Origin of the sequence: Enterobacter cloacae complex sp. IR53030 (assembly GCF_049238365.1) — a bacterium.
GTDB classification, from domain to species: domain Bacteria; phylum Pseudomonadota; class Gammaproteobacteria; order Enterobacterales; family Enterobacteriaceae; genus Enterobacter; species Enterobacter kobei.
Genome location: NZ_JBMKHA010000013.1, coordinates 1 through 56041, shown reverse-complemented (window position 1 = coordinate 56041; position 56041 = coordinate 1). Strand labels below are relative to the sequence as shown.

Below are 56041 nucleotides of genomic sequence, written 5' to 3'. Positions count from 1 at the left end.
ATGACAAACACCACCATAATCGCGACCTGCACCAGCACAAACAGGGTGTTAAAGTTGGCGACCAGATTAACACTCTTCAGATTCGCCAGCGTCAGGATCGTCACAAACCCCACCACCCAGACCCACGGCGGGACCTCAGGGAACATCGCGGAAAGGTAGATCTTCGCCAGCAGCACGTTGATCATCGGCAGGAAGAGATAGTCCAGCAACGATGACCAGCCGACCATAAAGCCCACGTGGGGTCCAATCGATTTCTGCGTGTAGGTATACGCGGAGCCCGCTTCCGGGAACTGCCGTACCAGTTTACCGTAGCTGATGGCGGTAAACATGACGCCAGCCAGCGCCAGGAGATACGAGGCGGGCACGTGGCCGTTGCTGATACCGGACACAATACCGAAGGTATCAAACACGGTCATGGGGGTGAGGTAAGCCAGCCCCATCATCACCACCTGCCAGAGCTTAAGAGAACTGCGCAGTCGGGTTCTGCCGGCCATGCCCGGCGCGTCAAGAGACGTGTTAGTCGCCATACACCGTCCCCCCTATGCTTACCGTGGTTTGCAATCGCGTTGACCTTAACGCAAACCTGCTTAGCAAAGGGGGAAGTTGTGAAGAACAAACGCGACCGTACCAGCGCACCGTCTCTGGCTCGCATTCACCATGGAAGCCTGACTGGCCCCCTTCGCCCTGCGGATAGTTGAACATCTGCATCATTTCCTACCTCGTCACACAGTGTCGTTAAGAAAGTCCCTGTGCCGCCTGCGCTCCATAACGCGACTCCCGGGAGATAGCTGGCGTGCCAGCGAACAGTTCGGCCAGGCTCCGCGCAGGCCGTATGGTGATACGTATGAGATGAAACAAAGCGGCCCCTTACCGGGGCGCGTTATCAGGCGTTTTTCAGCATCCACTCGATTTCTGTTTCAGTAATGAGGCGTTCAAACTGCAGTAATTCATCATTTTTGCAGGCGTGATACACGTGGCAGAAACGCTCGCCCAGCCGCTCGCGGAGGCGATCGTTTTGCATAAACTCCCACAGCGCATCACTCTGACGAATCGGGAACGGCAGTCCGTCCTGCTCCAGGCCATTGCCTTCAACCTCTTCCTGCAGCGGTAAATCGTTATCCAGCCCGTGCAGAATGCCGGCAAAAATCGCCGCCATCACCAGATACGGATTCGCGTCTGCCCCTGCCACCCGGTATTCGACACGATGGTTATGGCGATCGCCGCAGGGAATACGCAGGGCAACCGTGCGGTTGTTGTGTCCCCATGACGCCTGCGTCGGCACGTACATACCCGGCTGGAAACGGCGGTACGAGTTGACGTTCGGTGCCAGCAGCGCCATGGACGCTGGCATCAGATCGATCATCCCGGCCAGCGCGCGTTTCAGCAGCGCGGAATCCTCGCCGCTGGCGTCCGCGAGCACGTTTTCGCCTCTGTTGTTTTGCATACTGATGTGGATATGCATCCCGCTGCCCGCATGCTCTTCATACGGCTTCGCCATAAACGTGGCGTGCATCTTATGTTTTTCTGCCATCTGCCTGACGAGACGTTTTAGCGCCAGCGCATCATCACAGGCATCCAGCACGTTTTCCGTATGGTGCAGGTTAATTTCAAACTGACCCGGCGAGGCCTCAGCCACTGCGCCATCGGCGGGGATCAACTGCAGCTGCGCCAGCTCATCAATATCGTTCAGCACGTCAGCAAAGTGGTTGAGATTATCAACCGAGTAGACCTGGCTTTGCGTGTTACGCACGTCGGTGCCCGGCGCGCAGGGTGGCTGCAGATAACCCTCGGCATCGCGATTCCGATCAAGTAAATAGAACTCCAGCTCTACCGCTACCACGGGTAACAGACCGCGCTGGCGCAACTGCTGCCAGAGCCGGTTGAGTACGTTCCGCGGCTCAACGTCAAAGGGAGCGCCATCTTCATCGACCATGGTGAGCTGCACCTGACCAATGTATTCCGGGTCCGCGGCGGACGGTGTCAGGGTGCCCGGCACCGGCACACAAACACAGTCAGGCTCGCCGAGCTCCTGCCCCAGGCCCGCTTCTTCCACCACGTTACCCAGAATATCCATGGCGAACACCGACGCCGGGAAATAGCAGCCTTTTTCGAGTTTGTTCAGTCCGGCAACCGGAATACGTTTACCGCGAAAACAGCCGTTCAAATCGGTCAGGAGGACATCGATAAACTGGGTGTTCGGATACTGTTCTAAATAGCGCTTCACCTCCTGCGTAAAGGCGCTGCCCCGCCTCTCATCCGTGTAGTGAACAAAGTTCTCAACTTCTACGATATTGGTTTCCATGATTTACCACCGTTTTTGGGATTTGCGTTCGCTGCTCAGGACTGTCAAATATAATGTCCACCCTATCGAATCTGTATGCAAATAAATTGTTTGTCAAATGTTAAATTAAGTTTGCAAAAGGCAGATCTCGTTGCTAGATTGAGAAAATATTGAACGAAAAGGCCGTTTTACAGGTGAAACTGGCCTAAATTTAGTCCACTTTGTGAGGGCGATCATGGAAAATATAATGAACAAGCCAGTCATTGGCGTGGTGATGTGCAGAAACAGGCTTAAGGGTCATGAGACCCAGACCCTGCAAGAAAAGTACCTGAATGCCATTATCAATGCGGGGGGCTTACCCATTGCCTTACCGCATGCGCTGGCAGAGCCAGAGTTGCTTACCACTCTGCTGCCAACCCTGGACGGGATTTACCTGCCGGGCAGCCCAAGTAACGTGCAGCCGCACCTTTATGGTGAAAACGGCGATGAGCCTGACGCCGATCCCGGGCGTGATCTTCTGAGTATGGCGCTGATTGCCGCCGCGCTCGAAAGGCGCATCCCCATTTTCGCCATCTGCCGGGGGCTGCAGGAACTGGTTGTTGCGACGGGAGGGACGCTGTATCGTCGCCTGTTCGAGCAGAATGACCTGCTTGAGCACCGGGAAGATCCTGAACTGCCGGTTGAGCTACAATACGCCCCGTCTCATGAAGTTCAGGTTCAGGAGGGAGGACTGCTGTCTCAATTAATACCAGGCTGTAACACATTTTGGGTAAACTCGTTACACGGGCAAGGTGCACGAACGTTAGGACCACGGCTTCGCGTGGAGGCCCGCTCGACGGACGGGCTGGTTGAAGCGGTCAGCGTGCATGACCATCCTTTTGCCCTCGGCGTGCAATGGCACCCCGAATGGAACAGCAGCGAGTACGCCCTGTCACGTATGTTGTTTGAAGGTTTTATCACCGCCTGTCAAAGCCACATTGCCGAGAAGCAACGACTTTGACCACTACCGTAAAGGAAATGCAACTATGAGCGATGACGGACTGGCGCCAGGGAAACGTCTGTCTGAGATCCGCCAGCAACTGGGTCTCTCGCAGCGGCGTGCCGCCGAACTGTCTGGGTTAACACACAGTGCCATCAGCACCATCGAGCAGGATAAAGTCAGTCCTGCCATCAGTACGCTTCAGAAGCTGCTGAAAGTCTATGGGCTGTCGCTCTCGGAATTCTTTTCGGAACCGGAAAAACCTGATGAACCGCAGGTGGTTATTAATCAGGAAGACCTTATCGAAATAGGCAGTCAGGGGGTTTCGATGAAGCTGGTTCACAACGGAAATCCGAACCGTACGCTGGCGATGATTTTTGAAACTTACCAGCCTGGAACCACGACCGGAGAGAGGATCAAACATCAGGGTGAGGAGATCGGTACGATACTGGAGGGTGAAATTGTGCTGACCATTAATGGCCAGCCTTATCACCTGGTTGCGGGGCAAAGCTATGCCATTAATACCGGCATACCGCACAGCTTCAGCAATACCTCGGCAGGCATCTGCCGCATTATCAGTGCCCACACCCCCACCACGTTCTGATGACCACTCAGCCCCGGCGTAAAGACTTACGCCGGGGCAAATAAAAACGATCAATGTCGGCATTTTACGGGTTAATCCCCGGGATGCCTCACGGCTTCGTATTGCCTGAAACGGCCATGCCTTTATTTATCTGATTGCGAAAGAAAGGAGTGAATATGCATTTTCAGCACCTGACTTACTGGCAGGATAAAGCAAAAAACAGTGCCATTGAGACCCGGTTATTTATTAACGGTGCCTATTGTGACGCCGCCGATAAGGCCACGTTTGAAACCGTCAACCCCGCTACCTGTCAGACGCTGGCGAATGTGGCCCGGGGCAAGCAGACGGACGTAGACCGCGCGGTTCAGGCTGCGCGTGAGGTATTTGACCGTGGCGACTGGTCGCAGGCGTCACCGGCGCAGCGCAAATACGTTCTCAATAAGTTCGCCGATTTGATGGAACGCCACGGCGAAGAGCTGGCCTTACTGGAAACCCTGGACACCGGTAAACCCATCCGCCACAGTCTGCGCGACGATATTCCCGGCGCGGCGCGCGCCATTCGCTGGTACGCCGAAGCGGCGGATAAAGTCTACGGCGAAGTGGCGCCTACGGGGCCGGACGCGCTGGCGATGATTGTGCGCGAGCCGATCGGGGTTGTCGCCGCCATCGTTCCCTGGAACTTCCCGCTGCTGCTGGCCTGCTGGAAGCTGGGCCCGGCGCTGATCGCGGGCAATAGCGTGGTATTGAAACCGTCCGAAAAATCGCCCCTCACCGCCCTGCGGCTGGCCGGGCTGGCGAAAGAGGCGGGCCTGCCGGACGGCGTGCTGAATGTGATAAGCGGTTACGGCCACGAGGCGGGCCAGGCGCTGGCCCTGCATCCGGACGTTGAGGTGCTGACGTTTACCGGCTCTACTCGTACCGGCAAGCAGCTGTTGAAGGACGCAGGCGAAAGCAACATGAAGCGCGTCTGGCTGGAGGCTGGCGGCAAGAGCGCCAACATTGTCTTTGCCGACTGTCCGGACCTGGACAAGGCCGTGAGCGCGACCGCCGCCGGGATTTTTTATAACCAGGGGCAAGTGTGTATCGCCGGGACCCGCCTGCTGCTTGAGGAGAGCATCGCCGATGACTTTCTGGCAAAGCTGAAAGTGCAGGCCCGCCACTGGCAGCCGGGCGATCCGCTCGATCCCGACAGCACGATGGGAATGCTCATCGACGCCGCGCACGCCGATACCGTTCACACGTTTATTCGCGAGGGCGCCCGGAAAGGTACGCTGCTGCTGGACGGGCGGGCACAATCCTGGCCTTCTGCGGTAGGTCCAACCATTTTTGTCGACATCGACCCTGCCTCCCCGCTGTGCCGGGAAGAGATTTTCGGGCCTGTTCTGGTCGTCACCCGTTTTAAAATCGAAGAGGAAGCCTTAACGCTGGCCAACGACAGTGAATATGGGCTTGGCGCGGCGGTATGGACCCGCGACCTCTCCCGCGCACACCGCATGAGCCGTCGCCTGAAAGCAGGCTCGGTCTTCGTCAATAACTATAACGACGGGGATATGACCGTACCGTTTGGTGGCTATAAGCAGAGCGGCAACGGCCGCGATAAGTCTCTGCACGCGCTGGAAAAATTTACCGAACTGAAAACCATCTGGATTGCCCTGGAGCCTCAATCATGACCGAACATACCACCAGCTATTATGCGGCCAGCGCGAACGCTTACGAACCATTCCCGACGCTTAGCGAATCAATCAGCTGTGACGTGTGCGTGGTAGGCGGCGGCTATACCGGCCTCTCCTCCGCACTGCATCTCGCTGAAATGGGCTACGACGTGGTGCTCCTTGAAGGGGCGCGCATCGGCTTCGGTGCCAGCGGACGCAACGGCGGCCAGCTGGTTAACTCCTACAGCCGCGATATCGACGTGATTGAGAAAAACTATGGCCCCGATGCTGCCAAAGTCCTCGGGAGCATGATGTTTGAAGGCGGGGAAATCATCCGGGAGCGTATTCAGCGCTATCAGATCCAGTGCGACTATCGTCCCGGCGGGCTGTTTGTTGCCCTGAACCATAAGCAGCTGGAGACGCTGGAAGAGCAAAAAGCCAACTGGGAACGCTACGGCAACACGCAGCTGGAGTTGCTGGATGCCAGCGCGATCCGCCGGGAAGTCGACAGCGAACGCTATACCGGCGCGCTGCTGGACCGCAGCGGGGGACATATTCATCCGCTCAACCTGGCGATCGGCGAAGCGGACGCCATTCGCCTTAACGGCGGGCGGGTGTATGAACAATCCCCGGTGACCGCCATTCAGCACACCAGCCCGGCTGTGGTAAGCACGCAGCATGGTCAGGTGACGGCCCGCTATGTGATCGTCGCCGGAAATGCCTATCTGGGCGATAAGGTCGAACCAGAACTGGCAAAACGCAGCATGCCCTGCGGGACCCAGGTGGTGACCACCGCCCCGCTGCCGGAAGAGGTCGTCCGCACGCTAATCCCCAATAACTACTGTGTTGAAGATTGCAACTACCTGCTGGACTACTACCGGCTCACCGCCGACAACCGCCTGCTGTACGGCGGTGGCGTAGTCTATGGCGCGCGCGATCCGGACGATGTCGAGCGTCTGGTGATGCCAAAGCTGCTGAAAACCTTCCCTCAGCTGGCAGGGGTCAAAATCGACTACCGCTGGACGGGCAACTTCCTGCTGACCCTGTCGCGCATGCCGCAGTTTGGTCGTCTGGATAAAAACATCTACTACATGCAGGGCTACAGCGGCCACGGCGTGACCTGCACCCACCTGGCCGGACGGCTGATTTCGGAACTGCTGCGCGGTGACGCAGAGCGCTTTGATGCGTTTGCCAACCTCCCGCACTACCCCTTCCCGGGCGGTCGCAGCCTGCGTATTCCATTTACGGCGATGGGCGCGGCGTATTACAGCCTGCGCGATCGTCTTGGCGTTTGATCATTTCGACAAAAGGGTATCTGACATGAGTAACCAGGAATTTCATCAGCGCAGACTTTCGGCCACCCCACGCGGCGTAGGCGTAATGTGTAATTTCTTTGCCCGCACGGCGGAGAATGCCACGCTTACCGACGTGGAAGGCAATGACTATATTGATTTCGCCGCCGGGATCGCGGTACTGAATACCGGCCATCGTCATCCTGAAATGGTGGCCGCAGTGGAAAAACAGCTGCACCAGTTCACCCACACGGCCTACCAGATTGTGCCATATGAAAGCTACGTTTCCCTGGCCGAAAAACTTAACGAGCTGGCCCCGGTACAGGGCCCGGCTAAAACCGCGTTCTTCACGACGGGCGCGGAAGCGGTGGAAAATGCCATTAAAATCGCCCGGGCCCACACCGGCAGACCTGGCGTGATTGCCTTCGGGGGAGGCTTTCACGGCCGAACCTATATGACCATGGCGTTAACCGGCAAGGTCGCGCCTTATAAGCTGGGATTTGGCCCCTTCCCCGGGTCGGTTTATCACGTACCGTATCCCTCCGAGCTGCACGGCATCACGACGCAGGATGCCATCACGGCGATAGAGCGCCTGTTCAAAGCAGATATTGAGGCGAAACAGGTTGCGGCGATTATTTTTGAACCCATTCAGGGTGAAGGCGGATTCAACGTCGCGCCGCCAGAGCTGGTGGCCGCCATCCGCCGCATCTGTGATGAGCACGGGATCGTGATGATTGCCGATGAAGTGCAGAGCGGTTTCGCCCGTACCGGTAAGCTGTTTGCCATGGACCACTACGCTGACAAGCCTGACCTGATGACGATGGCCAAAAGCCTGGCAGGTGGAATGCCGCTGTCCGGCGTGGTGGGCCGCGCTGAGATCATGGATGCACCAGCCCCCGGTGGACTCGGGGGAACCTATGCAGGCAATCCGCTTGCGGTGGCCGCCGCGCACGCGGTGCTGAATATTATCGACAACGAGTCACTGTGCGCGCGCGCCTGTCACCTGGGCGATCGACTGAGCGCCACGCTGGAGGAGATTCAGGGCACCTTCCCTGCGCTCGTGGCGATAAGAGGAAGAGGATCGATGATTGCGGCAGAGTTTTTTGATCCCGAGAGCCGTGAACCGTCGGCCGCCATCGCGCAGGCGATTCAGCAAAAGGCACTTTCCCGGGGCCTTCTGTTACTGATCTGTGGCCAGTACGGAAACGTGATCCGCTTCCTTTATCCGTTGACCATTCCGGATGCCCAGTTCACCCAGGCGCTGGCGATCCTGCAACAGGTTATGCGTGATAAGGCATAAGTGCCCACTGAGAACCGTCTCCCGGACTTCCGGAAGACGGTTTCCACGGAGGAAATGTTGGGGAATTTGGCCTGTTTCATTGTATGCTCCCTGAAACACATCCCTGGCAAGAGGAAATAAGAATTGCAAAATCCATCCGCCTATCAGTCACTTGTGAAAACCTTCCAGCGCCTCTCCCGCTTCTCGCATCTCTCCTCCATCGCCAGCTGGGACATGTTTACCATGATGCCGCCCGGCGGCAGTGCCGCGCGCGGTGAAGCGCTGGCGGAAATGAGCGTCCTGCAGCACCAGCTCCTTACCGATAAAAAAGTGGGCGAATGGCTGACCGCAGCGGCAGAGGAAGATCTGAATGACGTCGAACAGGCTAACCTGCGTGAAATGACGCGCCACTACCAGCAGGCGACCCTGCTGCCGGAATCGCTGGTTGAAGCCAAATCGCTGGCGGGCAGCAAGTGTGAGCACGCCTGGCGTACTCAGCGTCCCGCTAACGACTGGCAGGGTTTTTCCGCCAATCTAAAAGACGTCGTCAAACTCAGCCGTGAAGAAGCCCGTCTTCGCGCCGAGGCCAAAGGCTGTACCCCGTACGATGCCCTGCTGGATATTTTCGAACCGGACATGACCAGCGCGCGCTTGGACGTGCTGTTTGGTGATATGAAAACCTGGCTGCCGGACCTGCTGGCGAACGTGGTGGAAAAACAGGCTCAGCGGTCGTTCGTCCCGCCACAAGGCCCTTTCCCGACGGCTACCCAGCGTGAACTCGGACTGGAAGCCATGAAGATGCTCGGCTTCGATTTTAACGGCGGTCGTCTGGACGTCAGTGCCCACCCGTTCTGCGGCGGCGTGCCGGAAGATGTGCGTATCACCACGCGCTATGACGAGGACGAGCTGCTCAGCGCGCTGTTTGGCGTGATCCACGAAACCGGACACGCGCGCTACGAGCAAAACCTGCCGCGAGCCTGGGCAGGACAACCCGTGGCGCTGGCGCGTTCAACCGCCATCCACGAATCTCAGAGCCTGTTTTTTGAAATGCAGCTGGGACGCAGCGAGGCTTTCCTGAAGCATCTGCTCCCTGCCGTTCACGCCCGCTTTGGTAGCCAGGCCGCCTTCAGCGAAGAGAACTTTATCGCCTGGAACCAGCGCGTTAAGCCAGGTTACATCCGCGTTGATGCAGACGAAGTGAGCTACCCGGCCCACGTGGTGCTGCGCTATGAAATTGAGCGTGCGCTGATTAACGGCGAGATCGAGGTGGACGATATTCCCGCCCTGTGGGATGAAAAAATGCAGGCCTGGCTTGGGTTATCAACCAAAGACAACTATCGCAACGGCTGTATGCAGGATATCCACTGGACCGACGGTGGGTTTGGTTATTTCCCGTCATACACGCTGGGCGCTATGTATGCTGCACAGTTGTTCCATGCCGCAAAAACCGCCCTGCCGGGGCTACAGGCCTCTATCGCCGAGGGCGATTTTTCGGCCCTGTTTGAGTGGCTGCGTCAGAACATCTGGCAGCACGGCAGCCGCTTCAGCACGTCGCAATTAATCACCCAGGCGACGGGCGAAGATCTGAATATCCGCTACTTCCGCGAACATCTCACCTCGCGCTATTTGTAATAACAACGCCGGGGAGGCTCCCCCGGCGTTGTACATATGGTTACACGCCGATACCAATCACTCACGGAAACCTCGAATTTACAGGGATATAGTTATTTCAACGGCCCCGCAGTGGGGTTAAATGAAAAACCAAATTCGAGGGTATGAACATGAAAAAAGTATTAGCTCTGGTTGTTGCCGCTGCTATGGGTCTGTCTTCTGCTGCGTTTGCTGCTGAAACCACTGCTGCACCAGCGGCCGCTGCGCCAACTGCAACGACCACTGCTGCGCCAGCAAAAACTGTACATCATAAAAAACACCACAAAGCCGCTAAACCTGCTGCAGAGCAGAAAGCGCAGGCCGCTAAAAAGCACCACAAAAAAGCCGCTAAACCTGCTGTAGAGCAGAAAGCCCAGGCCGCTAAAAAGCACCATAAAAAAGCCGCTAAACCTGCTGTAGAGCAGAAAGCCCAGGCCGCTAAAAAGCATCACAAAAAAGCAGTAAAACACGAAGCTGCTAAACCAGCTGCTCAGCCAGCTGCGTAAGGTACAAGCTTAACCGTGCCCTTCGGGGCACGTTGGTAAACCGGCGCTGAACCGGAAAAGGTTCTGCGCCGTTTTTTTATCCGGAGGGCGTATGCTGCGACGCTATCGGTTTGAGCTCATTCTGTTCCTGCTTATTTTATGCGCGCTCATCGCAAGCCATTTTTATCTTTCCTGATTGTAGCACGCTGATTTTACTCCCACTTTCGTGCTGTCCCGTCTATAGTATTTTCATAGGGTTCACTTTTAATAATCATAATTACCCCCACCAGAGTGTGATATGCGTAAATCTGTTGTGTTGTTGCTGGGAACGTTTGGTCTTTTTTCTGGATTTTCACAGGCGGATGATGGCGGCGATGACGCCATTAGCGCGAAAGAGCTTAAGACGCTTTTTTTCGGTCATGACGATCGTACTCGCGTCACCGACCCAACACAGGCCCCCTGGGATGCTATTGGACAACTGGAAACCGCCAGCGGCAACCTGTGCACCGCGACGTTGATCACCCCGCAATTAGCCCTGACGGCAGGCCACTGCCTGTTGACGCCCCCTAACGGAAAGCCAGACAAAGCGGTAGCCTTACGGTTTGTGTCGCAAAAAGGTGTCTGGCGCTATGAAATCCACGGCATCGAAGGCCGGGTTGATCCTTCTCTGGGTAAACGACTGAAACCGGATGGTGATGGCTGGATAGTGCCGCCCGCGGCAGCGTCATGGGATTTTGGTCTGATCATTCTGCGCTACCCGCCTTCAGGCATTACGCCACTGCCGTTATTCGACGGAGATAAAGCGGCGCTCACCGCCGCGCTGAAAGCCGCCGACCGTAAAGTCACGCAGTCAGGCTACCCGGTCGATCATCTGGATGCGCTTTACACCCATACCGACTGTGTTGTAACGGGCTGGGCACAAACCAGCGTGCTGTCGCACCAGTGCGATACGTTACCGGGTGACAGTGGTTCGCCCTTGATGCTGAAAACCGATAACGGCTGGCAATTGATTGGTGTTCAAAGCTCCGCTCCAGCGGCGAAAGACCGATGGCGAGCCGATAACCGGGCCCTATCCGTCACCGGTTTTCGCGATAAGCTGGAAGCGCTGGCTCAAGAGTAAGCCAGCGCGGCTGCGGGAGAAAAAGGGGTAACGGGTTATCAGGCGAGTTTTATCATGACCATACCCGCCAGCAGCAATATCAGTCCTATCCAGCCTTTGTTATTTAACCGCTGGCCGAACAGTACCCAACCGGCGGCAAGGGTGGCGGCGATACCAAAACCGCCCCACAGCGCATAGGCCACCGAAAGATCGATACCTTTGACCGCCTGCGACAGGGCGCTGAACGCCCCCAGAACCGCGGCTATCGACATCAGGCCATAGACTTTACGACGAAAACCGTCGGAGAATTTCAGCAGAACGTTGGCGAAAATTTCCAGCACGATGGCGAAACCCAGCCAGGCCGCATGAACCCATTCAAACTGTTGCATGGTTCTGCTCCTTCTGCTGTTTGGTCGGTTTACGGGTACCTGATTTAATCAGCACAATACCCGCGACCAGCGTCGTTAACCCGGCGACTTTCATTGTTGTTAATGTTTCGTCAAATATCAGGACGCTGAAGAGTGTAATCAATAAAATACCGATCCCTTCCCACAGCGCATACGCCACACCCAGCGCAATTTTTTTCACCGCAAATGAGAGGAAAATATAGGAAAGTGAAATCATCACCAGCATTAAAATAAAACCGGTACTGCCATCGCTGACGCTCGCCCACTTCATCGACAGCGTGCCGGTAATCTCAGCGATAATAGCCAGAGCGAGTAAAATCCAGTAAAACATGTTTTTCTCCTGCTTGAGAATATAATCCATCGTGGCCCGCCGCATGCGGCAAACCAAAAAAAATATGAAATTAAATCAGACAGCTAAGCGCGTAGCGCCAGCTCAGGCAGAAGAGATAACTATAGGGCGGTGCGCCAGTGTTGCTCACCAGCAACCAGGCAGAAGGAGGTGAAAAATACAGCGGTGTTGTTTGAAGAATACGTCCTGAACACATTGTCCATAAAATTACAATTATCCGCGTTGTTGCTTCTCGTCTTTGCGGATGAAAATTGTCCTCGGTAGTTAAACACGCTAAATTTGTACCATAAGCCAGGATTTTACTCAAAGTCTTTGCAATTCTTTACCCACACCGTTTGATTTTGGTTAGTTTATTGCAACGCGTTTCACCTTTATTATAAATAAAAAGCATATTTCGGAGTCACCATGGCTAAACCCATTATTACCCTGAACGGGTTAAAAATTGTCATCATGCTGGGCATGCTGGTGATCATACTGACGGGCGTGCGATTTGCAGCCGACATCATCGTGCCCTTTATTCTGGCGCTGTTTATTGCGGTGATCCTTAACCCGCTGGTACGGCGCATGACGCGGCTACGCATCCCGCGCGTGCTGGCGATTACCCTGCTCATCAGCGTGATTATTGTTGCCATGGTATTACTGGTTGCCTATCTCGGCACCTCGCTGAATGAACTGGCGCGCACGTTACCGAAGTACCGATCGTCGCTGGCGATACCGCTGCTGCAGCTTGAACCCTGGCTGCAACGCGCAGGTATTGAAGTCTCGGTTGAGGAACTCCTTAAATATATCGACCCCAATGCGGCCATGACGATCGTCACCAGCCTGCTGGCGCAGCTTTCGAATGCTATGACCTCCATTTTCCTGCTGTTTTTAACGGTGGTGTTTATGCTGCTGGAGGTGCCTCAACTGCCGGCAAAGCTGCAGCAGATAATGGTCCGTCCGGTTGAGGGCATGGGGGCGATTCAACGCGCGCTGGACAGCGTCTCACGCTATCTGGTGCTGAAAACCGCCATTAGCCTGGTTACGGGTGGTGTCGTCTGGGTGATGCTGCTGGCGCTGGACGTCCGCTTCGCGTTCGTCTGGGGATTACTGGCCTTCGCGCTCAACTACATTCCCAACATCGGTTCCGTGCTGGCAGCGATCCCCCCTATCCTTCAGGTGCTGGTTTTCAGCGGGCTGTATGATGCGCTGGTTCTGCTGGCCGGATATCTGGCCATTAACCTGCTGTTCGGCAATATTCTTGAGCCACGGATGATGGGACGCGGGCTGGGGCTATCCACATTGGTCGTCTTTTTGTCTTTGATTTTCTGGGGTTGGCTGCTCGGTCCCGTCGGTATGCTGCTCTCCGTTCCGCTGACCATCATTGTGAAGATTGGTCTGGAACAGACCGAGGGCGGACAAAGCATCGCCGTGCTGCTGAGCGATATGAGCCAGAAATAGCGCTGACAGGAGGAATGTATAGATCCTCCTGTCTTCGCGATAAGCGCCCGAATAGTTACAAATGGAGATTCACGCCACGTGCGGCGACGGGGCTTATCCCAGCGCGTCGACTACTCGCGCCAGCCCATTGCCGGTGCGACATGTTTGAGAATGGACTCAATCACATGCGCATTGTAATCCACACCGAGCTGGTTCGGTACGGTCAACAGTAACGTATCCGCTTCAGCAATCGCCTCGTCTTTTTTCAGCTGTTCGATAAGCTTGTCCGGCTCCGCGGCATAGCTGCGGCCGAAGATCGCGCGCGTTTTCTCGTCAAGATACCCCACGCTATCGCTGTCGTTGCGGCTGGCACCGAAGTACATCCGGTCACGGTCGTCCATCAGGGCAAAAATACTGCGGCTGACCGACACGCGCGGCTCACGCGTATGCCCTGCCTCTTTCCACGCCTGGCGGTACGCGCGGATCTGTTTTGCCTGCTGAATATGGAACGGCTCACCGGTTTCATCGTCTTTCAGCGTAGAACTTTGCAGATTCATGCCGAGCTTAGCGGCCCATACTGCGGTCGCATTCGAACCGGCGCCCCACCAGATACGCTCGCGCAGCCCTTCGGAATAGGGTTCCAGTCGCAGCAGCCCCGGTGGATTCGGAAACATCGGCTGTGGATTCGGCTTTGCAAATCCTTCGCCGCGCAGAACCTCAAGCAGTACCTCGGTATGACGGCGTGCCATATCTGATTCGTTTTCCCCTTCCTGCGGTACATAGCCGAAATGACGCCAGCCATCAATGACCTGCTCCGGGGAGCCCCGGCTGATGCCAAGCTGCAAACGACCGCCGGAAATCAGATCCGCCGCACCGGCATCCTCGGCCATGTACATCGGGTTTTCATAGCGCATATCAATCACGCCGGTACCGATCTCGATGGTTTTCGTTTTGGCCCCAATTGCGGCCAGCAGAGGGAACGGAGAGCTCAGCTGACGAGCAAAGTGGTGCACGCGAAAATAGGCGCCGTCCGCCCCCAGCTCTTCGGCTGCTACGGCCAGGTCGATGGACTGCAGCAGGGTGTCTGCTGCCGAGCGCGTGCCGGACTGCGGAGAAGGCGTCCAGTGACCAAACGATAAAAAGCCGATCTTTTTCATAATCCTGTGTCCTGATAATGCGTTGCGTTCTCCCTACTGTACGCATTACCTGTGGAGAATAAATGGCGTTTCTTTAACGAAATGATTCAAATAAATTGATTGAATTTTTTTCAGGTCCGTCGGGTGAAAAACGGCTGGTTATCGGTTTGATTTAACGTTACATCTCTATATCAGGACTTTTACATCGGACAGAAAATGAAAAGACGCTATGTTGTTGCGGATGTTTTTACTGACACTCCGTTTCTGGGTAACCCTGTTGCCGTCGTACTCGATGCTCAAGGCATGAACAAAGCACAAATGCAGCAGGTCGCCGTTGAATTTGGCTACAGCGAAACCACGTTCGTTTTGCCGCCAGACAATCCTTCCCATACAGCACGCGTGCGAATCTTTACGCCCTCGCGCGAGATCCCCTTCGCCGGGCACCCGAATGTTGGAACGGCTTACGTGCTTGCCCATTACGCCGCGATGAATCATCAGCGCCTGCCTGATACGCTACACTTCGAGGAAATAGCCGGTGTGGTGCCCGTTCGCCTGTTGCGCGACAACGATACGGTCACTGGCGCAGAACTCCTGGTGCCTGAGGCACTCTCGTGCCGCTCTGAAGTCAGCCCGGAAAGCGTGGCTGCCTGCTTATCCCTGAACACGGAAGATATCCGTACCGAGGTACATAGGCCTGTGGTCGCGTCGGTAGGTCTGCCCTTTCTGATAGCCGAGCTGGCTTCTCGTGAGGCGCTTCGTCGATGCGTGCCGAATTTACAGGGTTTTCGCGCGACTTTACCGCTGGATGGCGCCGTTTCCCTCTACGCCTACACCCTGGATACGAATGCTGATGAACCTCATGATGTGCAGGCCCGCATGTTTACTCCCCGCATGACAGAAGATCCTGCCACAGGCAGCGCGACTGCCGCTGCGACAGCGCTGCTGGCGTTGCACCGTAATAAAACGACGCTTAATCTTAACGTCAGTCAGGGCGTTGATATGGGACGAGCAAGCGTGCTGTTCGCGGGATACGATGCCTCGTCGGGAGAGGCGGTGGTTCGCGTTGGCGGAAATTGCGTGATGACGCTTGAAGGCACATTCTCGCTCTAGCGGAGGAAGGTCCTGTACATTTACCGTGCCTGATGGGATATATTGGCACACTATTTTTATCACAGGTAAAACCAGCAATGGCTCTGATCCCCAAAAACTACGCGAGACTTGAAAGTGGCTATCGCGAAAAAGCGTTAAAAATCTATCCCTGGGTATGCGGACGCTGCTCGCGCGAGTTTGTCTATTCCAATCTGCGCGAACTGACGGTTCACCATATCGATCACGACCATACCAACAACCCGGAAGATGGCAGTAACTGGGAGCTGTTGTGTCTGTTTTGCCACGATCACGAACATTCGAAATACACCGAAGCGGATCAGTACGGTACCACCGTGGTCGCCGGGGAAGACGCGCAAAAAGACGTGGGCGTCGCCACGTTTAACCCGTTTGCCGATTTAAAAGCGATGATGAACAAGAAGAAGTAATGCTTCAACCGCGGCGCGGGAGGCTCAGGGGGCACAGGCCCCCTTCTGCTTTACGCCACGATCAACGCAAAACGCTCTTTCAGAATACGGGGGATGTCGTCCTCCGCCAACTGCCGGGTTTCCGTGCCCTTCGCCGTAATGGTTTTCAGCATATTCCCCAGTAAAATCTCGCGTCCCTCCGGTCGATGCTGCACCACCACACGCTTCTGCACAAAAATGGCATCCGGGTGCGTGGAGTTAAGGTAGTTGGCCGGAACGAAATCAATCCACTCCTGTGGGGTGAGATCAAAGCCGTACTGACGGGCCCATTCTCCCGCCACCTTCGCCTGAAGCAGATATTCGCCCTCAGCGCTGCGGCTAAGCCGGAACGTGTCAAAATCCTGTGCGATATCAACATCAAGCGTGTCCAGAGCCATTGGCGCACGAATGCCATAGCTGCCAAACCCGAGGTCGCAAAGCCACTGTCGGCTCTCCACCTCAGCAATTAACGCCATATGGGTTTTTGGCCGCCGTACGGGATAGAACATCGGGCGTGCCGCCACAAAACGGTAAGGAATACCTAACGCCTCCAGCGCCATGGCAAACAGCCCGTTCACCTCATAGCAGTAGCCGCCGCGCCCCGGTGTTAACAGCTTATCGGCAATATCGTCAGGTGCCAGCGAGACAATTTTCCCCGCCTGTACATCCAGATTTTCAAACGGAATTGCAAAAAGCTGATGACGCATAAGCGCATGCAGGGTACCCGTATCGGCAGCCGCGGGGCCAGTGTAGTTTATGCGTTTGAAATACGTGGAAATATCAAAATTATCGCTGTGCATAATGCCTCCTTGTCCTGAACATGTCGGACACTATAGATGGCGTGCATTATTGGCTGTATAGTCAGTTTTATCGAAAATTAGCCTGAACAGATACCATGTCTGCCCCATCCCCGTCCTCTCCTCACTATCGCCGTATTGCGGATATGCTGCGTCTTACAATTACGTCTGGCGCGTTGCGAGCCGGTGACAAGATCATCTCCGCGCGTAAACTGGCCGAACGCGAGCATGTCAGTCTTCCGACGGCGCTTGAAGCGCTGCGCTGCCTTGAGGCCGAGGGGCTGATTGTTGCACGTCCGCGTTCAGGTTATTACATCCACCAGACAAGCCTTCCGCAGCCTGTGGAGCCTTCTCGTTCTCCGCCAGGCCCGGTTCCCGTCACCCTGTCGGCCATGGCCCGGTCGCTGTTCAGCAGTTCAGAAGCCCGTCTGGTGCCTCTGGGTGCAGCCCTGCCCGATCCTGCGTGGCTGCCGGGCGAGACGCTACAGCGGGCGCTGCACTCCGCGGGCCGACGTCTGGATGCGCACGGTCAGAGCTATAGCCTGCCGCCGGGAAGGCGTGATTTGCGAAGCAAGATTGCCGCGCGTTCTGCACAGTGGGGAGCCCGTTTCAGCGCGGATGACCTTATTATCACCGCAGGTGCGACGCAGGCGTTGCGCCTTGCGCTACGAGCCGTGTGCCAGCCCGGTGATGTGGTGGCGATTGAGCAGCCAGCCTACTTTGGTACGCTCCTGCTGCTGGAGGATTTGGGTCTGAAGGCCTTATCGATCCCCACCGATCCTGTTGAGGGCCTGCTGCTGGAACCGCTGGCGGACGCCATTCGGTGCCACCGCCCGGCCGCCGTTCTGGCCTCCCCTACGGTGCAAAACCCTTTGGGCGCCAGTATGCCCGTCACGCGTAAGCAGGAACTCGTTGCCCTGCTTGACGCGGCAGATATTCCTCTCATTGAAGATGATGTTTACGGCGATCTTGTCGGCGAGGGACAACGTCCCCCAGCCTGTAAAGCGTTCGACCAGAGTGGAAATGTCATTTATTGCAGCTCCCTGTCTAAAACGCTTGCGCCCGGCTGGCGAATCGGCTGGATTGCCGCCGGACGCTACTTTCCGCAGGTTTTACAGGCCCGCATGGCCGGAGACTGGGCAGGCGCTCCGCTGCTGGAAGCCGCAACGAGCGAAGTCCTGGCGAGCGGCGATTACGATCGCCATCTGCGGCGGCTCAAGCGTCGCGTTGCGGAGGGAATTGACGCTGTCGTGGCGCGGGTCGAGGCAAGTTTTCCTCCCGGCACGCGTGTTAACGCGCCCGCCGCGGGTTACTTGCTGTGGGTAGAACTTCCTTTGCAGGTCAACGCGCTGGAGGTACATCGTCGCGCGCTGGCGCTGGGTATTGGCGTCAGCCCCGGCCCGCTGTTTTCCCCTGCCGCAGAGCTGTCTCACTTTTTGCGGCTAAACTGCGCAAACGAACCGACGCCCCGCCTGCTGAATGCCGTGGAGCGGATTGGGGCGCTGTGTTATGAACTGGCGGATGCGCGGCCGTGACGGTCTGCGGTCCTTTTTCACAAATTCAGGATTGCGCGCTCTTTAACGACAGCGTCAGGATTGGCTCTTTTTATCGCGGTCAGAAAAGCCGTGAAGTTATGATTCCAGAGGGTGAGATTGTTATAAAACTGCACCTGCTTTTCATTAGCACCGTCACGGTAAATAACAATCCAGACCCGTCGGCTATTTATCTCGATATTCCCCGGCCCGATTTTAATGATAGTAGCCAGCGCAATCTTACGGGTGGCGTTGTTTTTAACTTCATATAAAAACTGGTCATCATAAAACCATGTTTTACCTGCATTCCCGCCAAAAATTGAGGGGTTAGCAGATATCTTTTTCATCCCGTTATGATTTGAAATAAGGCGCTTTGCCTGGCGAATACGTCTGACAACAAATCTTAACAGGATGAAAAGCGCAATGAGGGGCAGCGCGACTGATATCATTTTTAGGCTCTCGTACATATCCCTGCCCCGTCATACATTCTTATTAACGCCGTGAGTATAACGCGGCGATCGTTTATGACAATATCCTACCTTGCCACCGGCAAATCTGCGTACCGCGTCGTATACGCCGGTGACAGCATCTCACGCTTCATCGCCCAGGATTTCTCAATCCCCTGCCCGGCAAACCATATCTTCCCTTTGCCGGAATGGTTTACGCTGTCGATTATCTCCATCAGCGCTGCGCTATTGGCACACAGGCGGTTATCATCAAACAAATTCAGCTGGGCGACGCCGCTGCTGAAAAAATCCGCCAGCATCACCCCCGCTTTCATATAGCGATACCCGTCAAGCCATATACGCCCCAGCGCCTCCGTAGCAGCACGGATGATATCGCGCGTGTCATTGGTGGGTGTCATCAGGGTGACTGAGGCCTGGTTGCCGTAATAAATTTCGTTGTCGGCATGCGGGCTGGTGCGCACAAACACGCTGATAAAGCGGCAATACTGATGCTCGCCGCGCAGTTTTTCGGCGGCACGCTCCGCGTAGGCACAAATGGCCTGGTGCATCTCTTCGTATTGCGTAATACGGTGTCCAAACGAACGACTACAGATAATTTGCTGCTTCGTCGGGGTAAACTCTTCCAGATCAAGACAAGGCTCACCGCGAAGCTCGCGCGCCGTGCGTTCCATTACCACGTTAAAATGTTTGCGAATGACCCAGGAGGACGCTTCCGCCAGCTCCAGCGCCGTGGTAATCCCCATGGCGTTGAGTTTTTTCGTGATGCGTCGCCCGACACCCCACACTTCCTCTACCGGCACCTTCGCCAGCAGCTTACGCTGCCGTTCGCGATCCGATAGATCGACCACGCCGCCGGTGGCAGACCACCGCTTCGCCGCATAGTTGGCCAGCTTCGCCAGCGTTTTGGTCGGGGCAATACCGACCCCAACGGTCAACCCCGTATTTTTAGCGACCTGGTTGCGCATCTGATGGCCAAAAGCCTCCAGCGACATGCAGCGGCTGACGCCCGACACGTTCACGAAGGCTTCATCAATCGAGTAGATCTCAATTGCCGGAGCAAGATCGGTCAGCGTTTGCATCACCCGGCTGCTGAGATCGGCATACAGCGCATAGTTCGAGCTAAAAACATACACCCGCGCCGGATAACCCTTCTCCTTGAATTTAAAGTAGGGCTCACCCATTTTTATGCCGAACTGTTTGGCCTCCCGCGACAGCGAAATAATGCAGCCGTCGTTGTTCGAGACCACCACGATGGGTTTGCCCTCCAGATCGGGGCGAAACACCCTCTCGCAGGAGGCATAAAAGCTATTCACATCAACCAGTGCGAACATGTTTATACGTTTTGAGGGTGTGAGTGACAACGCCGAAGATTTGTAGCTCCTCTTCTGACTGGAAGGTAATCGGCTGATAGCGGGCATTATGCGGCAGCAACCTCAAAACCGGACGGGTCTGTAGCTCTTTCACCGTAAACTCACCGGCAACCGACGCCACGACGATATCCCCATGTTCGGCATTTAACGAACGATCGACCACCAGCAGATCGCCGTCGCCGATCCCAGCCCCAATCATCGAGTCACCACTCACTTTTATAAAGTAGGTCGCACTAGGGTGCCTGACCGCCAGCCGGTTAAGATCGAGACGATCCTCCACATAATCCTGCGCCGGGCTGGGGAAGCCGCAGGCGACGCGCTCCAGAAAGAGAGGTAATTCAATGACTTGATTAGAGTGATAAGAAAAGAGATTGCCCATAAATGCTTTCCTGCCGCAATACTGTATATAAATACAGTATTACGGATTATGGGCCAGGATCAAGATGCTTTCCGGCGGTGAAGCCGAACGTATTGAAGTTTGAACGGATTTAGTTCAACGATCGGCCTACCAGCGTATTCAGCGTTTCCAGAGCGTCAGGCGGCAGTTGCAGTTCTCCTGCTGCGAGATTTTGCCGCAAATGCGCCACGGAAGAGGTGCCGGGGATCAGCAGAATATTCGGGGAACGTTGCAGCAGCCATGCCAGCGCAACCTGCATCGCGGTTGCGCCAAGGGAATCCGCGACGGCCTGCAGATCGCTGGATTGCAGTGGCGTAAAGCCGCCCAATGGGAAAAACGGCACATAGGCAATCCCCTGCTGCGCCAGTAAATCCACCAGCGCATCGTCGCCGCGGTTCACTATGTTGTACATGTTCTGCACGCAGACAACAGGCACCATCTTCTGCGCTTCCGCAACCTGAGTGGCCGTGACATTGCTCAGACCAATGTGGCGTACCAGCCCTTGCTGCTGTAACTCTGCGAGGGTGGAAAGCGGTTCAGCAATCGATCCTTCTGCCGGGCCATGAGCGCTAAACATGATCCGCAGATTCACCACATCCAGTACATCCACCTGCAGATTACGCAGGTTATCATGCACCGCCTGAGTCAGCTCCTGCGCGGAAAAGGCCGGCAGCCAGGCACCTTTATCGTTGCGGCGGGCCCCGATCTTGGTGACGATAGTGAGATCGTCCCGGTACGGATGAAGCGCCTCGCGGATCAGCTGATTGGTCACATGGGGACCATAAAAATCGCTGGTATCGATATGATTCACCCCCGCCGCCACGGCTTCGCGTAACACCTCCAGCGCGGCATTTTTATCTTTCGGAGGGCCAAATACGCCCGGTCCGGCAAGCTGCATCGCGCCGTACCCCAGTCGTGTAACCGTCCGCGTACCGAGCGCGTACGTCCCGCTTTTATCAATGCTGCTCATGTTGACCGTCCTCATAAAAATGTTCCGGATTTACAACAGGTTCCTGACCGGAGCCCTTCGTTAAGCGCGAGTTAAATTAAAGTTTAAATTCTATACGACGATAGTATTGGTGTACCTCTGCCTCTTCTCTAACGGACGACCGCTATGCTGAAAAATCTGCACGTGATTACCGGTATTATCTTTGCCCTCACCATATTCTGTCTGCTGCAAGTTGTCACGGGAGGGTTGTTCTACTCCGCCGTCAGCAACGATCGCCATAACTTCCAGAACTCCGGCGTGCTCAATGCCCAGCAGGAAAATCTGAGCGACAGCGTAAACACGCTGGTAAAAACGCGCGTCACCGTGACCCGCGTGGCGATCCGCTACCTGAAAAACCAGCGCGATCCGGCTTCCCTTGCCGCGATCAACAAACTGCTTGATACCGCAAGTAACTCGCTGGCTAAAGCAGAAACCTATAACAAAGCGTGGCAGAAACTGCCGCAGGTTAACGGCCAGAATGCGGCGTTAACTGACGAGATGCAAAAATCCTGGAATCAGATGCATGAGGTCATGCGTTTGTCGATTCAGTATCTTCGCGCCGACAACTACCAGGCCTATGGCGATCTGGATGCTCAGCAGGCTCAGGATGATATGGAAGCGGTCTATAACCGCTGGCGCGCCGAAAACAACACGCTGCTGAAAGCGGCAACCGAAGAGAACCAAAGCAGCTTTACGCAAATGCAGTGGACGCTGGCAGTCATTTTCCTGGCCGTTATCGCCGTGCTGGTGGTCATCTGGCAGGGGTTACAACACCTGCTGTTAAAACCACTCAACACCATTATGAACCATATTCGCGCCATTGCGGGGGGCGACCTGACGCAGAATATCGCGCTCTCTGGCCGCAATGAAATGGGTCAACTGGCCGCAGGCCTGCATGAGATGCAACAATCTCTGGTGACTACCGTCAGCGCCGTGCGCGGCAGTACCGACTCCATCTACACCGGCGCAGGTGAAATTGCCGCAGGCAGCAACGATCTTTCCGCTCGCACCGAAGAGCAGGCCGCCTCGCTCGAAGAGACGGCCGCCAGCATGGAAGAGCTGACCGCGACGGTTAAACAGAACTCCGATAACGCCCGTCAGGCTACGTTACTGGCGAAGAATGCCTCTGAAACCGCAGCACGTGGTGGCCACGTCGTGGATAACGTGGTTCGCACCATGACCGAAATTGCCGACAGTTCCCAGCAGATTGCCCACATTACTGGCGTGATTGACAGCATCGCGTTCCAGACCAATATTCTGGCGCTTAACGCCGCGGTAGAAGCCGCACGCGCCGGGGAACAGGGGCGTGGTTTTGCGGTCGTCGCAGGCGAAGTTCGTACGCTGGCGAGCCGCAGTGCACAGGCGGCGAAAGAGATCAAAGGGCTTATCGAGAACTCCGTCAGCCGGGTGAATACCGGTTCTGAGCAGGTTAGCGAAGCGGGCGCGACCATGAAGGAGATTGTCGCCGCCGTGACCCGCGTAACCGATATCATGGGTGAGATTTCGTCGGCCTCCGATGAGCAGAGCCGCGGTATTGAACAGGTGAGCCTGGCCGTTTCGCAAATGGACAGCGTGACGCAGCAAAACGCCGCGCTGGTGCAGCAGTCCGCTACGGCGGCGGCGGCACTGGAAGATCAGTCCGAACAGCTGCGTCAGGCTGTGGCCGCGTTTCGTCTGAACGGAAAAGAACACGCGGTCGCCTCACGTCCGGCAAATGTGAAAACGCCGCAGCTACTGCGTCCGGCAACGGCTAACGCCACGCCTGACAGTCACTGGGAAACCTTCTGAGTCACAGGCGGGCGATCGCCTCGCCCGCAAAAACCGCCTTAACGGCTGCGCTTGGCGTGCCGTTCCCAGTTCTCCTGTTTCGCTTCATCGGATTTCCGCAGTGAAACGTAACATGCCCCGCTGCCGCCGTGATGCGGCAGCGCCACGCAGAAAGCCTGCACTTCCTCGAACTCAGTTAACCAGCGTGCCAGATAGCTGCGCACCACATTGGGATGCGAATTCTGTTCGCGCCCTTTCCCGTGAATGATGATCAGGTTACGTAATCCGTCACGACGGGCCTGACTGATAAAGGAATACAGCATCTGTCGGCAGCGTTCGGCGGGCTGACGCAACAGGTTTAAGCTGGCCTGTCGGTCGTATTTCCCCGAACGCAGCTTCTCTATAACGCCCTGCTGTACCCCTTCGCGCTGGAACGCCAGCGGTTCTTCAAGGGGCAGGAGTTCCAGAAACCCCAGCGTCAGAAAGTTGTCCAGCTGTTCAGTATCCATCTCCTGCCGCGCCCGTGCGTTTCTCATCGGCTGCCAGTGGATATCCGAGCAGCGCTTCATGGGCTGGACATCCTCCATGGCGTCAAGAAAAAGTGATTTGTCGTCAGGGTTCATGGGGATCCTCCGGCTACTTCTGAGGGAGGTACTATACCTGTGCCAGACATGTGTCTCAATAACCGTCAGCGGCCCACTCACGGCATATATATTTACCCGGCGAATATATAATAAGGGTGATACGCACTTAAACCAGACTTAACTAAAACTTCAGTGAAGGTAAAATAAGTGATTTACGTTAAAAATTCGTGAAATCAATCACTCGTCAACCTGTCTTTTTTCGGAAAAGGTGTTATAACTAAATAAACCTGCCCCATGGAAATAATACTCAGGACTGGCAAAAGGACGTACTGCTGTGTGTACTGTAGGGTCTGTCTGATGTCGGGCAGACTCTGTTTTTTTATTTTTAATTTTCCGCTGCGTCTATTTTTCTCGCTTCCCTTCTGAATTGCGTAATTAAGGATTCAGCAAGAGGTGTCTGACGTGAATCACGTCGCTGAATTAAATAATACGCGGCTTTTGGAAGCGATTCGACAACCGGCAGAATGACGAGACGGTGCGCCAGAAGCGGGTCAGAGCCCAACTCCTGCGGCAGGATACTTAAAAAATCACTTTGCGCAACCAAGCTTATACAGGACGAAAATGTTTCACACACCACCCCAATTCGCGGTATTTGCGAGCGGTGGCGAAATAGATCTTCTAATTGCTTATAATAGCTTCCCCGCGGCGTCGGCATTGTCCAGTTATAATGCAAAAGTTCATTAATGGATGTTGCCCCTGTCGCCGGATGCCCTTCCCGGCAAAATACCGCAAACGGTTTTTCAAACAACTTTTCGAACGTAAATTCATGGTCGTAAGGCCCCTGATAATAGGTGTTAATGGTGAAATCCAGCTCACCCTGGCGTAATTCATTGATCATCGACACCAGCTGCCCTTCCATAATCCGCACCTTGACCTGGGGGTGTTGTGCATGAAAGCGCGTAATAACGGCGGGCATCAGGCTGCGTGAAACGCTGGCGCCCATCCCGATATTGATCTGCCCGGCCAGTTCCCCCTGCCGCTGGCGAATATCATCCTGCGCCGCACGCAACTCTTCCAGAATCAGTCTGGCGCGCTGGTAGAAGCCCTCGCCACACTCGGTCAAGGCAACACCTTTACTCCGGCGCACAAAAAGCTGTGCCGCCATACCTTCTTCCAGCTCTTTGATCGATTTGGTCAGCGCTGGCTGCGAAAGATTCAGCGTCCTGCTGGCACCGCGAATACTGCCCTGACGCGCGACTTCAACAAACGCCCGGATTTGATGAAATTTAATCTGAAATGTCATAGCCCGACCGATAACCGTTGTTTATCAGAGTAAAGAAACTGTCATCTACTTTAATGGAAAGGGATGTGCGAGGGTAATTCCTGAACGGTTAAAACTGTGAAAAATCGGTTAGTGATAAGTAAAAACTATCACAGCGTGAAGCAGTTCACATTTTTTAATGATGACGGGAAGAGATATGGACACACTGGCGCAGTACATCCAGACATTAACGCCGCAGCTGAGCGCGTGGCGTCGCGATTTTCACCATTTTGCGGAATCCGGCTGGGTAGAGTTTAGAACTGCAGCGAAAGTCGCTGAAATTCTTGATTCGCTGGGGTACGAACTGGCGATGGGGCGTGATGTGGTGGATGCCGAAAGCCGAATGGGATTGCCCGATGACGCAACGCTGGCGCGAGAATTTGCCCGAGCGCGTGCGCAAGGCGCCCCCGAAAAATGGCTGGCACCGTTTGAAGGCGGATTTACCGGCATTGTGGCGACCCTTAAGACCGGCCGTCCGGGGCCAACCCTGGCGTTTCGCGTAGACATGGATGCCCTTGATTTAAGCGAAGCGCAGGACAACAGCCATCGCCCGTTCCGCGACGGTTTTGCCTCCTGCAACCCGGGAATGATGCACGCCTGCGCGCATGACGGCCATACCACCATTGGTCTGGGACTGGCGCAGGTGCTTAAGCAGAATGAAGCGCAGCTCAGCGGCACCATCAGGCTCATCTTTCAGCCTGCCGAAGAAGGGACGCGCGGCGCACGCGCTATGGTTGCCGCCGGGGCGCTGGATGGCGTGGACTATTTTACTGCCATCCATATCGGTACCGGCGTGCCTGCCGGAACGGCGATCTGCGGCAGCGATAACTTTATGGCGACCACCAAGTTCGACGTGAGTTTTACGGGCGTTGCCGCACACGCAGGCGGAAAACCGGAGGACGGGCGAAACGCCCTGCTCGCCGCCGCGCAGGCCGCTCTCGCCTTACACAGCATCGCACCGCACAGTGAAGGGGCTTCCCGCGTCAACGTCGGGGTCATGCAGGCCGGAAGCGGCCGCAACGTGGTGCCCGCGAATGCGCTCATCAAAGTGGAAACCCGCGGGGAAAGCGAAGCCATAAATCAGTATGTCTTTGAACGCGCGCAGGCCGTCATTACCGGGGCGGCCGCACTCTACGGCGTGAAGGCGGAGATGCGTTTGATGGGGGCCGCCACCTCCAGCGCGCCCACACCGGCCTGGGTTGATTATCTGCGCGAACAGGCGAGCCAGGTTTCCGGCATTGATCGCGCTATCGATAAGGTCAAAGCCCCCGCCGGCTCCGAAGACGCCACGCTGATGATGGCCCGCGTGCAGCAAAACGGCGGCATGGCGTCGTATATGGTATTCGGCACGGATTTGAGCGCCGGCCATCACAACGAAAAATTCGACTTCGATGAACAGGTTATGGCTATCGCCATCGAAACGCTGGCGCGGACTGCGCTCAATTTTCCCTGGACGCGAGGTGTGTAATGCAGGAGAACTACGCTTTTATTGCCGATGCCATCGATACGCGATGTCAGACGCTAACCGATATAGCCGATGCCATCTGGGATCACCCTGAAACCCGCTTTGAAGAATTTTGGTCCGCCGAACGACTCGCTGGCGCGCTGGAAGCCGAAGGCTTTACGTTGACTCGCGAGGCTGGCGGTATTCCAAACGCTTTTATTGCGAGCTACGGCAGTGGGAAACCGGTTATCGCCCTGCTCGGTGAATACGATGCGCTGGCCGGGCTAAGCCAGCAGGCGCATTGTGCAACCGCGCAATCCGCCACGCCGGGAGCGAATGGTCACGGCTGCGGGCATAACCTCCTGGGCACCGCGGCGCTGGCCGGTGCGGTGGCGGTAAAAAGCTGGCTTGAACAGCATGGCGGTAGCGGAACGGTGCGTTTTTACGGCTGCCCCGGGGAAGAAGGCGGCTCCGGCAAAACCTTTATGGTGCGGGAAGGACTGTTTGATGACGTCGATGCCGCCGTCACCTGGCACCCGGAAGCCTTTGCCGGCATGTTTAACGTCAGCACCCTGGCCAATATTCAGGCCGCCTGGCGTTTTCACGGCGTGGCGGCGCATGCGGCCAACTCCCCTCATCTGGGACGCAGCGCGCTGGATGCCGTGACGCTGATGACGACCGGCACCAACTTCCTTAATGAACACATCATTGAGAAAGCACGTGTCCATTACGCCATCACCGATACCGGCGGGATTTCGCCCAACGTGGTGCAGGCCCAGGCCGAAGTGCTGTACCTGATCCGCGCCCCGGAGATGGCCGATGCGCAGCAGATCTACGAACGCATTGAGAAAATCGCGCAGGGCGCGGCAATGATGACCGAAACCACCGTGGAGTGTCGCTTTGATAAAGCTTGCTCCAGCTACCTGCCGAACCGCACGCTTGAGGCGGCAATGTACCGGGCGTTACAACACTACGGCACGCCGGCGTGGACTGCCGAAGAGCGCGACTTTGCCCATGAGATCCGCGCCACGCTCACGCCCAACGACCTGCAGAACAGCCTCAAAAATATAGCCGCCACGGGCGGAGACGCCGGTAAAGCCTTTGCCCGCCATCATCAGGAGACACTCCTGGTGGATGAGATTGCGCCCTATGCCATTACCGACAACGTGCTGGCGGGTTCAACGGATGTGGGTGACGTCAGCTGGAAAATGCCGGTCGCCCAGTGCTTCAGCCCCTGCTTTACCGTGGGAACGCCGCTGCATACCTGGCAACTGGTGGCACAGGGGCGAACCTCCATTGCTCACAAAGGCATGCTGCTGGCCGGGAAAGTCATGGGCGCCACGGCACTGAATCTGCTGCAGGATGCAGCCCTGCTAAAAAAATGTCGTGAAGAGTTCGAACAACAAATACAAGAAAAACCGTACGTGTGTCCGATCCCACAGGGCGTGACACCGTCACCTTTAAAATAAAAAAACACAACACAACAACACAACACTCCCGAGGAACGCCCATGAGTATGTCATCCATACCTTCGCATTCCCCATCCGGTAAGCTCTATGGCTGGGTTGAAAGGATCGGCAATAAAGTGCCACACCCTTTCCTGCTGTTTATCTATCTGATTGTCATTTTGATGGTTGCCACCGCCGTGCTCTCCGCCTTTGACGTGAGCGTGCGAAGTCCGGCGGATGGCAGCCTGGTGGCGGTGAAAAACCTGCTCAGCGTTGACGGGCTGCACTGGTTTTTACCTAACGTCATCAAAAACTTCAGCGGCTTCGCCCCGCTGGGCGCCATTCTGGCACTGGTATTAGGGGCCGGGCTGGCAGAGCGCGTGGGTTTGCTGCCTGCATTGATGGTAAAAATGGCATCCCACGTCAGCGCACGTTACGCCAGCTATATGGTGCTGTTTATCGCCTTCTTCAGCCATATCTCCTCCGACGCCGCGCTGGTGATCATGCCGCCAATGGGGGCGTTGATCTTCCTCGCCGTCGGGCGGCACCCGGTGGCGGGCCTGCTGTCGGCAATTGCGGGTGTCGGCTGCGGATTTACCGCCAACCTGCTGATTGTCACCACTGACGTATTGCTCTCGGGCATCAGCACGGAGGCGGCGAAAACCATTGACGCAGCAATGCACGTCAGCGTAATCGACAACTGGTACTTTATGGCCAGCTCAGTGATTGTTCTGACGATTGTCGGCGGGCTGATTACCGACAAGATCATCGAGCCGCGTCTGGGCAAATGGGAAGGCCGTAGCGATGAAACGCTGGAGACGCTGAGCAAAGAGCAGAAATTCGGCCTGCGCGTGGCCGGTATTGTCTCGCTGGTATTCATCGCCATGGTCGCGCTGATGGTGGTGCCGGAAAACGGTATTCTGCGCGATCCGGTTAAACATACCGTCCTGCCCTCGCCGTTTATACAGGGTATTGTGCCGCTGATCATTCTCTTCTTCTTTGTCGTTTCGCTCGCTTATGGTATCGCCACCGGCAAAATTCGCCGTCAGGGCGATCTGCCGCAGCTGATGATCGAACCGATGAAAGAGATGGCGGGTTTTATCGTCATGGTGTTCCCGCTGGCGCAGTTTGTGGCGATGTTTAACTGGAGCAACATGGGCAAGTTTATGGCCGTGGGCCTGACCGACGCGCTGGAAGCTGCCGGATTAAGCGGCGTACCGGCGTTTGTCGGCCTGGCGCTATTGTCGTCCCTGCTGTGCATGTTCATCGCCAGCGGCTCCGCCATCTGGTCGATTCTGGCCCCGATCTTCGTGCCGATGTTTATGATGTTGGGCTTCCATCCGGCGTTTGCGCAGATCCTGTTCCGCATCGCCGATTCGTCAGTGATCCCGCTTGCACCGGTTTCGCCGTTTGTCCCGCTGTTTTTAGGCTTTCTGCAGCGCTATAAACCCGAGGCAAAACTCGGTACCTACTATTCGCTGGTTTTGCCCTACCCGCTTATCTTTTTAGGGGTATGGCTGGTGATGCTGGTGGCATGGTATCTTGTCGGCCTGCCGATTGGGCCGGGGATCTACCCGAGGCTGAACTAAAGGAATGAGGATGCTGAGATTACTCGAAGATAAAATTGCGACGCCGCTTGGGCCGCTGTGGGTGATCGCGGACGAGCAGTCTTGTCTGCGCGCCGTTGAATGGGAAGAGCACAGCGACCGCATGGAAGAGCTGCTGAACATTCATTATCGGGCGCAAGGTTTCGAACGTATCCGCGCCACCAATCCGGGTGGGCTGAGCGATAAGCTTGCGGCGTACTTCGAGGGCGATCTCAGCATCATCGATACACTCCCCACCGCCACGGCTGGCACCCCTTTCCAGCGTGAAGTGTGGCAGGCGCTGCGGGCCATTCCCTGCGGGCAGGTCATGCATTACGGCCAGCTCGCGGAGCAGCTGGGCCGCGCAGGCGCCGCGCGTGCGGTGGGGGCCGCCAATGGCTCTAATCCCGTTAGCATTGTCGTTCCCTGCCATCGCGTCATCGGACGCAACGGTACCCTGACCGGCTATGCCGGTGGCGTGCAGCGCAAGGAGTGGTTGCTGCGTCACGAAGGATATCTTCTGCTGTAGATCCCAGGCTTTTTGTGCTTAATTTTCTACCGGTTAGGCTAAAAATCCATAATCAAGCTGTGGAATTTCAAGAAGATGGCGACACATTGCCGTCTCTTGTCCTTATTGATGGTTTGTCAGGCTTACGTACTTACCAAAAAGATGTTAAAATTGACCAATATCAATTAAGGCTTGAGCAAACCTATGATCCCGGAAAAGCGAATTATACGACGCATTCAGTCTGGCGGTTGTGCTATCCATTGCCAGGATTGCAGCATCAGCCAGCTCTGTATCCCGTTTACCCTGAATGAGCATGAACTCGATCAGCTTGATAATATCATCGAGCGCAAAAAGCCTATTCAGAAAGGGCAGACGCTGTTTAAAGCCGGAGACGAACTGAAATCGCTCTATGCTATCCGCTCTGGCACCATCAAGAGCTATACCATCACCGAACAGGGTGATGAGCAGATCACCGGCTTCCATCTGGCGGGTGACCTGGTGGGCTTTGATGCCATCGGCACAGGCCATCACCCGAGCTTTGCTCAGGCGCTTGAAACCTCTATGGTTTGCGAAATCCCGTTTGAAACGCTGGACGACCTGTCCGGTAAGATGCCTAACCTGCGTCAGCAGATGATGCGTCTGATGAGCGGTGAGATCAAAGGCGATCAGGACATGATTCTGCTGCTTTCTAAAAAGAATGCAGAAGAGCGCCTGGCCGCGTTTATCTACAACCTCTCCCGCCGTTTCGCCGAACGGGGTTTCTCGCCGCGCGAATTCCGGCTGACCATGACCCGTGGTGATATCGGTAACTACCTGGGCCTGACCGTGGAAACCATCAGCCGTCTGCTGGGTCGTTTCCAGAAAAGCGGGATGCTGGCCGTTAAGGGTAAATACATCACTATCGAAAACGGTGAAGCACTGGCCGTGCTTGCCGGTCATGCCCGCAACGTGGCATAACTCTCCGCATGTTGATCACCAGACTGATAAATTCACATGATTTATTAGTCTGGTATAATCACTTCCGCTTTAAGCCGTCTTCACCGTAGCACATCCCCACACAGCGCCTGAAAGGTTGTCGTTGAGGTTATGAATTGAGAGAAAGTTTGTTTTTCGTTTCAGTCGTGATTGCCTCAGTGACCTTTATCTTCATCTGGATCATGCTTGTCGGCCCAATGAAGGGGGAGGAAAAAACCTACGTGCAGGACTCCACGACGTTTGCAATAGCGGTGATGGTGCTGCTGTTTATTGCGTTTATCGCGGTGACAACCACGGTGCTTTTCCTCTGATAAATTTTCATGAATTATTGATCTGACAAAAGCTCTCCTCTGTTTCATTCAGGATATATAGGTTACTCTTTTACTTACAGACTGTGGTGACAGTAGTAAGGAGACCTGTATGGCCAAGTATCAAAACATGCTGGTAGCTATCGATCCTAATCAGGACGATCAGCCGGCATTACGACGTGCTGTGTATCTACATCAACGGATTGGCGGCAAAATCAAAGCGTTTTTGCCGATCTATGACTTCTCGTATGAGATGACCACCCTTCTGTCGCCTGACGAGCGCACCGCTATGCGTCAGGGCGTCATCAGTCAGCGTACCGCGTGGATCCGTGAACAGGCGAAGTATTACCTTGAAGCGGGGGTTCCTATTGATATCAAAGTGGTCTGGCATAACCGACCTTTTGAAGCCATTATCCAGGAAGTCGTTGCCGGTGGACACGACCTGCTGCTGAAGATGGCGCACCAGCACGACAAGCTGGAATCCGTGATCTTCACCCCAACCGACTGGCACTTGCTGCGTAAATGCCCTTGCCCGGTCTGGATGGTGAAAGACCAGCCGTGGCCGGAGGGCGGGAAAGCCGTAGTGGCGGTAAACCTCGCCAGCGAAGAGGATTATCATAATTCACTCAACGAGAAGCTGGTGAAGGAAACCATCCAGCTCGCTGACCAGGTCAATCACACTGAAGTGCATCTGGTGGGCGCCTATCCAGTCACCCCAATCAATATCGCCATTGAGTTGCCTGAATTTGACCCCAGCGTCTATAACGACGCCATTCGCGGCCAGCATTTGCTGGCCATGAAAGCGCTGCGCCAGAAGTTCAGCATTGATGAGAACATGACGCACGTAGAGAAAGGGCTGCCTGAAGAGGTGATCCCGGATTTAGCAGAACATTTGCAGGCCGGGATTGTGGTCCTGGGGACCATTGGCCGAACCGGTATTTCTGCCGCGTTCCTCGGCAATACCGCCGAACAGGTGATCGACCATCTGCGCTGTGACCTGCTGGTCATTAAGCCAGATGAGTTCCAGACGCCGATTGAGCTGGACGATCCGGAAGACGATTAATATAACCCTGTCAGCCCGCCGCTCCGGCGGGCTTTTTTTTTCAGCTCTCCATCACCGGCTTCGGCTGTTCACCCGCCTCATCCTGCATCCACGGCGCGTGCAATACCATGCTCGGCAGTGCCAGCTTAATCTCCTGAGCATTCAGCCCTTCAAGAATACGGATATTGATCTCCTGCTGGATATCCATGTATTTGTTGTAATCCGCGGTATTGACGATATGAACGACTTCAAACGTCAGACGGTCGCGGTCAAATCCGAGAAAATGGGCACGATCGAATTTTGTCTCACCCACATCGGTGATGATTTGCCTGACCATATCCCCCACGTAGCGCAGCTTATCGGGCGGCGTGTCGCTGGCCACGCCAAAGGTAAAGACGATACGACGTGTCTGCATACGTTTGTAGTTGTGGAGCGTTTGCTGGAGCAAAATGGCGTTGCCGCAGACGATCTGCTCCCCGCTCAGGCTGCGTATGCGGGTCGTTTTAAGGCCAATGTGCTCTACCGTCCCCGCCACGTCGTTGAACACCACAAAATCACCAATTTCAAACGGCTTATCAAAACCAATGGACAGGGAGGCAAACACGTCGCTCAGGATTGTTTGTACGGCGAGAGCGATGGCAATCCCCCCCACCCCAAGGCTGGCAACCAGAGCAGTGATGTTGACGCCCGCATTAGCAAGAATAGACAGCAGCATCACTGACCAGACAATGGCACGGAGAATAAGCCCCGTGATCACCAGCGTAACCGGGTTTTTATGACTTCCCGGTGCCAGCATGACGTGACGTAGCCACGACACAACGCCCTGATCCATCCACAGTGCCACCTGAATCGCGAAAACCAGGAACCAGGCATGGCTGACCGTGCCAAAAAGATGATCGGGTAAGTCAACAAAACGCAGGCTGAACAGAAGTGCTACGACAAAAAGCAGGATCCGACTCGTCCTGTTAAGCATATCGCTCAGGATAAAACGCATCCGGTTGGTGGTCGGGTGTTTGTCGCCCCAGGTGGTGATCCCTTTCTTAACGAACGCGATCAGGCGCGTCAGCAGCCAGTACACCAGCAGCGTGACAAAGACAACCGTGGCGACGCCTACCCAAAATGTCGGCGTCATCATCAACGCGATGATGTCGAAGCGGGACAGAAATTGCATTACACCTCCTCGTCTTACACAAAGGGTAAAGTATAGACAGAGGAGAAAAGCTGACCGCAGAAATAAGAAAACCGCCCCGAAGAGCGGTTTGTCAGGGTGAAGCGAAATTACAGTGCTTTCAGAATCGCATCCACGCTGGCTTTGGCGTCGCCAAACAGCATGTGGGTGTTCTCTTTGAAGAACAGCGGGTTCTGCACGCCAGCATAGCCGGTGTTCATGGAGCGTTTGAAGACAATTACGTTCTGCGCCTTCCATACTTCCAGAACCGGCATACCCGCGATTGGGCTGCGCGGATCGTCCTGCGCCGCCGGGTTAACGGTGTCGTTAGCGCCAATGACCAGCACGGTGTCGGTATCGGCGAAATCATCGTTGATCTCGTCCATCTCCAGCACGATGTCGTAAGGCACTTTCGCTTCCGCCAGCAGCACGTTCATGTGGCCTGGCAGACGTCCCGCCACCGGGTGAATACCAAAGCGAACCTTGATCCCACGCGCGCGCAGCTTCTCAGTAATTTCTGCGACCGGATACTGTGCCTGCGCCACCGCCATGCCATAGCCCGGGGTGATAATGACCGAGTGCGAGTTTTTCAGCATCTCTGCGGTATCTTCCGCGCTGATCTCACGGTGCTCACCCACTTCTTCATCAGAACCGGTAGAGGAGCCGTCAGAACCAAATCCCCCGGCGATAACGCTGATAAACGAACGGTTCATCGCCTTACACATGATGTAAGACAGGATCGCACCAGATGAACCCACCAGCGCACCGGTGACGATCAGCAGGTCGTTGCTCAGCATAAAGCCTGCCGCCGCCGCCGCCCAACCGGAGTAGGAGTTCAGCATGGAGACCACCACCGGCATATCCGCACCACCGATAGACGCCACCAGGTGCCAGCCAAATGCCAGCGCGATGAGGGTCATCACCAGTAATGCCAGCACCTGCAGGCCCACGCTTTCGGTACGCACGAAGATGACCATCAGTACAAACGATACTAACAGCGCCGCCAGGTTCAGCTTGTGACGGTTTGGCAGCATCAGCGGTTTAGACGAAATCTTACCGCGCAGTTTGCCGAACGCCACAATTGAGCCGGTGAAGGTCACCGCACCAATAAAGATGCCGAGGAACACTTCGGTCAGGTGAATGTTGACCAGAATCGGTTCCAGACCCGGTTCGTGATACAGGTAGCTGTTGAAGCCCACCAGCACGGCCGCCAGACCCACAAAGCTGTGCAGAATAGCAACCAGCTCCGGCATCTCGGTCATTTCAACGCGTTTCGCCAGGCGAATACCGATCGCGCCGCCGATAATCATCGCCACCAGGATCCACGCCACGTTGCCGGTGTCCGGCCCGAAGATGGTGGCGATCAGCGCAATCGCCATCCCGGCGATACCAAAGTTATTCCCCTGCTGAGACGTTTCGTGTTTGGAAAGCCCCGCCAGACTGAAAATAAACAGGATTGCAGCAACAATGTATGCGGCTGTGACTAATCCTCCAGACATATGCTACCCCTTAGCCTTTACGAAACATTTTCAGCATGCGCTGAGTCACGGTGAAACCACCGAAAATATTGATACTGGCGATCAGCACCGCAATAAAGCTCAGGAAGCTGATCCAGCCGCCGTGACCAATCTGCAGTAACGCCCCGACCACGATAATCCCGGAGATGGCGTTGGTTACCGACATCAGCGGCGTGTGCAACGCGTGGGAGACGTTCCACACCACGTAGTAACCGACCACGCAGGAGAGCGCGAAGACGGTAAAGTGGCCGAGGAACTCTTTCGGCGCGACGTCAGCCAGCCAGCCGAACAGGATAATGACCAGCGCCATGATGGCGTATTTACGCCATGGAGACGCCGGTTTAGCGGGTTCTTTTGGCTCTGGCGCCGCTTTCGGCGCGGCCTGAGGCTGAGCAGAAACCTGAATCGGCGGTGCCGGCCAGGTGATTTCACCATCACGGACAACGGTAACACCGCGCACCACGACATCGTCGAAATCAACGGTGACGTTTCCGTCTTTCTCTTTGCACAGCAGCTTCAGCAGGTTAACCAGGTTGGTGCCGTACAGCTGAGACGACTGCGTTGGCAGGCGGCCTGGCAGATCGGTATAGCCGATCACCTTCACGCCGTTGGCGGTGGTCGTCACCTGATTAGCAACGGTGTACTCACAGTTACCGCCGTTTTGCGCCGCCAGGTCGACAATCACGCTGCCCGGCTTCATGGAATCCACCATCTCACGGGTGATAAGCTTCGGCGCAGGTTTACCCGGAATCAGCGCGGTGGTCACAATAATGTCGACATCTTTCGCCTGAGCGGCGAAGAGTTCCATTTCGGCTTTGATAAAGGCTTCGGACATGACTTTCGCGTAACCGTCACCGCTGCCCGCTTCTTCCTTGAAGTCCAGCTCAAGGAATTCGGCTCCCATACTCTGGACCTGTTCCTTCACCTCCGGACGGGTATCAAATGCGCGCACGATAGCGCCGAGGCTGTTTGCCGCACCGATTGCGGCAAGCCCTGCCACACCCGCACCAATCACCATGACTTTTGCCGGAGGGACTTTCCCCGCCGCGGTGATCTGACCGGTAAAGAAGCGTCCAAATTCGTGAGCCGCTTCCACAATCGCGCGATAACCCGCAATGTTAGCCATGGAGCTTAAGGCATCCAGCGACTGCGCGCGCGAAATGCGCGGCACGGAGTCCATCGCCATCACGGTCACGCCACGTGCAGCCAGCTTCTCCATAAGCGCTGGATTTTGCGCAGGCCAGATGAAGCTCACCAGCGTGGTGCCCGGATTCAGGAGCGCAATCTCACTCTCTTCCGGTGCGTTAACCTTCAGAATAACCGGCGACTGCCAGACTTCAGCACCGTCCACCACTTCCGCACCCGCCTGGATAAAGGCCTCGTCATCGAAACTCGCCAGTTTGCCTGCGCCGCTTTCAACCGCGACGGTAAAACCCAGCTTAAGCAGTTGCTCCACCGTTTTCGGTGTTGCCGCTACGCGGGTTTCATTGGCTAACCGTTCTTTTGGTACCCCAATACGCATAGTTTTCCCTTCCATCGGTTTTTGATGATGGTTTGTCGATAAATGCCCGCGGTTTGTATCAATTTTCGCCATTCTCATAGCGATGAGAGATGATTAACCCCGGAAAATAAAACAGTAACAAACTGTCTATAACCTACTGAAAATAGCGCCCGTGATCTACCGTCAGAAAACACTATTTCTTACTTTATCTGTGAAAAATAAGCGATCGGCGTCACTGACAGTGATATTTACCTTAAATTCATCGCCAGAACCGATAAATAGCGCAAGCGAAGCGGTAAAAACATGATATAGCGCCATAAGAGAACAAGTTATTAACATTAAATTAACTTGTAAAAGTCATATGCTTTATCAGTTTTACTTGTCAAACGCCTGTTTTTTCAACATATCACTAAATGTTATCGAATTCGTTAATTCAGTGAGCACAGGCAGTGAAAAATGGCGCAGACAGCGACGGGTTTTAAATGCCATAATCGGGGCCGTCTCAAATTAACAACAATACCAGTACATGGTTTGCGCAAGGCGAAGGATTATTTTTATGAAGCTTAAGAACACACTCCTGGCGTCCGCACTTCTCTGTGCGACCGCCCTGTCTGCGAATGCCGCAACAGAGTTAACGCCAGAGCAAGCGGCAGCGTTAAAACCTTTTGACCATACGGTCATTGTGGGTCGTTATAATTCTATTGGCGATGCCGTCGCCGCCGCATCAAAAGCCGCTGATAAAAACGGGGCGGCCTCGTTTTACGTTGTTGACCAGTCTGATTATGGCAACAGCGGCAACCAGCGCGTAACCATTGCGCTGTATAAAGACAATGCGCCAAAAGCAGACGCACCGAAAAACCGTGTGATTAACGGTATCGTTGAGCTGCCAAAAGATCAGGCAATTGAGCTGGAACCGTACGACACCGTTACCGTTCAGGGCTTCTATCGCAGCCAGCCTGAAGTGAACGATGCCATCACCAAAGCCGCGAAAGAGAAAGGGGCCTACTCGTTCTATATCGTGCGCCAGGTGGATGCTAACCAGGGCGGCAACCAGCGTATTACCGCATTCATCTATAAAGAAGATGCGAAGAAACGCGTTCTGCAGAGCCCGGATGCCATCCCTGCTGACTCCGAAGCGGGTCGCGCGGCGATAGCGAAAGGCGGCGAAGAAGCGAAGAAAGTTGAAATTCCAGGCGTAGCGACGACTGCGGCGCCAAGCGCAGAAGTGGGCCGTTTCTTTGAAACGCAATCCACGAAAGGTGGCCGCTATTCCGTGACGCTGCCAGACGGCACCAAAATTGAAGAGCTGAACAAAGCCACTGCTGCACAGATGGTGCCGTTCGACAGCATCAAGTTTACCGGCAACTACGGCAACATGACGGAAGTCTCTTACCAGGTCGCGAAGCGTGCGGCGAAGAAAGGGGCGAAGTATTACCATATCACCCGCCAGTGGCAGGAACGTGGTAACAACGTGACCATCAGCGCCGATCTGTACAAGTAACAAAATCATTGACCAAAGGCGGCGCAATGCCGCCTTTTTTTGTTACTTTTTTCGAATTTCTGCCACACATCATTGCATGCTTTCGTGACACTCCGTAAAATCCCGCGCCTTAGTGTAATCCACCATTTTTATGCGCCGCAGCGAAATAATTATTCTGGATTGGGACTTTTCATAACAGGAAGCCAATGGAAAAGAAACTTGGCCTGAGTGCTCTGACTGCACTCGTTTTAAGCTCAATGCTGGGTGCGGGGGTATTCAGTTTGCCGCAGAACATGGCTGCCGTCGCAAGCCCCGCCGCGTTACTCATCGGCTGGGGGATTACCGGCGTCGGGATATTGCTGCTGGCGTTCGCCATGCTGCTGCTCACCCGCATTCGCCCCGATCTGGACGGCGGTATTTTCACCTATGCGCGTGAAGGATTTGGCGAGCTGATCGGCTTTTGCTCCGCCTGGGGCTACTGGCTGTGCGCGGTGATCGCCAACGTCTCCTATCTGGTGATCGTTTTCTCAGCGCTCAGCTTCTTTACCGATACGCCTGAACTGCGTCTGTTTGGTGACGGCAATACCTGGCAGTCAATTGTCGGTGCCTCGGTGCTGCTCTGGGTAGTTCACTGGCTGATTTTGCGCGGCGTCCAGACCGCCGCCAGCATCAACCTGGTGGCAACGCTGGCGAAACTGGTGCCGCTCGGCCTGTTTATCGTACTGGCCTTTATTGCATTTCGTCTTGATGTGTTTACGCTTGATTTCAGCGGCATTGCGCTGGGCGTTCCGGTCTGGGAGCAGGTGAAAAACACGATGCTGATCACCCTGTGGGTATTCATCGGCGTTGAGGGGGCAGTCGTGGTCTCTGCCCGCGCGCGTAACAAACGTGATGTGGGCCGTGCCACGCTGCTGGCCGTCCTGGCGGCGCTGGGCGTGTATCTGCTGGTCACGCTGCTGTCGCTGGGCGTGGTGGCGCGTCCTGAACTGGCCGAAATGCGTAACCCGTCAATGGCCGGGCTGATGGTGAAAATGCTTGGCCCGTGGGGTGACGTTGTGATTGCCGCGGGATTGATCGTCTCCGTCTGTGGCGCGTACCTGAGCTGGACCATCATGGCGGCTGAAGTGCCGTTCCTGGCCGCGACGCACAAAGCGTTTCCACGCCTGTTTGCCCGTCAAAACCAAAATAATGCCCCTTCAGCGTCTCTCTGGCTGACCAACATCAGCGTTCAGGTCTGTCTGGTGCTGATCTGGCTCACAGGTTCAGACTATAACACCCTGCTGACCATCGCCTCAGAGATGATTCTGGTACCCTATTTCTTAGTGGGCGCGTATTTGTTAAAAATCGCCACGCGTCCGGCGCATTATATCGTGGGTATCGGGGCCTGTATTTACGGTCTGTGGTTGTTGTATGCTTCCGGGCCTATGCATCTGCTGCTGTCGGTAGTGCTGTATGCGCCGGGTCTGCTGGTGTTTATCTACGCCCGCCGCACGCATCAGCTGGAGAACGCGCTGAGACGGCGTGAGATGGCCTTAATCGGACTGTTACTGGTTGCTGCCGTTCCGGCAACCTGGATGTTAATGGGATAGCCCTCGTCTTTCCCATTGTTGAACTGTAAAGGAGAATACGATGGGAAATACACCGCTTCGCCCAATACTGATCACCGGTGGAGGCCGCCGTATTGGCCTCGCCCTCGCCCATCATTTTCTCAACCTTCGCCATCCGGTCATTGTCAGTTACCGTACGGAATACCCGTCAATTGAGGGTTTACGCAAAGCCGGAGCCGTCTGTATTCAGGCCGATTTTTCCACTGATGAGGGCATTCTGGCCTTTGCGGAGAAGGTGAAAGCCACCACCACGGGGTTGCGCGCCGTGATCCATAACGCCAGCGCCTGGCGGGCCGAGAAACCCGGCACGTCACTCAGCGAAACGCTCTCCGCGATGCTGCAGATCCACGTCAATGCCCCTTATCTGCTTAACCACGCCCTGCAGGATCTGCTGCGTGGCCATGGTCATGCTGCGGGGGACATTATTCACTTCACCGACTATGTAGTGGAACGCGGCAGCGACAAGCACATCGCCTATGCGGCCAGTAAAGCCGCGCTGGATAACATGACGCGTTCGTTCGCCCGCAAGCTCGCGCCTGAGGTGAAGGTGAATGCCATCGCTCCGGCGATGATTTTATTTAATGAAAACGATGATGCGGAGTATCGCCAGCAGGCGCTCAATAAGTCGCTCATGAAAATAGCCCCAGGCGAGAAAGAGGTGATCGACCTTGTGGATTACCTGCTCACCAGTTGCTATGTCACCGGCAGAACCTTTGCCGTGGACGGCGGCCGCCCGTTACGCTAGTGAAAGCGGCTCCAGAAGAAAATTAACACCCAGGCGCTGAGCCCCCAGCAAACCACTGCCCCGCCCAGCGCCAGGGGAAGCCGTAGAAAACCGGTGAAATACCATAACGAAAGCAGGTAGAGAAAATAGGGGATGATAGACCACATACCAAACACAATGGTGGTGCGTAGCGCCTCGGTTCCCCTTTCAGACGCCACAATATAATGGGCAATAAGCGCAAAGGTCGGGAACAGCGGGATCAGCCCGGCAATATAGTAGTTTTTGGTTTTTGCCAGAATGCCTATCAGTAACACCACCAGCGCTCCCAGCGCCGCTTTGATCACCAGCCCCATACCTTTTCCTATAACAATCAAATAACAATATGAGCCAGAATAACGGAAGCGGCGTTAATTTTGAAAGATTAATGGAAGGTTAAGGTTCCGCGGTGTATGTTGGCTTTTTTCACGAAAACAGACGTTGTATGAATAAGATTGTTTATGTTGAAGACGAACCCGAAGTCGGGCAGTTGATCGCCGCCTATCTGGGCAAACATGATATGGACGTCATTGTTGAGCCTCGCGGCGATCGGGCCGAAGAGGTGGTCGTCCGTGAAAACCCGGACCTGGTGCTGCTGGATATCATGTTGCCTGGCAAAGACGGCATGACCCTCTGCCGCGACCTGCGCGCCCGCTGGGAAGGTCCTATCGTGTTGCTCACCTCTCTGGACAGCGATATGAACCATATCCTGTCGCTGGAGATGGGTGCCAACGATTACATTCTGAAAACCACACCGCCTGCCGTTCTGCTTGCCCGTCTGCGCCTGCATTTGCGCCAGCACGCGAGTGTCGAACGCGAATCGCCCGCCCCCTCTCTGACGCCGCACAAAGCGATGCGTTTTGGTACGCTGTCTATCGATCCGATCAACCGCCAGGTGCTGCTTTCCGGCGAGCTTATCGCCCTCTCCACCGCCGACTTTGACCTGCTGTGGGAACTGGCAACGCATGCCGGGCAAATCATGGACCGTGACGCGCTGCTGAAAAACCTGCGTGGCGTGAGCTATGACGGCATGGACCGCAGCGTCGACGTTGCGATTTCGCGCCTGCGCAAAAAGTTGCAGGATAATGCCACCGAGCCCTACCGCATTAAAACCGTGCGTAACAAAGGTTATCTGTTTGCCCCGCACGCCTGGGAAACCTGATTACGCTCACCGGCTAACCAAACATGCTCGAAATGAAGGCATTACACCGCGATGCCTTCTCTTTCTCGCGTTTAATTACCCGTTTGCGCAACAAATACTTGCTAAGCACGCTATCTAATCCATAATTAAAGTTCAATTGTCTCTTCTTCAGGCCGCACCGGCCCCGCTACCTGCTCACACCTGTTCCGCACCTTCCCTCCCATGAAATCTTGAAATGAGGATTTAAGCCTATGAAATATGTATAGCTACCATGAAGTAGAAGCCATCAAAACCAATCTTGAATGGATTGTTAATCAGCTAACCTTTAGGCAATCCTCCCCCTCAGGTACCGACCTAAAAGCGCTCTTTGACCTGCTGGAACTGATTCAGTCTTACGAAATGCTCCTGGACTTAATCAGGGACTTCGGAACGGACGTGATTGATACGCACATTGCGGAAGGCCTGGCCGTCACGGAAAAACTCATCGCCAAGGTCAAAAGAAGTGCGCACGCAATGTAAGAGGCGTCACAGACATGAAAACAGGTGAGGTTTTTCATGTATATTCTGCCTATCGCGTTTTTCCGGTGAGATGGAATGAAAAAGCTGTTTGTGCAGTTTTATCTTTTACTGTTTGTCTGCTTCCTAGTCATGACCATGCTGGTCGGGCTGGTCTATAAATTTACCGCCGAACGTGCGGGCAGGCAGTCGCTGGACGATTTGATGAAAAGCTCGCTGTATCTGATGCGGAGCGAACTCAGAGAGATCCCGCCGCACGACTGGGCGAACACCCTCAAAGAACTCGATCTGAACCTGTCATTTGATTTACGCATCGAGCCATTAAAAGATTTCGAGTTAGATCCGCCCGCAATGCAGCGCCTGCGCGATGGCGATATCGTGGCGCTGGATGAGAAATACACCTTTATCCAGCGTATTCCGCGCAGCCATTATGTGCTGGCTGTCGGGCCGGTTCCTTATCTCTATTATCTTCACCAGATGCGCCTGCTGGACATGGCGTTGATGGCCTTTATCGCCATTTCGCTCGCGTTTCCGGTCTTTATCTGGATGCGTCCCCACTGGCAGGACATGCTGAAGCTGGAATCCGCCGCACAGCGTTTTGGCGAGGGGCATTTCACCGAGCGCATTCACTTCGACAGCGGTTCCAGCTTTGAACGACTGGGCGTGGCCTTTAACCAGATGGCCGATAACATCAATGCCCTGATCGCCAGTAAAAAACAGCTAATCGACGGTATTGCCCACGAGCTGCGCACGCCACTGGTTCGCCTGCGTTATCGTCTGGAGATGAGCGAGAATCTGACAGAAGCCGAGTCACTCGCGCTAAACCGCGATATTGGTCAGCTTGAAGCGCTGATTGAAGAGCTGCTCACCTACGCGCGCCTCGACCGCCCACAAAACGAGCTGAACCTCAGTGCGCCAGATCTGCCCGCCTGGCTGCAAACCCATATTGATGATGTCCAGAGCGTGAACCCGCAACGCACGCTGTTGACGCGCGTCACGCCCGGCGATTACGGCGCGCTCGATATGCGGCTGATGGAGCGCGTGCTTGATAACCTGCTGAACAACGCCATGCGCTACAGCGAAAGTACGCTACAGATTGGACTGGATTTGCAGGGTAACCAGGCAAGCCTGACAGTTGAAGACGATGGACCGGGAATTGCCCCGGAAGCACGAGAAACCGTATTTGAACCGTTTGTCCGCCTCGATCCCAGCCGCGATCGCACCACCGGCGGGTGCGGACTGGGGCTGGCCATTGTTTACTCTATCGCGCAGGCCATGGGCGGCACGGTGCATTGTGAGGAGAGCGAACTCGGCGGCGCACGCTTCTGCTTTAACTGGCCGGTGTACCATAACATCGCCCTTCCCGTCCCTGTCTGACCTTAACCGCACGCTGGCCTGGCCCGGCGTGCTGTGCTATATGATAAGTATGTTGTAACTAATGAGAGTGCTTATGGCAACCTACGATCTCATCGAACGGCTGAACAGCACGTTCCGCGAAATAGAACACGAATTGCTGACGCTGACCGCGCGTTTACAGACCTGCCGCCTGCTGGCCGCGCGCGTCTTTACCCTGCCCGATATCGCCAAAGGCGCGGAGCACGATCCGCTCGACGCCATTGAGGTGAAGCAGCATATCGGCGGCGCCGCGCTTGAACTGGCCCTGAAGCACTACCGCCACCTTTTTATTCAGCAGCAGTCGGAACAGCGCAGCAGCAAGGCAGCCGTGCGCCTGCCGGGCGTGATCTGCCTGCAAACCGATGCCACCACGCGCGAGGCGCTGGAAAACCAGATTGCGCATATCAACGCCCTGAAAGCAACGTTTGAGAAGATAGTGACCGAAGAGTCCGGCCTCGCTCCGGCCGCCCGGTTTGAGTGGGTGCACCGCCAGCTTCCGGGATTAATTACCCTTAATGCCTACCGCACGCTGACCGTACTGCGTCACCCTGCCACGCTACGCTTCGGCTGGGCGAATAAGCACATCATTAAAAACTTCACCCGGGATGAGGTGCTGGCGCAGCTGGAAAAAAGTCTTAAGGCACCGCGTACCGTTGCACCGTGGTCGCGTGAACAGTGGATTGAGCGTCTGGAGCAGGAGTATCACAGCATCGCCTCGTTACCGGCGGATACGCGCCTCAAAATTAAGCGTCCGGTAAAGGTGCAGCCTATCGCTCGCGTCTGGTATTCCGGTCAGCAAAAACAGGTACAATATGCCTGCCCGACGCCGCTGATTGCGCTTTATGATGCCGATCAGGGCGCCATCGTGCCGGATATTGGTGAGCTGCTGAATTACGACGCTGAAAATGTTCAGCACCGTTATCGGCCTCAGGCGCAGCCGCTACAGCTGATTATTCCGCGGCTGCACCTGTATGTGGCGGGATGATTATTTCAGACTGCCGACCATCGCTTCCGGGCGAACCCAGGCGTCAAATTCCACCTCCGTTAGATAACCCAGCGCCAGAGCGGCAGCTTTCAGCGTTAGCCCCTCTTTGTGCGCCTTTTTGGCGATCTCGGCGGCCTTGTCGTAGCCGATATGGGTATTGAGTGCGGTGACCAGCATCAGAGACTCATTCAGCAGCTGGCTGATGCGCTCGCGGTTTGGCTCTATGCCCACCGCACAATGCTCGTTAAAGCTCTCCATCCCGTCGGCCAGCAGACGAACAGATTGCAGCACGTTATGAATCACCATAGGACGATAGACGTTCAGCTCGAAGTTGCCGGACGCGCCGCCCAGGTTAACGGCCACGTCGTTGCCCATCACCTGACAGCAGAGCATGGTCATGGCTTCGCACTGGGTCGGGTTGACTTTACCCGGCATGATAGAGCTGCCCGGCTCGTTTTCCGGAATGCTGATTTCACCGATACCGCAGCGCGGCCCTGAGGCCAGCCAGCGGACGTCGTTGGCAATTTTCATCAGCGAAGCCGCCAGACCTTTCAGCGCGCCATGGGTGTGAACCAGCGCATCGCAGGTCGCCAGCGCTTCGAATTTATTGGGCGCCGTGACGAATGGCTGTCCGGTAATGGCCGCAAGCTCCTTCGCCACGCGCACCGCGTACTCAGGATGCGTATTTAACCCGGTACCGACCGCCGTGCCACCGAGCGCCAGCTCCGCCAGATGGGGCAAGCTGTTCTCGATATGCTTCAGGTTATGTTCCAGCATCGCCACCCAGCCGGAAATCTCCTGACCGAGCGTCAGTGGCGTAGCGTCCTGCAGGTGAGTACGGCCAATTTTAACGATGTCGCGGAAGGCCTGCGCTTTCTCGTTGAGCGTGGTTTTGAGCACGTTGAGCTGCGGAATAAGCTGCTCGCGGATCGCGATCACCGCCGCTACGTGCATCGCCGTCGGGAAGACGTCGTTGGAACTCTGGCTTTTGTTAACGTCATCGTTCGGGTGGATCTTACGCTCCATGCCGCGCACGCCGCCCAGCAGTTCACTTGCCCGGTTCGCCAGCACTTCGTTCATGTTCATGTTGCTTTGGGTACCGGAACCGGTTTGCCAGATGGCGAGGGGAAATTCGTCGGGATGTTTACCGGCCAGCACTTCGTCGGCGGCATTAATGATCGCGGTGGCTTTATCTGCGCCCAGCAGGCCTAAATCCTGATTTACTTTTGCCGCTGCACGTTTGGTGAGTGCCAGCGCCTGAATCAGCGAGACGGGCATTTTTTCGGTCGAAATACGGAAGTGCTCCAGCGAACGCTGGGTTTGCGCGCCCCATAGCTTGTCAGCCGGAACCTCGATTGCGCCCATAGAGTCTTTCTCATGGCGTACCGTTGTCATTACTTTCTCCTTGATAACACTGTCGGGATTGCTCACATGCTTAAGAGATAAGTATTGATGACTTCTGAGAAACGTTATGGCGCTTTGTGCGCTCTTTTTGGTGTCGGGTGGCGCTAACGCCACCCGACAAGGTTTTAACTTACTTCACACACGCTGAACACTGGGACGACTGGATTTGCTTGAAGAAGTCGTTACCTTTGTCATCCACCAGGATAAACGCCGGGAAATCTTCCACTTCAATTTTCCAGATGGCTTCCATACCCAGTTCCGGGTATTCCACGCATTCCAGGCTCTTGATACTGCCCTGCGCAAGGACCGCCGCCGGGCCGCCGATGCTGCCCAGGTAGAAACCGCCATGCTTATGGCATGCGTCCGTTACCTGCTGGCTACGGTTGCCTTTTGCCAGCATGATCATGCTGCCGCCGTTGGCCTGCAGCTGGTCAACGTAGGAGTCCATACGGCCCGCCGTGGTAGGACCTAACGAGCCGGAAGCATAGCCTTCAGGCGTTTTGGCCGGTCCTGCGTAGTAGATCGGGTGATCTTTAATGTACTGCGGCAGCCCTTCACCGTTATCCAGACGCTCTTTCAGCTTCGCGTGCGCAATGTCACGGCCGACGATAATCGTGCCGTTCAGAGAGAGGCGAGTCGACACCGGGTACTGAGAAAGCTGGGCCAGGATCTCTTTCATCGGACGGTTAAGGTCAACGCGAACCGCTTCCCCCTCACCCGCTTTACGCAGTTCTTCCGGGATGTATTTGCCTGGGTTGTTTTCCAGTTTTTCGATCCAGATGCCTTCGCGGTTGATCTTCGCCTTGATGTTGCGATCCGCAGAGCAGGAAACACCCATGCCGACCGGGCAGGATGCACCGTGACGCGGCAGACGGATCACGCGCACGTCGTGAGCAAAGTATTTACCGCCAAACTGTGCGCCGAGCCCCAGGTTACGCGCTTCTTCCAGTAGCTCCTGCTCAAGCTGCACGTCGCGGAATGCCTGGCCGTGTTCATTACCTTCCGTTGGCAGACCGTCATAGTATTTGGTTGAGGCCAGTTTGACGGTTTTCAGCGTGCTCTCAGCCGAGGTACCGCCAATCACAAACGCGATGTGGTACGGCGGGCATGCAGCCGTACCGAGAGTACGCATTTTCTCGACCAGGTAGTTCTTCAGCTTGCCCGGGGTGAGCAGCGCTTTGGTTTCCTGGTAGAGATAGGTTTTGTTGGCCGAACCGCCGCCTTTGGCGATGCAGAGGAATTTGTACTCATCACCGTCGACGCTGTAGAGATCTATCTGTGCGGGCAGGTTGGTGCCGGTGTTGACCTCTTTGTACATATCCAGCGCCGCGTTTTGCGAGTAGCGCAGGTTATCTTCGGTATAGGTGTTGTAAACACCGTGGGCCAGCGCCGCTTCATCACCGCCGCCGGTCCAGACGCGCTGGCCTTTTTTACCGACGATAATCGCCGTGCCGGTGTCCTGACAGGTTGGCAGAATGCCTTTCGCCGCGATGTCGGAGTTACGCAGGAACTGCAGGGCAACGTATTTATCGTTCTCGCTGGCTTCCGGGTCGCTCAGAATATCGGCTACCTGCTGCTGATGCGCAGGACGGAGCATAAACGAGGCGTCGTGGAAAGCGTGCTGCGCCAGCAGCGTCAGCGCCTGCGGATCCACCTTAAGGATCTCTTGTCCTTCAAACTCAGAAACGGAGACGTGATCGCGGGTTAACAGGTAATACTCGGTCTGATCCTTACTGAGGGGGAAAGGATCCTGATAATGGAAGGGTTTATTCGACATTGTTCTCTCACTTACTGCTTCGGTCTGTTTATTCAGGGCAGATGTTCCGCTGCCCGGCTTAAAAGCGAGTCAGCTTATCCTACACAATTTTTTAACAAAAACTGAGACTAGTACGACTTTTTACATCCACAGGTTACTTCCATGTGGTTTATTGCTTTAATACCCGAAGTTAATTCCACAATTGAATCAGGGCTTGATAATGCAAAAACTCATTAACTCAGTGCAAAACTACGCCTGGGGAAGTAAAACTGCGTTAACGGATCTCTACGGTATCGCTAACCCCAACAACCTGCCGATGGCAGAGCTGTGGATGGGGGCACACCCGAAGAGCAGCTCAAAAATTGCAGACGCCAGCGGCCAGGTACGCAGCCTGCGTGACGTGATCGATGCCGATAAATCCGCGCTGTTGGGCGACAACGTTGCTCAGCGCTTCGGTGAACTGCCGTTCCTGTTTAAAGTCCTGTGTGCCGACCAGCCGCTCTCCATCCAGGTTCACCCGAACAAAAAAGCCTCTGAAATCGGCTTTGCGAAAGAGAACGCGGCGGGTATCCCGTTAGACGCTGCCGAGCGTAACTACAAAGATCCGAATCACAAGCCGGAACTGGTCTTTGCGCTGACCCCGTTCCTGGCGATGAACGCATTCCGCGAATTTTCCGAGATCGTTTCCCTGCTGCAACCGGTCGCGGGTGCTAACAAGGCTATCGCCCACTTCCTTGAAAACCCGAATGCCGACGCGCTGAGCCAGCTGTTTGCCAGCCTGCTGAATATGCAGGGTGAAGAGAAATCTCACGCGCTGGCGGTGCTGAAAGCGACGCTGGACAGCCAGCACGGTGAACCGTGGGAAACCATCCGTCTGATTTCCGCGTTCTACCCGGACGACAGCGGCCTGTTCTCTCCCCTGCTGCTGAACGTGGTGAAACTGAACCCGGGCGAAGCGATGTTCCTGTTCGCGGAAACCCCGCACGCCTACCTGCAGGGCGTGGCGCTGGAGGTGATGGCCAACTCCGATAACGTGCTGCGCGCGGGCCTGACGCCGAAATATATCGATATTCCTGAGCTGGTTGCCAACGTGAAGTTTGTGGCAAAACCGGCAGGTGAGCTGCTCACCCAGCCTGTCAAAACAGGTGCAGAGCTGGACTTCCCGATCCCGGTGGACGATTTTGCCTTCTCCCTGCACGACCTGAGCCCGACCGAAACCACCATTGCGCAGGAAAGTGCAGCAATCCTGTTCTGTGTCGAAGGCGAAGCCACGCTGCACAAAGGTGAACAGCGTCTGGTACTTAAGCCCGGTGAGTCAGCGTTCGTTGCAGCGAATGAGTCTCCGGTTAGCGTAAGCGGTACCGGTCGTCTGGCGCGCGTTTTCAATAAGCTTTAAGCACTTACTGAATTTTTTAACAACTCTTGCTAAGCTAGTTGCAGGCTTAATATCTCCGGGCGGTTTTTACCGCCTGGTTTCATTTTAGGGATAGTCGCAATGAAAAAATCGGTCGTAGCGGTTGGAGTGATTGTAGCGTTAGGCGTGGTCTGGACGGGTGCCTCCTGGTTTACCGGGAAACAGCTGGAAGGCCGTCTGGCTGAGATGGTGGCACAGGCTAATGGAGAGATTAAGCGCAGCGCGCCGGAAGCAGGTCTGGAACTGAGCTATCAGAACTATCAGCGCGGCGTGTTCACCAGCCATATGCAACTGGTGGTGAAGCCAGTGGCCGGTAATGAAAACGGCTGGCTGAAGCCAGGCCAGAGCGTGGTGCTGGATGAAGTGGTCAGCCACGGTCCGCTCCCGCTGGCGCAGTTGAAATCGTTTAATCTGATACCGTCCATGGCATCAGTTCACACCGTGCTGGTGAATAACGACGTCACTAAACCGTTGTTTGACCTGGCAAAGAATGAATCCCCTTTCGACATTAACACCCGCATCAGCTACTCCGGTGATACGAGTTCTGATATTGCTCTGAAAGCGCTGAACTATGAGAAAGAGAATGAGAAAGTCGCCTTCAGCGGCGGCAATTTCAAAGTCGACGCGGATCGGGATGGCAATGTCTTCTCCCTGACGGGTGAAGCGGAAAGCGGCCTGGTCAACGCCGTAAACGAATACAACCAAAAAGTTCAGCTCACCTTCAATAAGCTGAAGGCCGACGGCAACAGCCGTATGACCGATTTTAAAGAGCGTATCGGCGATCAGACGCTCTCCGTTGATAAGATTGCTATCGCGATTGAAGGTAAAGAGATGGCCGTGCTGGAAGGCATGGACGTCAACGGCAAATCCGACGTTTCCAAAGACGGGAAAAGCATCAACACCCAGCTGGACTACACGCTGAAAAGCCTGAAGGTCCAGAACCAGGATCTGGGCACCGGCAAACTCTCGCTGAAGATCGGCAATATCGACGGCCAGGCGTGGCATGAATTTAGCCAGAAATACAGTAAAGAGAGCCAGGCGTTGCTGACCAATACCGCCCTGCAACAGAATCCGGAAGCGTATCAGCAGCAGGCGATGGCGGTGCTGTTCAACAACCTGCCGATCCTGCTGAAAGGCGAGCCGGTGATCACCGTTGCACCGCTGAGCTGGAAAAACAGCAAAGGCGAAACCAACTTCAACCTGTCTCTGTTCCTGAAAGATCCGGCAACCGCAACGGGTGAACCGCAGACGCTGGCGCAGGAAGTGGATCGCAGCGTGAAGTCCCTCGACAGCAAGCTGACTATCCCGATGGATATGGCAACCGAGTTTATGACCCAGATTGCGAAGCTGGAAGGCTACGGCGACGAAGACGCCGGTAAACTGGCGAACCAGCAGGTGAAAGGCCTAGCGGCGATGGGCCAGATGTTCCGCATCACGAAGGTGGAAAACAATACCATCTCCACCAGCCTGCAGTACACCAATGGTCAGGTTACGCTCAACGGCGACAAAATGCCGCTGGAAGACTTCGTCGGCATGTTTGGTATGCCGACGCTGGGGATGCCGGAACCGGCTGAACCCGCAGCGCCAGCCGAACCGGCGGCACCGCAGCAGTAAACGTCAAAACCCCTCATGCGAGGGGTTTTTTATTGCCGGGTGGCGCTGACGCTTACCCGGCCTACGATCGGGGGCCGTTGCCGCCGGGCGATGTGCAGAGGCGTCTATTTCACGGTGACCAGGCGCGCCGCCACAATCTGGTGCCCGGCCTGGACATCCGTATTCTCGATGCGCTGCATGATTCTGTCCGCCAGCGTATAACCCATCTCCCGCGCGGGGGTGGTGGCCCAGACGATCGGCAGGTCATCCAGCGCGTTTTCACCGACGTCGGCGAACGCCCCCAGCGAGACCTGGTGGCCAAAGAAGGTTTCCACCCCGCCCTCACCGCTCTGCCGCCCGGCGCGGATCAGGCCAAACCAGGCCCCCATAGCAATCACATCGTTGTAGCAAATCACGGCGCTGATCGTCGGGTTGCTTCGCAACAGCGCATTTATCGCTTCAGCCGCTTTCTTCTGGCTGGATTCACATTCAACAACCCATTCACTGTGGAACGGCAGACCGTATTTGATCAACGTCGCGCAGTAGCCGCCGACCCGTTCGGCGCGGGTCAGGGACGAACTTTTACCCCCCAGCCAGGCAATGCGCTGATGACCGCGACGAATAAGATGCTCGGTCAACATTTGCGCGGCCTGCATGTTATCCGGGCGCAGCGTATCCGCTTCGTCCAGGTAGCTGGCGCGCGAAGCAAAGACCAGCGGCACGCCTTTTTCGGCGGCACGCTCGCACAGTTCGCTACCCACGCCCGACGCCCCGGCGACGATCACCCCGTCCACGCCCTGGTTGAGCAGCATATCCAGCCGGGAAAGGAGCTGATCGGCTTCGCGTCCGCCGTGCAGCAGAAAGACCATCCGCCCCTGCGCTTCAAGCGCTTCGGTTAACCCGGCGGTCAATTCTGCATAAAACGGAGACGTCAGATCCCGGACAATCAGGCCAATCACCCCGCTTTGCCCACCGCGCAGCGCCGACGCCTGGCGGTTACGCACAAAGCCTAATTGTTCAACCGCCTCGTTAACTCGCTGCCCGGTGGCAGGCGAGATGCGCCCTTTTCCGCTCAGCACCAGAGAAACGGTACTGACGGAGACCCCCGCCGCCAGCGCGACATCGTTGATGGTGATTTTTTTCGCTACAGCCATGTGTCGGCGTGACTCCCTGAAATGAGATCGGTAAAACGTTTTATCAATACGTTATCTTTATACTACCAGTCAAAGCCTGAGAATGTGATTTAGCGCGCACTAAACTTTGATAAAACGTTTTATCTTCTCGCAGCATTGAAGCAGATAAACTGATTTTAACAATAAAGGAGTCGTTTTATGACGGCGAAAGCAGCACAAAAAATATCGCTGTGGGAGTTTTTCCAGCAATTGGGTAAAACCTTTATGCTGCCCGTGGCACTCCTCTCGTTCTGTGGGATCATGCTCGGGATCGGTAGCTCACTGAGCAGTAAAGACGTCATTACCCTGATCCCGTTCCTCGGTACCCCCGTACTGCAGGCGATCTTCATCTGGAGACTATTAAGTCTTTTAACGAAGTGGCTTGATGTTGGATTGATGTGCGGTAACTTCTGCTATGTTGCCGCGATACGATTTGTCATGTGCAATGAACTAACGTCGTTTCGCGGTAACTTTATGCCCCACCCATGCCCCATCACATCACCGGGGAGTAATCTTCCCTTACTCGGTTGATGAAGAACGTCGCCACTCCAAGCACCTCCACATCTGCAAGCGCAGCCCCTTCTATTGCCTCGCCATCATCAGTGATAAGCGCCTTGCCCATCAGCCTGGCAAACTGCGTGCGCCCATCGCTCAGAATCAGAAGGACATCTCCTTCGCAGGTTTTCACGCACGGCTCGATAACCGCAAAGCCAATATCTGTCTCCAGCACTTTGCTATCCGCTCCAATGTTACACAGCACAACAGGTGAGAGCTGTTGCTCAACGTAATCTGACGCCGGTGAAGGAAAGCCCATTATTGCACCCTCCCCATGTTACGCAGGATCCAGTATCGGTTATCGCTGTGGTCTGTTGTCTTATCCACAAAGTCTTGCTGGTAACGCTCTATCCATGCATTGGCATCTGCAACGCTGAAATGCCAGTGTCTCTCCTGCAGTTCAGCGATGAATTTGTCTGTATGCAGGCAGAGATAGCCCTTCGGGTTTTGCTTTATGGCCGCAATAAAAGCAGCACGAATATCCGGTTGACGAGGCATGAACGCACCCTCACTCACTCATTGACTGTACATATATACAGTAGTATTTTTGCAAGAACAGATCAAGTACAGGCAATTTTCATTCATGAGAGGATCGGTATGTTTGTTGAACTGGTTTATGACAAGCGAAATGTTGAAGGGCTCCAAGGGGCCAGAGAAATCATTCTGGCCGAGCTGACGAAGCGGGTGCACCAGATTTTCCCTGATGCTGAAGTGAGGGTGAAGCCGATGCAGGCGAACGGCTTGAATAGCGATGCCAGCAAAAGCGATCGGGAAAAGCTGAACCGCATGCTGGAGGAAATGTTTGAAGACGCAAATATGTGGCTGGTGAATGATTAGCAAAGCCCGTGTTCGCTTCGTGCATACCTTCAACTACGCAGACATGCACCACTACCCATCGTACTTTTCCGATATTGAACGGCACTTCATCTTAGTGGCGTTAAATAATAAGCACTTTTACTACTCACTGTTTTTGCGGTCACTCCAATAGATGCCCTTTTCAGTGCCGCATTAAATGCAACTAACGTTACCGGTCTTGGAGTTGTCTTGGTACGATGTGAATGGCTCTGAAACAAAAACACATCTTCAGGATACTTCTCCCTGCGGGAGTGGAGAATTCTTTTAACTCCTGGCTTAAGAGCAATGCATCTTTCCCTCAGTCCTTTTGTGGCTGAAAGAACAAGAATATCATGGCTCACATCATTAAACTTTGCCCCAAGAAGCTGTCCGGGCTTAGCCTGACTCAGATACAACATTGCCCAGAGATCTGACCATGTATCAGAAATATTCTCAAGATTCCGCTTGATAGCAATAAATTCAACTACGGTAAGCCCCCACACATCTCTCATCATTCCTTTCAGTAGATCCTCTTGTTACATGAAGCTTATGTACAAACAGAATCTTCATGGTTGTAACATTCAATATTCGAATTACCGAACAGTGCCCAGCAACCGTAGCTCATTTTTACATATGGCTGTCCGAAACATCAAACATCCTGCTCTCATACTAAGAATTTTTTGTTCTGAACGTTTGCAGTTCCGTATTGTCTAAATGAAAAGTTCATATAAAAGGTTCAACATGGCAACGTTTATAATCGCAAGTACCGTAGTTGTTGCTCTTGGCTTGATAGTATTGAGCCTGATCAAAATTGGCATAAGCACATCGAATAACCCGGATGAATTTTAATGTGTTGAAGTTCGTGTAACGTCTTTATTTACTGGGAATTTTTTATATAGAGTACAAACGGCCACATCGTAAATGATCGCCACCTGCTTCCGATCCACTCCGTTTGCGATCAACCTGCCAGCCTGAGCCCATTGCTCAGGTGTCAATTTTGGCCGCCTCCCACCGATTCGCCCTTTCTCACGGGCTGCGGCCAACCCAGCCCGAGTGCGCTCCACTATCAACTCCCTCTCCATCTCGGCCAGGGCAGACATGATGTGGAAAATGAAACGCCCCATTGGGCTGGAAGTGTCGATGCTATCCGTAAGGCTTTTGAAGTGGATCCCGCGCTGCCGTAGTTCATCGACCAGCAGTACAAGGTTCCGCATGCTTCGCCCAAGGCGATCGAGCTTCCACACTACCAGCGTATCTCCCTCTTTCAGCGTCTTAAGAAGCTTTTTCAGCGCTGGCCGGTTAGCCACTGTTCCGCTCATTTTTTCTTCGAAAATTTGTTCACATCCTGCGCGTTCGAGCGCTTGCCGCTGAAGATCCGTATTTTGGTCATTTGTTGACACCCTTACATAGCCAATTTGCATATTTTTCACCCAATTATTTCTGCAAAAAAATCAGGTGAAGTTATCGGCCAGGCCGCTCAAGAGCAATCTATAAAACGTCGGTTTGGGAAGTAGTGCCACGAAAGATATTGGTACATCAGGTGCTGTGGTTCCGCTTTTAAATGCTGCAAACACCTGGAGTGGCACACAGTCATTCTCTACTTACCCCTACATCGACATGGCTGCCTACCCAGCTCTCGTATTGAGAGCAAGCAATATGGCCGCCGGAACGGTAGGGAAAGAGGTTGGCCTCGAGACGCAGGACGGAACGGTTTATGTGTGGCGTCGTAAAGAGCGTGGAGACCAGACCGACAGCACCAGAACAGTATTCCCACAGCAAACAGGTACCCTGGCGCTAGCTACTTCCGACGAAAGACTGAAGGAGGTGATCAGCAATCAGGTTGATGGTTATTTTGAACGGTTGTCAGCTCTGAAAGTGGTTGAATACCACTGGAATGAGATTTCTGGCGCTTCTCCGATGGCAAAGGCCAGGGTGCGGCGCGGATTTATTGCGCAACAGGTCAACGCTGTGAATGAGTCCTATGCGCTTCCGCCTGAAACAGAGGACGATTTTTGGGGAATCGACGACAGGGCGATTGTCGCCGACCTTTTACTGGCTGTTTTAGAGCTCAAGGAGAAATTAGCGGAGGTAACGAAAAAGCTTACTACTGAAGAATAATTTCAGTAGAAACTTTCTCTTTCTCATCGGCCTCTGGTCCGTAATAGTGGAGAGCTGAAACAATTACGCCATCATCTGTCCGCTTCGCAAAGAGTAAAGGACAAATGGGAAGCGAGGACGAGAACTCAGTAAGAGCCTCGTCCTGCAGATTGGAAAAATCGAAAGAATGTACTTTTTCGTCCACCGTAACTGTAAGCACATCGCCCTGTGCTGAATAAGTGACTGTGGCATCTGCACGTTGTGGGCTAAGCAAAATTTTCATTAGAATTCCCTCAGAACCAGCGGCCGATGGCTGTAATGTAAATGGTGTCGGCGCCGGAATAAGTACCGCTATTCACAGCATGAAAAGCAAAATTGCATGATGCCTGGTTGCCGCTGACGAGCTCAATTCTTACATTGTGGCCATTATTGTTAATGTGACCAGAAC

58 protein-coding genes and 1 pseudogene (1 of these 59 cut by a window edge) are annotated in these 56041 nt (G+C 55.0%); 33 read left to right on the top strand and 26 right to left on the bottom strand.

The genetic code is table 11. The annotated features are described in order from the left end of the window. The 3 genes from ACOTXR_RS14380 to ACOTXR_RS14370 form a co-directional block, all read right to left on the bottom strand. Positions 1-527, bottom strand: the beginning of a protein-coding gene (locus ACOTXR_RS14380) for an APC family permease (RefSeq protein ID WP_032636736.1). Its footprint begins 865 nt before the window's first position; only the first 527 of its 1392 coding nucleotides appear in the window; its start codon is at positions 525-527; its stop codon lies beyond the left edge, outside the window. Then, positions 517-702, bottom strand: a complete 186-nt coding sequence (locus tag ACOTXR_RS14375; RefSeq protein ID WP_419095949.1) for a hypothetical protein — start codon at positions 700-702, stop codon at positions 517-519. Before ACOTXR_RS14375 ends, ACOTXR_RS14380 begins: the two co-directional genes overlap by 11 nt. Before the next feature lie 181 nt (positions 703-883). Further along, positions 884-2302 carry a glutamine synthetase family protein gene (locus tag ACOTXR_RS14370; protein WP_078310602.1) on the bottom strand — a complete coding sequence of 473 codons (1419 nt, stop codon included), beginning with the start codon at positions 2300-2302 and terminating at the stop codon, positions 884-886. Positions 2303-2528: 226 nt separating this feature from the next. Here ACOTXR_RS14370 and puuD point away from each other — a divergent pair, with 226 nt between their 5' ends. From puuD to ACOTXR_RS14330, 8 genes are all read left to right on the top strand, one after another. Then, on the top strand, positions 2529-3281 hold the full coding sequence (gene puuD, locus ACOTXR_RS14365; RefSeq protein WP_196238017.1) for a gamma-glutamyl-gamma-aminobutyrate hydrolase: 753 nt from the start codon (positions 2529-2531) through the stop codon (positions 3279-3281). Between the two features lie 25 nt (positions 3282-3306). After that, entirely contained in the window at positions 3307-3864 is a 558-nt protein-coding gene (puuR, locus tag ACOTXR_RS14360) for an HTH-type transcriptional regulator PuuR (RefSeq protein WP_013096835.1), read from the top strand. A gap of 155 nt (positions 3865-4019) precedes the next feature. Continuing rightward, positions 4020-5513 (top strand): aldehyde dehydrogenase PuuC, encoded by a 1494-nt coding sequence (gene puuC, locus ACOTXR_RS14355; RefSeq protein ID WP_058690804.1) that lies wholly within the window; start codon positions 4020-4022, stop codon positions 5511-5513. After that, positions 5510-6790 carry an NAD(P)/FAD-dependent oxidoreductase gene (locus ACOTXR_RS14350; protein ID WP_014883627.1) on the top strand — a complete coding sequence of 427 codons (1281 nt, stop codon included), beginning with the start codon at positions 5510-5512 and terminating at the stop codon, positions 6788-6790. The genes puuC and ACOTXR_RS14350 overlap by 4 nt, the downstream gene beginning before the upstream one ends. Before the next feature lie 25 nt (positions 6791-6815). Continuing rightward, entirely contained in the window at positions 6816-8087 is a 1272-nt protein-coding gene (puuE, locus tag ACOTXR_RS14345) for a 4-aminobutyrate transaminase (RefSeq protein WP_045282040.1), read from the top strand. A 123-nt stretch (positions 8088-8210) separates the two neighbouring features. Continuing rightward, the gene (locus tag ACOTXR_RS14340; protein WP_023337212.1) at positions 8211-9698 is read left to right on the top strand and encodes a carboxypeptidase M32; all 1488 of its coding nucleotides are present in this window, start codon (positions 8211-8213) and stop codon (positions 9696-9698) included. 149 nt (positions 9699-9847) lie between these two features. Next, positions 9848-10222, top strand: coding sequence for an acid resistance repetitive basic protein Asr (gene asr, locus ACOTXR_RS14335; RefSeq protein ID WP_014883624.1), 375 nt, complete (start codon positions 9848-9850; stop codon positions 10220-10222). A gap of 277 nt (positions 10223-10499) precedes the next feature. Further along, positions 10500-11321 (top strand): trypsin-like serine peptidase, encoded by an 822-nt coding sequence (locus ACOTXR_RS14330; protein WP_014883623.1) that lies wholly within the window; start codon positions 10500-10502, stop codon positions 11319-11321. Between the two features lie 38 nt (positions 11322-11359). On the opposite strand, the gene mdtI is transcribed toward ACOTXR_RS14330, so the two are convergent. The 3 genes from mdtI to ACOTXR_RS14315 form a co-directional block, all read right to left on the bottom strand. Further along, positions 11360-11689 (bottom strand): multidrug/spermidine efflux SMR transporter subunit MdtI, encoded by a 330-nt coding sequence (gene mdtI / locus ACOTXR_RS14325; protein ID WP_014883622.1) that lies wholly within the window; start codon positions 11687-11689, stop codon positions 11360-11362. Continuing rightward, complete coding sequence (gene mdtJ / locus ACOTXR_RS14320) at positions 11676-12038, bottom strand: multidrug/spermidine efflux SMR transporter subunit MdtJ (RefSeq protein ID WP_058690811.1); 363 nt, start codon at positions 12036-12038, stop codon at positions 11676-11678. The genes mdtI and mdtJ overlap by 14 nt, the downstream gene beginning before the upstream one ends. A gap of 119 nt (positions 12039-12157) precedes the next feature. Further along, positions 12158-12328: a hypothetical protein gene (locus tag ACOTXR_RS14315; protein ID WP_086527785.1), complete on the bottom strand. Its 171-nt coding sequence runs from the start codon at positions 12326-12328 to the stop codon at positions 12158-12160. Between the two features lie 133 nt (positions 12329-12461). Between ACOTXR_RS14315 and ACOTXR_RS14310 the strand changes: the two genes are divergently transcribed. Beyond that, positions 12462-13496 (top strand): AI-2E family transporter, encoded by a 1035-nt coding sequence (locus ACOTXR_RS14310; RefSeq protein WP_014883620.1) that lies wholly within the window; start codon positions 12462-12464, stop codon positions 13494-13496. A gap of 110 nt (positions 13497-13606) precedes the next feature. Here the strand turns inward: ACOTXR_RS14310 and ACOTXR_RS14305 are convergent, their stop codons facing one another. Beyond that, complete coding sequence (locus ACOTXR_RS14305) at positions 13607-14632, bottom strand: LLM class flavin-dependent oxidoreductase (protein WP_014883619.1); 1026 nt, start codon at positions 14630-14632, stop codon at positions 13607-13609. Between the two features lie 195 nt (positions 14633-14827). Here ACOTXR_RS14305 and ACOTXR_RS14300 point away from each other — a divergent pair, with 195 nt between their 5' ends. Next, positions 14828-15721, top strand: a complete 894-nt coding sequence (locus tag ACOTXR_RS14300) for a PhzF family phenazine biosynthesis protein (RefSeq protein ID WP_014883618.1) — start codon at positions 14828-14830, stop codon at positions 15719-15721. A 77-nt stretch (positions 15722-15798) separates the two neighbouring features. Then, the gene (yajD, locus tag ACOTXR_RS14295; RefSeq protein ID WP_006808895.1) at positions 15799-16146 is read left to right on the top strand and encodes an HNH nuclease YajD; all 348 of its coding nucleotides are present in this window, start codon (positions 15799-15801) and stop codon (positions 16144-16146) included. Between the two features lie 50 nt (positions 16147-16196). Here yajD and ACOTXR_RS14290 read toward each other — a convergent pair whose 3' ends face one another. Further along, complete coding sequence (locus ACOTXR_RS14290) at positions 16197-16964, bottom strand: arylamine N-acetyltransferase family protein (protein WP_058690802.1); 768 nt, start codon at positions 16962-16964, stop codon at positions 16197-16199. 95 nt (positions 16965-17059) lie between these two features. Between ACOTXR_RS14290 and ACOTXR_RS14285 the strand changes: the two genes are divergently transcribed. Next, positions 17060-18496 (top strand): PLP-dependent aminotransferase family protein, encoded by a 1437-nt coding sequence (locus ACOTXR_RS14285; RefSeq protein WP_045134986.1) that lies wholly within the window; start codon positions 17060-17062, stop codon positions 18494-18496. Positions 18497-18513: 17 nt separating this feature from the next. Here ACOTXR_RS14285 and ACOTXR_RS14280 read toward each other — a convergent pair whose 3' ends face one another. The 4 genes from ACOTXR_RS14280 to ACOTXR_RS14265 form a co-directional block, all read right to left on the bottom strand. Continuing rightward, the gene (locus ACOTXR_RS14280) at positions 18514-18960 is read right to left on the bottom strand and encodes a hypothetical protein (protein WP_058690801.1); all 447 of its coding nucleotides are present in this window, start codon (positions 18958-18960) and stop codon (positions 18514-18516) included. A 68-nt stretch (positions 18961-19028) separates the two neighbouring features. Next, positions 19029-20291 (bottom strand): translesion error-prone DNA polymerase V subunit UmuC, encoded by a 1263-nt coding sequence (gene umuC / locus ACOTXR_RS14275; RefSeq protein WP_014883614.1) that lies wholly within the window; start codon positions 20289-20291, stop codon positions 19029-19031. After that, complete coding sequence (umuD, locus tag ACOTXR_RS14270; RefSeq protein WP_222834838.1) at positions 20275-20709, bottom strand: translesion error-prone DNA polymerase V autoproteolytic subunit; 435 nt, start codon at positions 20707-20709, stop codon at positions 20275-20277. Before umuD ends, umuC begins: the two co-directional genes overlap by 17 nt. A gap of 109 nt (positions 20710-20818) precedes the next feature. Continuing rightward, entirely contained in the window at positions 20819-21697 is an 879-nt protein-coding gene (locus tag ACOTXR_RS14265) for an aldo/keto reductase family oxidoreductase (protein WP_421767046.1), read from the bottom strand. 144 nt (positions 21698-21841) lie between these two features. Here ACOTXR_RS14265 and tcp point away from each other — a divergent pair, with 144 nt between their 5' ends. Beyond that, positions 21842-23503 carry a methyl-accepting chemotaxis citrate transducer gene (gene tcp, locus ACOTXR_RS14260; RefSeq protein WP_023337207.1) on the top strand — a complete coding sequence of 554 codons (1662 nt, stop codon included), beginning with the start codon at positions 21842-21844 and terminating at the stop codon, positions 23501-23503. Between the two features lie 38 nt (positions 23504-23541). Here tcp and smrA read toward each other — a convergent pair whose 3' ends face one another. Next, positions 23542-24105 (bottom strand): DNA endonuclease SmrA, encoded by a 564-nt coding sequence (smrA, locus tag ACOTXR_RS14255; RefSeq protein WP_014883610.1) that lies wholly within the window; start codon positions 24103-24105, stop codon positions 23542-23544. A 346-nt stretch (positions 24106-24451) separates the two neighbouring features. Next, entirely contained in the window at positions 24452-25369 is a 918-nt protein-coding gene (locus ACOTXR_RS14250) for a LysR family transcriptional regulator (protein ID WP_058690816.1), read from the bottom strand. A 175-nt stretch (positions 25370-25544) separates the two neighbouring features. Here ACOTXR_RS14250 and ACOTXR_RS14245 point away from each other — a divergent pair, with 175 nt between their 5' ends. The 7 genes from ACOTXR_RS14245 to uspE all read left to right on the top strand — a co-directional run bounded on the left by ACOTXR_RS14245 (position 25545) and on the right by uspE (position 32719). Beyond that, positions 25545-26855 (top strand): M20 family metallo-hydrolase, encoded by a 1311-nt coding sequence (locus ACOTXR_RS14245; protein ID WP_023337205.1) that lies wholly within the window; start codon positions 25545-25547, stop codon positions 26853-26855. Then, a complete protein-coding gene (locus tag ACOTXR_RS14240; protein ID WP_078310482.1) occupies positions 26855-28300 on the top strand; it encodes a M20 family metallopeptidase in 1446 nt (481 codons plus the stop codon). The genes ACOTXR_RS14245 and ACOTXR_RS14240 overlap by 1 nt, the downstream gene beginning before the upstream one ends. Positions 28301-28341: 41 nt before the next feature. Then, complete coding sequence (gene abgT, locus ACOTXR_RS14235; protein WP_041163050.1) at positions 28342-29868, top strand: p-aminobenzoyl-glutamate transporter; 1527 nt, start codon at positions 28342-28344, stop codon at positions 29866-29868. A gap of 10 nt (positions 29869-29878) precedes the next feature. After that, positions 29879-30394: a methylated-DNA--[protein]-cysteine S-methyltransferase gene (gene ogt, locus ACOTXR_RS14230; RefSeq protein ID WP_014883605.1), complete on the top strand. Its 516-nt coding sequence runs from the start codon at positions 29879-29881 to the stop codon at positions 30392-30394. Between the two features lie 183 nt (positions 30395-30577). Further along, a complete protein-coding gene (gene fnr, locus ACOTXR_RS14225; RefSeq protein WP_006174991.1) occupies positions 30578-31330 on the top strand; it encodes a fumarate/nitrate reduction transcriptional regulator Fnr in 753 nt (250 codons plus the stop codon). 146 nt (positions 31331-31476) lie between these two features. After that, positions 31477-31659, top strand: coding sequence for a hypothetical protein (locus tag ACOTXR_RS14220; RefSeq protein WP_014883604.1), 183 nt, complete (start codon positions 31477-31479; stop codon positions 31657-31659). A gap of 109 nt (positions 31660-31768) precedes the next feature. Then, on the top strand, positions 31769-32719 hold the full coding sequence (gene uspE / locus ACOTXR_RS14215; protein ID WP_014883603.1) for a universal stress protein UspE: 951 nt from the start codon (positions 31769-31771) through the stop codon (positions 32717-32719). Positions 32720-32759: 40 nt separating this feature from the next. Here the strand turns inward: uspE and ACOTXR_RS14210 are convergent, their stop codons facing one another. The 3 genes from ACOTXR_RS14210 to pntA form a co-directional block, all read right to left on the bottom strand. Further along, positions 32760-33869 carry a mechanosensitive ion channel family protein gene (locus ACOTXR_RS14210; RefSeq protein WP_045269495.1) on the bottom strand — a complete coding sequence of 370 codons (1110 nt, stop codon included), beginning with the start codon at positions 33867-33869 and terminating at the stop codon, positions 32760-32762. A gap of 107 nt (positions 33870-33976) precedes the next feature. Then, positions 33977-35365 (bottom strand): Re/Si-specific NAD(P)(+) transhydrogenase subunit beta, encoded by a 1389-nt coding sequence (pntB, locus tag ACOTXR_RS14205; protein WP_014883601.1) that lies wholly within the window; start codon positions 35363-35365, stop codon positions 33977-33979. Positions 35366-35375: 10 nt separating this feature from the next. Continuing rightward, positions 35376-36905: a Re/Si-specific NAD(P)(+) transhydrogenase subunit alpha gene (pntA, locus tag ACOTXR_RS14200; RefSeq protein ID WP_023330268.1), complete on the bottom strand. Its 1530-nt coding sequence runs from the start codon at positions 36903-36905 to the stop codon at positions 35376-35378. A 535-nt stretch (positions 36906-37440) separates the two neighbouring features. Here pntA and ydgH point away from each other — a divergent pair. From ydgH to folM, 3 genes are all read left to right on the top strand, one after another. Next, complete coding sequence (gene ydgH / locus ACOTXR_RS14195) at positions 37441-38385, top strand: DUF1471 family protein YdgH (protein ID WP_014883599.1); 945 nt, start codon at positions 37441-37443, stop codon at positions 38383-38385. A gap of 185 nt (positions 38386-38570) precedes the next feature. Beyond that, positions 38571-39953 carry an amino acid permease gene (locus ACOTXR_RS14190; RefSeq protein ID WP_023330267.1) on the top strand — a complete coding sequence of 461 codons (1383 nt, stop codon included), beginning with the start codon at positions 38571-38573 and terminating at the stop codon, positions 39951-39953. A gap of 40 nt (positions 39954-39993) precedes the next feature. Further along, complete coding sequence (folM, locus tag ACOTXR_RS14185; protein ID WP_014883597.1) at positions 39994-40716, top strand: dihydromonapterin reductase; 723 nt, start codon at positions 39994-39996, stop codon at positions 40714-40716. Here the strand turns inward: folM and ACOTXR_RS14180 are convergent. Next, a complete protein-coding gene (locus ACOTXR_RS14180; protein WP_014883596.1) occupies positions 40713-41048 on the bottom strand; it encodes a GlpM family protein in 336 nt (111 codons plus the stop codon). The two genes, folM and ACOTXR_RS14180, sit on opposite strands and share 4 nt — an antisense overlap. Positions 41049-41176: 128 nt before the next feature. Between ACOTXR_RS14180 and rstA the strand changes: the two genes are divergently transcribed. From rstA to tus, 4 genes are all read left to right on the top strand, one after another. Next, a complete protein-coding gene (gene rstA, locus ACOTXR_RS14175) occupies positions 41177-41893 on the top strand; it encodes a two-component system response regulator RstA (protein ID WP_032636775.1) in 717 nt (238 codons plus the stop codon). Between the two features lie 237 nt (positions 41894-42130). Then, a complete protein-coding gene (locus ACOTXR_RS14170) occupies positions 42131-42391 on the top strand; it encodes a hypothetical protein (protein WP_048996097.1) in 261 nt (86 codons plus the stop codon). A 75-nt stretch (positions 42392-42466) separates the two neighbouring features. Then, positions 42467-43765: a two-component system sensor histidine kinase RstB gene (gene rstB / locus ACOTXR_RS14165; RefSeq protein WP_058690813.1), complete on the top strand. Its 1299-nt coding sequence runs from the start codon at positions 42467-42469 to the stop codon at positions 43763-43765. 73 nt (positions 43766-43838) lie between these two features. After that, entirely contained in the window at positions 43839-44768 is a 930-nt protein-coding gene (gene tus, locus ACOTXR_RS14160; protein ID WP_045282032.1) for a DNA replication terminus site-binding protein, read from the top strand. Here the strand turns inward: tus and fumC are convergent, their stop codons facing one another. Further along, the gene (fumC, locus tag ACOTXR_RS14155) at positions 44769-46163 is read right to left on the bottom strand and encodes a class II fumarate hydratase (protein WP_058690812.1); all 1395 of its coding nucleotides are present in this window, start codon (positions 46161-46163) and stop codon (positions 44769-44771) included. It abuts the gene before it with no gap. Between the two features lie 139 nt (positions 46164-46302). Beyond that, positions 46303-47949, bottom strand: coding sequence for a class I fumarate hydratase FumA (fumA, locus tag ACOTXR_RS14150; protein WP_014883590.1), 1647 nt, complete (start codon positions 47947-47949; stop codon positions 46303-46305). A gap of 199 nt (positions 47950-48148) precedes the next feature. Here fumA and manA point away from each other — a divergent pair, with 199 nt between their 5' ends. Both manA and ACOTXR_RS14140 read left to right on the top strand, forming a co-directional pair. Beyond that, positions 48149-49324, top strand: a complete 1176-nt coding sequence (gene manA / locus ACOTXR_RS14145; RefSeq protein WP_014883589.1) for a mannose-6-phosphate isomerase — start codon at positions 48149-48151, stop codon at positions 49322-49324. A gap of 99 nt (positions 49325-49423) precedes the next feature. Then, positions 49424-50956, top strand: coding sequence for a YdgA family protein (locus ACOTXR_RS14140; RefSeq protein WP_014883588.1), 1533 nt, complete (start codon positions 49424-49426; stop codon positions 50954-50956). A 104-nt stretch (positions 50957-51060) separates the two neighbouring features. On the opposite strand, the gene ACOTXR_RS14135 is transcribed toward ACOTXR_RS14140, so the two are convergent. Beyond that, positions 51061-52089 carry a Mal regulon transcriptional regulator MalI gene (locus tag ACOTXR_RS14135; protein WP_014883587.1) on the bottom strand — a complete coding sequence of 343 codons (1029 nt, stop codon included), beginning with the start codon at positions 52087-52089 and terminating at the stop codon, positions 51061-51063. Positions 52090-52266: 177 nt separating this feature from the next. On the opposite strand from ACOTXR_RS14135, the pseudogene ACOTXR_RS14130 reads away from it, so the two are divergent. After that, positions 52267-52461, top strand: a pseudogene (locus ACOTXR_RS14130) (PTS sugar transporter subunit IIBC); the annotation flags it as partial. A gap of 139 nt (positions 52462-52600) precedes the next feature. Here ACOTXR_RS14130 and ACOTXR_RS14125 read toward each other — a convergent pair. Both ACOTXR_RS14125 and ACOTXR_RS14120 read right to left on the bottom strand, forming a co-directional pair. Beyond that, positions 52601-52921: a hypothetical protein gene (locus ACOTXR_RS14125; protein WP_222834837.1), complete on the bottom strand. Its 321-nt coding sequence runs from the start codon at positions 52919-52921 to the stop codon at positions 52601-52603. Further along, entirely contained in the window at positions 52921-53160 is a 240-nt protein-coding gene (locus ACOTXR_RS14120) for a hypothetical protein (RefSeq protein ID WP_222834836.1), read from the bottom strand. Before ACOTXR_RS14120 ends, ACOTXR_RS14125 begins: the two co-directional genes overlap by 1 nt. A 99-nt stretch (positions 53161-53259) precedes the next feature. Between ACOTXR_RS14120 and ACOTXR_RS14115 the strand changes: the two genes are divergently transcribed. Next, positions 53260-53499, top strand: a complete 240-nt coding sequence (locus ACOTXR_RS14115; RefSeq protein WP_222834835.1) for a DinI family protein — start codon at positions 53260-53262, stop codon at positions 53497-53499. A gap of 86 nt (positions 53500-53585) precedes the next feature. Here the strand turns inward: ACOTXR_RS14115 and ACOTXR_RS14110 are convergent, their stop codons facing one another. Continuing rightward, a complete protein-coding gene (locus ACOTXR_RS14110; RefSeq protein ID WP_219276430.1) occupies positions 53586-54011 on the bottom strand; it encodes a hypothetical protein in 426 nt (141 codons plus the stop codon). A 199-nt stretch (positions 54012-54210) separates the two neighbouring features. On the opposite strand from ACOTXR_RS14110, the gene ACOTXR_RS14105 reads away from it, so the two are divergent. Continuing rightward, positions 54211-54345 carry a YnaM/YnfT family protein gene (locus ACOTXR_RS14105; RefSeq protein WP_350223635.1) on the top strand — a complete coding sequence of 45 codons (135 nt, stop codon included), beginning with the start codon at positions 54211-54213 and terminating at the stop codon, positions 54343-54345. Here the strand turns inward: ACOTXR_RS14105 and ACOTXR_RS14100 are convergent. Beyond that, positions 54342-54917 (bottom strand): recombinase family protein, encoded by a 576-nt coding sequence (locus ACOTXR_RS14100; RefSeq protein ID WP_219274544.1) that lies wholly within the window; start codon positions 54915-54917, stop codon positions 54342-54344. The genes ACOTXR_RS14105 and ACOTXR_RS14100 overlap by 4 nt on opposite strands. A gap of 124 nt (positions 54918-55041) precedes the next feature. Here ACOTXR_RS14100 and ACOTXR_RS14095 point away from each other — a divergent pair, with 124 nt between their 5' ends. Further along, positions 55042-55614 carry a tail fiber domain-containing protein gene (locus tag ACOTXR_RS14095; protein ID WP_257440507.1) on the top strand — a complete coding sequence of 191 codons (573 nt, stop codon included), beginning with the start codon at positions 55042-55044 and terminating at the stop codon, positions 55612-55614. Here ACOTXR_RS14095 and ACOTXR_RS14090 read toward each other — a convergent pair. Beyond that, entirely contained in the window at positions 55601-55876 is a 276-nt protein-coding gene (locus tag ACOTXR_RS14090; RefSeq protein WP_013096348.1) for a hypothetical protein, read from the bottom strand. The two genes, ACOTXR_RS14095 and ACOTXR_RS14090, sit on opposite strands and share 14 nt — an antisense overlap. Between the last annotated feature and the right edge of the window lie 165 nt (positions 55877-56041).

Excerpts from the sequence above, each read along its gene's own strand:
- ACOTXR_RS14180 (WP_014883596.1), bottom strand. The coding sequence starts at position 41,048 with ATGGGGCTGGTGATCAAAGCGGCGCTGGGAGCGCTGGTGGTGTTACTG.
- pntB (WP_014883601.1), bottom strand. The coding sequence starts at position 35,365 with ATGTCTGGAGGATTAGTCACAGCCGCATACATTGTTGCTGCAATCCTG.
- ACOTXR_RS14115 (WP_222834835.1), top strand. The coding sequence starts at position 53,260 with ATGTTTGTTGAACTGGTTTATGACAAGCGAAATGTTGAAGGGCTCCAA.
- ACOTXR_RS14100 (WP_219274544.1), bottom strand. The coding sequence starts at position 54,917 with ATGCAAATTGGCTATGTAAGGGTGTCAACAAATGACCAAAATACGGAT.
- ACOTXR_RS14090 (WP_013096348.1), bottom strand. The coding sequence starts at position 55,876 with ATGAAAATTTTGCTTAGCCCACAACGTGCAGATGCCACAGTCACTTAT.
- ACOTXR_RS14265 (WP_421767046.1), bottom strand. The coding sequence starts at position 21,697 with ATGAGCAGCATTGATAAAAGCGGGACGTACGCGCTCGGTACGCGGACG.
- ydgH (WP_014883599.1), top strand. The coding sequence starts at position 37,441 with ATGAAGCTTAAGAACACACTCCTGGCGTCCGCACTTCTCTGTGCGACC.
- ACOTXR_RS14330 (WP_014883623.1), top strand. The coding sequence starts at position 10,500 with ATGCGTAAATCTGTTGTGTTGTTGCTGGGAACGTTTGGTCTTTTTTCT.
- ACOTXR_RS14110 (WP_219276430.1), bottom strand. The coding sequence starts at position 54,011 with ATGATGAGAGATGTGTGGGGGCTTACCGTAGTTGAATTTATTGCTATC.
- puuD (WP_196238017.1), top strand. The coding sequence starts at position 2,529 with ATGAACAAGCCAGTCATTGGCGTGGTGATGTGCAGAAACAGGCTTAAG.
- ACOTXR_RS14135 (WP_014883587.1), bottom strand. The coding sequence starts at position 52,089 with ATGGCTGTAGCGAAAAAAATCACCATCAACGATGTCGCGCTGGCGGCG.
- ACOTXR_RS14285 (WP_045134986.1), top strand. The coding sequence starts at position 17,060 with ATGTCTGCCCCATCCCCGTCCTCTCCTCACTATCGCCGTATTGCGGAT.
- ACOTXR_RS14370 (WP_078310602.1), bottom strand. The coding sequence starts at position 2,302 with ATGGAAACCAATATCGTAGAAGTTGAGAACTTTGTTCACTACACGGAT.
- yajD (WP_006808895.1), top strand. The coding sequence starts at position 15,799 with ATGGCTCTGATCCCCAAAAACTACGCGAGACTTGAAAGTGGCTATCGC.
- puuE (WP_045282040.1), top strand. The coding sequence starts at position 6,816 with ATGAGTAACCAGGAATTTCATCAGCGCAGACTTTCGGCCACCCCACGC.
- fumC (WP_058690812.1), bottom strand. The coding sequence starts at position 46,163 with ATGACAACGGTACGCCATGAGAAAGACTCTATGGGCGCAATCGAGGTT.
- ogt (WP_014883605.1), top strand. The coding sequence starts at position 29,879 with ATGCTGAGATTACTCGAAGATAAAATTGCGACGCCGCTTGGGCCGCTG.
- fnr (WP_006174991.1), top strand. The coding sequence starts at position 30,578 with ATGATCCCGGAAAAGCGAATTATACGACGCATTCAGTCTGGCGGTTGT.
- ACOTXR_RS14125 (WP_222834837.1), bottom strand. The coding sequence starts at position 52,921 with ATGGGCTTTCCTTCACCGGCGTCAGATTACGTTGAGCAACAGCTCTCA.
- ACOTXR_RS14350 (WP_014883627.1), top strand. The coding sequence starts at position 5,510 with ATGACCGAACATACCACCAGCTATTATGCGGCCAGCGCGAACGCTTAC.
- ACOTXR_RS14280 (WP_058690801.1), bottom strand. The coding sequence starts at position 18,960 with ATGTACGAGAGCCTAAAAATGATATCAGTCGCGCTGCCCCTCATTGCG.
- rstA (WP_032636775.1), top strand. The coding sequence starts at position 41,177 with ATGAATAAGATTGTTTATGTTGAAGACGAACCCGAAGTCGGGCAGTTG.
- uspE (WP_014883603.1), top strand. The coding sequence starts at position 31,769 with ATGGCCAAGTATCAAAACATGCTGGTAGCTATCGATCCTAATCAGGAC.
- folM (WP_014883597.1), top strand. The coding sequence starts at position 39,994 with ATGGGAAATACACCGCTTCGCCCAATACTGATCACCGGTGGAGGCCGC.
- puuC (WP_058690804.1), top strand. The coding sequence starts at position 4,020 with ATGCATTTTCAGCACCTGACTTACTGGCAGGATAAAGCAAAAAACAGT.
- ACOTXR_RS14300 (WP_014883618.1), top strand. The coding sequence starts at position 14,828 with ATGAAAAGACGCTATGTTGTTGCGGATGTTTTTACTGACACTCCGTTT.
- manA (WP_014883589.1), top strand. The coding sequence starts at position 48,149 with ATGCAAAAACTCATTAACTCAGTGCAAAACTACGCCTGGGGAAGTAAA.
- abgT (WP_041163050.1), top strand. The coding sequence starts at position 28,342 with ATGAGTATGTCATCCATACCTTCGCATTCCCCATCCGGTAAGCTCTAT.
- mdtJ (WP_058690811.1), bottom strand. The coding sequence starts at position 12,038 with ATGTTTTACTGGATTTTACTCGCTCTGGCTATTATCGCTGAGATTACC.
- ACOTXR_RS14310 (WP_014883620.1), top strand. The coding sequence starts at position 12,462 with ATGGCTAAACCCATTATTACCCTGAACGGGTTAAAAATTGTCATCATG.
- ACOTXR_RS14210 (WP_045269495.1), bottom strand. The coding sequence starts at position 33,869 with ATGCAATTTCTGTCCCGCTTCGACATCATCGCGTTGATGATGACGCCG.
- ACOTXR_RS14245 (WP_023337205.1), top strand. The coding sequence starts at position 25,545 with ATGGACACACTGGCGCAGTACATCCAGACATTAACGCCGCAGCTGAGC.
- mdtI (WP_014883622.1), bottom strand. The coding sequence starts at position 11,689 with ATGCAACAGTTTGAATGGGTTCATGCGGCCTGGCTGGGTTTCGCCATC.
- tus (WP_045282032.1), top strand. The coding sequence starts at position 43,839 with ATGGCAACCTACGATCTCATCGAACGGCTGAACAGCACGTTCCGCGAA.
- ACOTXR_RS14250 (WP_058690816.1), bottom strand. The coding sequence starts at position 25,369 with ATGACATTTCAGATTAAATTTCATCAAATCCGGGCGTTTGTTGAAGTC.
- ACOTXR_RS14140 (WP_014883588.1), top strand. The coding sequence starts at position 49,424 with ATGAAAAAATCGGTCGTAGCGGTTGGAGTGATTGTAGCGTTAGGCGTG.
- ACOTXR_RS14240 (WP_078310482.1), top strand. The coding sequence starts at position 26,855 with ATGCAGGAGAACTACGCTTTTATTGCCGATGCCATCGATACGCGATGT.
- ACOTXR_RS14190 (WP_023330267.1), top strand. The coding sequence starts at position 38,571 with ATGGAAAAGAAACTTGGCCTGAGTGCTCTGACTGCACTCGTTTTAAGC.
- umuD (WP_222834838.1), bottom strand. The coding sequence starts at position 20,709 with ATGGGCAATCTCTTTTCTTATCACTCTAATCAAGTCATTGAATTACCT.
- pntA (WP_023330268.1), bottom strand. The coding sequence starts at position 36,905 with ATGCGTATTGGGGTACCAAAAGAACGGTTAGCCAATGAAACCCGCGTA.
- ACOTXR_RS14170 (WP_048996097.1), top strand. The coding sequence starts at position 42,131 with ATGTATAGCTACCATGAAGTAGAAGCCATCAAAACCAATCTTGAATGG.
- umuC (WP_014883614.1), bottom strand. The coding sequence starts at position 20,291 with ATGTTCGCACTGGTTGATGTGAATAGCTTTTATGCCTCCTGCGAGAGG.
- ACOTXR_RS14290 (WP_058690802.1), bottom strand. The coding sequence starts at position 16,964 with ATGCACAGCGATAATTTTGATATTTCCACGTATTTCAAACGCATAAAC.
- ACOTXR_RS14305 (WP_014883619.1), bottom strand. The coding sequence starts at position 14,632 with ATGAAAAAGATCGGCTTTTTATCGTTTGGTCACTGGACGCCTTCTCCG.
- puuR (WP_013096835.1), top strand. The coding sequence starts at position 3,307 with ATGAGCGATGACGGACTGGCGCCAGGGAAACGTCTGTCTGAGATCCGC.
- rstB (WP_058690813.1), top strand. The coding sequence starts at position 42,467 with ATGAAAAAGCTGTTTGTGCAGTTTTATCTTTTACTGTTTGTCTGCTTC.
- ACOTXR_RS14375 (WP_419095949.1), bottom strand. The coding sequence starts at position 702 with ATGTTCAACTATCCGCAGGGCGAAGGGGGCCAGTCAGGCTTCCATGGT.
- ACOTXR_RS14105 (WP_350223635.1), top strand. The coding sequence starts at position 54,211 with ATGAAAAGTTCATATAAAAGGTTCAACATGGCAACGTTTATAATCGCA.
- asr (WP_014883624.1), top strand. The coding sequence starts at position 9,848 with ATGAAAAAAGTATTAGCTCTGGTTGTTGCCGCTGCTATGGGTCTGTCT.
- tcp (WP_023337207.1), top strand. The coding sequence starts at position 21,842 with ATGCTGAAAAATCTGCACGTGATTACCGGTATTATCTTTGCCCTCACC.
- ACOTXR_RS14120 (WP_222834836.1), bottom strand. The coding sequence starts at position 53,160 with ATGCCTCGTCAACCGGATATTCGTGCTGCTTTTATTGCGGCCATAAAG.
- fumA (WP_014883590.1), bottom strand. The coding sequence starts at position 47,949 with ATGTCGAATAAACCCTTCCATTATCAGGATCCTTTCCCCCTCAGTAAG.
- smrA (WP_014883610.1), bottom strand. The coding sequence starts at position 24,105 with ATGAACCCTGACGACAAATCACTTTTTCTTGACGCCATGGAGGATGTC.